Annotated in this window: 51 protein-coding genes, 1 tRNA gene and 4 pseudogenes (2 of these 56 only partly in view); 29 read left to right on the forward strand and 27 right to left on the reverse strand. The window is 37.3% G+C overall.

What is annotated here, in order from left to right:
* From gyrA to C4E06_RS16555, 3 genes are all read left to right on the forward strand, one after another.
* Positions 1-606, forward strand: the end of a protein-coding gene (gene gyrA, locus C4E06_RS16545) for a DNA topoisomerase (ATP-hydrolyzing) subunit A (protein ID WP_107669049.1). The gene continues 1,905 nt to the left of window position 1, outside the view; only the last 606 of its 2,511 coding nucleotides appear in the window; the start codon falls outside the window, past its left edge; its stop codon occupies positions 604-606.
* Positions 607-627: 21 nt separating this feature from the next.
* Positions 628-1,536, forward strand: a complete 909-nt coding sequence (locus tag C4E06_RS16550; RefSeq protein WP_107669050.1) for a hypothetical protein — start codon at positions 628-630, stop codon at positions 1,534-1,536.
* A gap of 78 nt (positions 1,537-1,614) precedes the next feature.
* Positions 1,615-1,797, forward strand: a complete 183-nt coding sequence (locus tag C4E06_RS16555; protein ID WP_107669051.1) for a hypothetical protein — start codon at positions 1,615-1,617, stop codon at positions 1,795-1,797.
* On the opposite strand, the gene C4E06_RS16560 is transcribed toward C4E06_RS16555, so the two are convergent.
* A complete protein-coding gene (locus C4E06_RS16560) occupies positions 1,798-2,961 on the reverse strand; it encodes an FtsW/RodA/SpoVE family cell cycle protein (RefSeq protein ID WP_107669052.1) in 1,164 nt (387 codons plus the stop codon).
* Between the two features lie 392 nt (positions 2,962-3,353).
* The gene (gene cofH / locus C4E06_RS16565; protein ID WP_107669053.1) at positions 3,354-4,514 is read right to left on the reverse strand and encodes a 7,8-didemethyl-8-hydroxy-5-deazariboflavin synthase subunit CofH; all 1,161 of its coding nucleotides are present in this window, start codon (positions 4,512-4,514) and stop codon (positions 3,354-3,356) included.
* An 84-nt stretch (positions 4,515-4,598) separates the two neighbouring features.
* On the opposite strand from cofH, the pseudogene C4E06_RS16570 reads away from it, so the two are divergent.
* A pseudogene (locus tag C4E06_RS16570) lies at positions 4,599-6,249 on the forward strand (glycosyltransferase family 39 protein).
* A gap of 58 nt (positions 6,250-6,307) precedes the next feature.
* Here C4E06_RS16570 and C4E06_RS28095 read toward each other — a convergent pair.
* The 7 genes from C4E06_RS28095 to C4E06_RS16605 all read right to left on the reverse strand — a co-directional run bounded on the left by C4E06_RS28095 (position 6,308) and on the right by C4E06_RS16605 (position 12,096).
* The gene (locus tag C4E06_RS28095; RefSeq protein ID WP_198648759.1) at positions 6,308-6,760 is read right to left on the reverse strand and encodes a hypothetical protein; all 453 of its coding nucleotides are present in this window, start codon (positions 6,758-6,760) and stop codon (positions 6,308-6,310) included.
* A gap of 10 nt (positions 6,761-6,770) precedes the next feature.
* Positions 6,771-7,064 (reverse strand): hypothetical protein, encoded by a 294-nt coding sequence (locus C4E06_RS16580; protein WP_107669054.1) that lies wholly within the window; start codon positions 7,062-7,064, stop codon positions 6,771-6,773.
* Positions 7,065-7,199: 135 nt separating this feature from the next.
* Positions 7,200-8,600, reverse strand: a complete 1,401-nt coding sequence (locus tag C4E06_RS16585) for a ferredoxin:protochlorophyllide reductase (ATP-dependent) subunit N (RefSeq protein ID WP_107669055.1) — start codon at positions 8,598-8,600, stop codon at positions 7,200-7,202.
* Positions 8,601-8,934: 334 nt separating this feature from the next.
* The gene (locus C4E06_RS16590) at positions 8,935-9,315 is read right to left on the reverse strand and encodes a DUF5331 domain-containing protein (RefSeq protein WP_107669056.1); all 381 of its coding nucleotides are present in this window, start codon (positions 9,313-9,315) and stop codon (positions 8,935-8,937) included.
* A gap of 351 nt (positions 9,316-9,666) precedes the next feature.
* Positions 9,667-10,536 (reverse strand): ferredoxin:protochlorophyllide reductase (ATP-dependent) iron-sulfur ATP-binding protein, encoded by an 870-nt coding sequence (gene bchL / locus C4E06_RS16595; RefSeq protein WP_107669057.1) that lies wholly within the window; start codon positions 10,534-10,536, stop codon positions 9,667-9,669.
* 487 nt (positions 10,537-11,023) lie between these two features.
* Complete coding sequence (locus tag C4E06_RS16600) at positions 11,024-11,326, reverse strand: hypothetical protein (RefSeq protein ID WP_107669058.1); 303 nt, start codon at positions 11,324-11,326, stop codon at positions 11,024-11,026.
* A gap of 254 nt (positions 11,327-11,580) precedes the next feature.
* Entirely contained in the window at positions 11,581-12,096 is a 516-nt protein-coding gene (locus C4E06_RS16605) for a pentapeptide repeat-containing protein (RefSeq protein WP_107669059.1), read from the reverse strand.
* A 217-nt stretch (positions 12,097-12,313) separates the two neighbouring features.
* Here C4E06_RS16605 and infC point away from each other — a divergent pair, with 217 nt between their 5' ends.
* On the forward strand, positions 12,314-12,865 hold the full coding sequence (infC, locus tag C4E06_RS16610; protein ID WP_107669060.1) for a translation initiation factor IF-3: 552 nt from the start codon (positions 12,314-12,316) through the stop codon (positions 12,863-12,865).
* Positions 12,866-12,919: 54 nt separating this feature from the next.
* Here infC and C4E06_RS16615 read toward each other — a convergent pair whose 3' ends face one another.
* Positions 12,920-13,303 (reverse strand): hypothetical protein, encoded by a 384-nt coding sequence (locus tag C4E06_RS16615; RefSeq protein ID WP_107669061.1) that lies wholly within the window; start codon positions 13,301-13,303, stop codon positions 12,920-12,922.
* A 99-nt stretch (positions 13,304-13,402) separates the two neighbouring features.
* Here C4E06_RS16615 and C4E06_RS16620 point away from each other — a divergent pair, with 99 nt between their 5' ends.
* Positions 13,403-14,380, forward strand: coding sequence for an SDR family NAD(P)-dependent oxidoreductase (locus C4E06_RS16620; protein ID WP_107669062.1), 978 nt, complete (start codon positions 13,403-13,405; stop codon positions 14,378-14,380).
* A gap of 162 nt (positions 14,381-14,542) precedes the next feature.
* Here the strand turns inward: C4E06_RS16620 and C4E06_RS16625 are convergent, their stop codons facing one another.
* Together C4E06_RS16625 and C4E06_RS16630 are read right to left on the reverse strand one after the other, a co-directional pair.
* Positions 14,543-15,709, reverse strand: a complete 1,167-nt coding sequence (locus C4E06_RS16625; RefSeq protein ID WP_107669063.1) for an HhoA/HhoB/HtrA family serine endopeptidase — start codon at positions 15,707-15,709, stop codon at positions 14,543-14,545.
* A gap of 124 nt (positions 15,710-15,833) precedes the next feature.
* Entirely contained in the window at positions 15,834-16,379 is a 546-nt protein-coding gene (locus C4E06_RS16630) for a pyridoxamine 5'-phosphate oxidase family protein (RefSeq protein WP_107669064.1), read from the reverse strand.
* A 95-nt stretch (positions 16,380-16,474) separates the two neighbouring features.
* On the opposite strand from C4E06_RS16630, the gene C4E06_RS16635 reads away from it, so the two are divergent.
* The 3 genes from C4E06_RS16635 to C4E06_RS16645 all read left to right on the forward strand — a co-directional run bounded on the left by C4E06_RS16635 (position 16,475) and on the right by C4E06_RS16645 (position 19,670).
* Positions 16,475-17,248, forward strand: coding sequence for an ABC transporter ATP-binding protein (locus tag C4E06_RS16635; protein WP_107669065.1), 774 nt, complete (start codon positions 16,475-16,477; stop codon positions 17,246-17,248).
* A 312-nt stretch (positions 17,249-17,560) separates the two neighbouring features.
* Positions 17,561-19,279, forward strand: coding sequence for an AarF/ABC1/UbiB kinase family protein (locus tag C4E06_RS16640; protein WP_107669066.1), 1,719 nt, complete (start codon positions 17,561-17,563; stop codon positions 19,277-19,279).
* 28 nt (positions 19,280-19,307) lie between these two features.
* The gene (locus C4E06_RS16645) at positions 19,308-19,670 is read left to right on the forward strand and encodes a hypothetical protein (protein WP_107669067.1); all 363 of its coding nucleotides are present in this window, start codon (positions 19,308-19,310) and stop codon (positions 19,668-19,670) included.
* Between the two features lie 175 nt (positions 19,671-19,845).
* On the opposite strand, the gene C4E06_RS16650 is transcribed toward C4E06_RS16645, so the two are convergent.
* A complete protein-coding gene (locus C4E06_RS16650; protein ID WP_107669068.1) occupies positions 19,846-20,187 on the reverse strand; it encodes a histidine triad nucleotide-binding protein in 342 nt (113 codons plus the stop codon).
* A 90-nt stretch (positions 20,188-20,277) separates the two neighbouring features.
* Between C4E06_RS16650 and C4E06_RS28100 the strand changes: the two genes are divergently transcribed.
* The 18 genes and pseudogenes from C4E06_RS28100 (at position 20,278) to C4E06_RS16735 (ending at position 41,587) form a co-directional block, all read left to right on the forward strand.
* A complete protein-coding gene (locus tag C4E06_RS28100) occupies positions 20,278-20,424 on the forward strand; it encodes a hypothetical protein (RefSeq protein WP_198648760.1) in 147 nt (48 codons plus the stop codon).
* Positions 20,425-20,537: 113 nt separating this feature from the next.
* Positions 20,538-23,563 (forward strand): annotated as a pseudogene (gene sbcC / locus C4E06_RS29600) (exonuclease subunit SbcC).
* A gap of 157 nt (positions 23,564-23,720) precedes the next feature.
* Entirely contained in the window at positions 23,721-24,092 is a 372-nt protein-coding gene (locus C4E06_RS16660; protein WP_107669069.1) for a hypothetical protein, read from the forward strand.
* 29 nt (positions 24,093-24,121) lie between these two features.
* Positions 24,122-25,465 carry a CmpA/NrtA family ABC transporter substrate-binding protein gene (locus C4E06_RS16665; RefSeq protein ID WP_107669070.1) on the forward strand — a complete coding sequence of 448 codons (1,344 nt, stop codon included), beginning with the start codon at positions 24,122-24,124 and terminating at the stop codon, positions 25,463-25,465.
* A 289-nt stretch (positions 25,466-25,754) separates the two neighbouring features.
* A pseudogene (locus C4E06_RS16670) lies at positions 25,755-27,141 on the forward strand (cytochrome P450).
* Positions 27,142-27,165: 24 nt separating this feature from the next.
* Positions 27,166-30,156: a UPF0182 family protein gene (locus tag C4E06_RS16675; RefSeq protein WP_107669071.1), complete on the forward strand. Its 2,991-nt coding sequence runs from the start codon at positions 27,166-27,168 to the stop codon at positions 30,154-30,156.
* A gap of 48 nt (positions 30,157-30,204) precedes the next feature.
* Positions 30,205-30,789 carry a DUF924 family protein gene (locus tag C4E06_RS16680; RefSeq protein WP_107669072.1) on the forward strand — a complete coding sequence of 195 codons (585 nt, stop codon included), beginning with the start codon at positions 30,205-30,207 and terminating at the stop codon, positions 30,787-30,789.
* Between the two features lie 52 nt (positions 30,790-30,841).
* Positions 30,842-31,426, forward strand: a pseudogene (locus C4E06_RS16685) (class I SAM-dependent DNA methyltransferase); the annotation flags it as partial.
* 163 nt (positions 31,427-31,589) lie between these two features.
* Entirely contained in the window at positions 31,590-32,918 is a 1,329-nt protein-coding gene (locus C4E06_RS16690; protein ID WP_107669073.1) for an RNA-guided endonuclease TnpB family protein, read from the forward strand.
* 14 nt (positions 32,919-32,932) lie between these two features.
* Complete coding sequence (locus tag C4E06_RS16695; RefSeq protein ID WP_107669074.1) at positions 32,933-34,678, forward strand: N-6 DNA methylase; 1,746 nt, start codon at positions 32,933-32,935, stop codon at positions 34,676-34,678.
* Positions 34,679-34,774: 96 nt separating this feature from the next.
* Positions 34,775-35,026 carry a type II toxin-antitoxin system Phd/YefM family antitoxin gene (locus C4E06_RS16700; RefSeq protein WP_107669075.1) on the forward strand — a complete coding sequence of 84 codons (252 nt, stop codon included), beginning with the start codon at positions 34,775-34,777 and terminating at the stop codon, positions 35,024-35,026.
* Positions 35,016-35,432, forward strand: a complete 417-nt coding sequence (locus tag C4E06_RS16705) for a putative toxin-antitoxin system toxin component, PIN family (RefSeq protein ID WP_107669076.1) — start codon at positions 35,016-35,018, stop codon at positions 35,430-35,432. The genes C4E06_RS16700 and C4E06_RS16705 overlap by 11 nt, the downstream gene beginning before the upstream one ends.
* A gap of 17 nt (positions 35,433-35,449) precedes the next feature.
* Positions 35,450-35,647 carry a hypothetical protein gene (locus C4E06_RS16710; protein ID WP_107669077.1) on the forward strand — a complete coding sequence of 66 codons (198 nt, stop codon included), beginning with the start codon at positions 35,450-35,452 and terminating at the stop codon, positions 35,645-35,647.
* A gap of 27 nt (positions 35,648-35,674) precedes the next feature.
* Positions 35,675-35,875 (forward strand): hypothetical protein, encoded by a 201-nt coding sequence (locus tag C4E06_RS16715; protein WP_107669078.1) that lies wholly within the window; start codon positions 35,675-35,677, stop codon positions 35,873-35,875.
* A 170-nt stretch (positions 35,876-36,045) separates the two neighbouring features.
* The gene (locus C4E06_RS16720) at positions 36,046-37,254 is read left to right on the forward strand and encodes a restriction endonuclease subunit S (RefSeq protein ID WP_232826276.1); all 1,209 of its coding nucleotides are present in this window, start codon (positions 36,046-36,048) and stop codon (positions 37,252-37,254) included.
* Positions 37,255-37,309: 55 nt separating this feature from the next.
* The gene (locus C4E06_RS16725) at positions 37,310-37,570 is read left to right on the forward strand and encodes a hypothetical protein (RefSeq protein WP_107669080.1); all 261 of its coding nucleotides are present in this window, start codon (positions 37,310-37,312) and stop codon (positions 37,568-37,570) included.
* Between the two features lie 154 nt (positions 37,571-37,724).
* Complete coding sequence (locus C4E06_RS16730) at positions 37,725-40,778, forward strand: type I restriction endonuclease subunit R (protein ID WP_232826277.1); 3,054 nt, start codon at positions 37,725-37,727, stop codon at positions 40,776-40,778.
* 101 nt (positions 40,779-40,879) lie between these two features.
* Positions 40,880-41,587 carry a M48 family metallopeptidase gene (locus tag C4E06_RS16735; protein WP_107669082.1) on the forward strand — a complete coding sequence of 236 codons (708 nt, stop codon included), beginning with the start codon at positions 40,880-40,882 and terminating at the stop codon, positions 41,585-41,587.
* Between the two features lie 92 nt (positions 41,588-41,679).
* On the opposite strand, the gene C4E06_RS16740 is transcribed toward C4E06_RS16735, so the two are convergent.
* The 10 genes from C4E06_RS16740 to C4E06_RS16790 all read right to left on the reverse strand — a co-directional run bounded on the left by C4E06_RS16740 (position 41,680) and on the right by C4E06_RS16790 (position 53,027).
* Positions 41,680-43,464: a lipoxygenase family protein gene (locus C4E06_RS16740; RefSeq protein ID WP_107669083.1), complete on the reverse strand. Its 1,785-nt coding sequence runs from the start codon at positions 43,462-43,464 to the stop codon at positions 41,680-41,682.
* A 191-nt stretch (positions 43,465-43,655) separates the two neighbouring features.
* Complete coding sequence (locus C4E06_RS16745) at positions 43,656-43,970, reverse strand: hypothetical protein (RefSeq protein ID WP_107669084.1); 315 nt, start codon at positions 43,968-43,970, stop codon at positions 43,656-43,658.
* A gap of 426 nt (positions 43,971-44,396) precedes the next feature.
* On the reverse strand, positions 44,397-46,415 hold the full coding sequence (locus tag C4E06_RS16750; RefSeq protein WP_107669085.1) for a lipoxygenase family protein: 2,019 nt from the start codon (positions 46,413-46,415) through the stop codon (positions 44,397-44,399).
* 79 nt (positions 46,416-46,494) lie between these two features.
* The gene (locus C4E06_RS16755; protein ID WP_157951175.1) at positions 46,495-47,853 is read right to left on the reverse strand and encodes a cytochrome P450; all 1,359 of its coding nucleotides are present in this window, start codon (positions 47,851-47,853) and stop codon (positions 46,495-46,497) included.
* A gap of 110 nt (positions 47,854-47,963) precedes the next feature.
* Positions 47,964-49,283 carry a cytochrome P450 gene (locus C4E06_RS16760; RefSeq protein WP_107669087.1) on the reverse strand — a complete coding sequence of 440 codons (1,320 nt, stop codon included), beginning with the start codon at positions 49,281-49,283 and terminating at the stop codon, positions 47,964-47,966.
* Positions 49,284-49,351: 68 nt separating this feature from the next.
* Positions 49,352-49,747, reverse strand: a complete 396-nt coding sequence (locus C4E06_RS16765; RefSeq protein WP_107669088.1) for a hypothetical protein — start codon at positions 49,745-49,747, stop codon at positions 49,352-49,354.
* Between the two features lie 81 nt (positions 49,748-49,828).
* Positions 49,829-50,842 carry a DUF2235 domain-containing protein gene (locus C4E06_RS16770; RefSeq protein ID WP_107669089.1) on the reverse strand — a complete coding sequence of 338 codons (1,014 nt, stop codon included), beginning with the start codon at positions 50,840-50,842 and terminating at the stop codon, positions 49,829-49,831.
* A 748-nt stretch (positions 50,843-51,590) separates the two neighbouring features.
* Positions 51,591-51,719: a photosystem I reaction center subunit IX gene (gene psaJ, locus C4E06_RS16780; protein WP_008275518.1), complete on the reverse strand. Its 129-nt coding sequence runs from the start codon at positions 51,717-51,719 to the stop codon at positions 51,591-51,593.
* A gap of 54 nt (positions 51,720-51,773) precedes the next feature.
* Positions 51,774-52,268, reverse strand: coding sequence for a Photosystem I reaction center subunit III (locus tag C4E06_RS16785; RefSeq protein ID WP_107669091.1), 495 nt, complete (start codon positions 52,266-52,268; stop codon positions 51,774-51,776).
* Positions 52,269-52,703: 435 nt separating this feature from the next.
* Positions 52,704-53,027: a hypothetical protein gene (locus C4E06_RS16790; protein ID WP_107669092.1), complete on the reverse strand. Its 324-nt coding sequence runs from the start codon at positions 53,025-53,027 to the stop codon at positions 52,704-52,706.
* Positions 53,028-53,060: 33 nt separating this feature from the next.
* On the opposite strand from C4E06_RS16790, the gene C4E06_RS16795 reads away from it, so the two are divergent.
* Positions 53,061-53,133 (forward strand) — tRNA-Ala (locus C4E06_RS16795).
* A 7-nt stretch (positions 53,134-53,140) separates the two neighbouring features.
* Here C4E06_RS16795 and C4E06_RS16800 read toward each other — a convergent pair.
* The 3 genes from C4E06_RS16800 to C4E06_RS16810 all read right to left on the reverse strand — a co-directional run bounded on the left by C4E06_RS16800 (position 53,141) and on the right by C4E06_RS16810 (position 56,136).
* Positions 53,141-54,541, reverse strand: a complete 1,401-nt coding sequence (locus tag C4E06_RS16800) for a hemolysin family protein (protein WP_107669093.1) — start codon at positions 54,539-54,541, stop codon at positions 53,141-53,143.
* Positions 54,542-54,566: 25 nt separating this feature from the next.
* On the reverse strand, positions 54,567-55,274 hold the full coding sequence (locus tag C4E06_RS16805; protein WP_198648764.1) for a hypothetical protein: 708 nt from the start codon (positions 55,272-55,274) through the stop codon (positions 54,567-54,569).
* A 661-nt stretch (positions 55,275-55,935) separates the two neighbouring features.
* Positions 55,936-56,136: a hypothetical protein gene (locus C4E06_RS16810; protein ID WP_107669094.1), complete on the reverse strand. Its 201-nt coding sequence runs from the start codon at positions 56,134-56,136 to the stop codon at positions 55,936-55,938.
* Between the two features lie 405 nt (positions 56,137-56,541).
* On the opposite strand from C4E06_RS16810, the gene C4E06_RS16815 reads away from it, so the two are divergent.
* The gene (locus C4E06_RS16815) at positions 56,542-57,078 is read left to right on the forward strand and encodes a peroxiredoxin (RefSeq protein ID WP_107669095.1); all 537 of its coding nucleotides are present in this window, start codon (positions 56,542-56,544) and stop codon (positions 57,076-57,078) included.
* Positions 57,079-57,087: 9 nt separating this feature from the next.
* Here the strand turns inward: C4E06_RS16815 and rsgA are convergent, their stop codons facing one another.
* Positions 57,088-57,671: the 3' portion of a small ribosomal subunit biogenesis GTPase RsgA gene (gene rsgA / locus C4E06_RS16820; protein ID WP_107669096.1), read on the reverse strand. It continues 550 nt past the right edge of the window; 584 of the gene's 1,134 nt are visible here — the last part of the coding sequence; its start codon lies off the right edge, out of view; it ends in the stop codon at positions 57,088-57,090.

A 57,671-nucleotide genomic window follows, 5' to 3' on the forward strand; every position in this document is an offset into this window, starting at 1 on the left:
AGAGATTTATTGTTATTAACAAATCAAGGAAAAATTAAACGAATTCAATTATCAGAATTAGAAAGTTTAACCAATCGAGGGTTAGTGTTAATTAAACTCAAAGAGCAAGATAGTTTAGAGTCGGTTTCTATCACAAAAGAAGGGGAAGAAGTAGCGATCGCCATGTCCAGTGGCCGAGTGTTAAGGTTCCCCGTTGTTGATGAAGTGATTCCTATTATGGGTCGTAATGCTCAAGGAAATCAAGGCTTAAAATTACGCTATGGAGAAACCATTGTTGGTTGTGTGACCCTTGATGATAATAAGATAGTTTTATTAGTGTCAAAATTGGGCTATGGTAAACGCTTAAATGTAACAGGGTTACGGATGACAAAATTAGGAGATATTGGCACACAAGCCTTACAATTTAGCCATAAACAGGATAGTTTATTAGGAATGATTCGGGCTGCTGATTCTAAGGAGATTACCTTATTAACCAACCAAAAGAAAACCTTGAAGATAGTCGCCAAGGATGTGAAAATTTGGGGGAAAGATGGTCAAGGCGATCGCTTAGTTAAATTATCTAATCAAGAGATAATTGATCATGTAATATCTATTTATCCACATTAATAATTTTGATTGTTAATTAAAATGTTATCTTCTTCTCAACAAGAACTTTATGACCGAATACAAGCATTTTCTTTAGACGAAGGGAATGAAAAATACTCTTATACTCAACGATTGATGAGAGAAAATAATTGGAATTTAGATTACACTAAACGAGTCATACAAGAGTATAAAAAGTTTATTTTTTTAGCAGTTATTTCTTCTGCTTCCCTTACCCCTTCTAAAATTATTGATAAAGCTTGGCATCTTCATTTAATTTATACTGATTCTTACTGGAATCAATTTTGTCCTCATATTCTTGGTTGTTCCTTACATCATTATCCTAGTCATGGTGGGGAAGAAGAATTAGAAAAATACCATCATGATTATCAAAAAACTATCGCTATTTATCAAGAGTATTTTGGCTATTTGCCCCCTGATGATATCTGGTGTTATCAAACAAGAAGATCGAAACAAAACACTTTACTATTTGCAACAAAAAATACTTTAAAAAAGTCCTGGAAACAAAAACTAACAGTATTTATTTTATTATGTATTGCGATGGTTTTTCTATCACCTACTAGCCAAGCAACCACTACTAATGTTCAGACATCAGGGATTTCGCTTGAGATGTTAGGAGTAATTCATCTTTGTATTTCGATAGTTGGTTGTTTTATCTCTTTGACTGTCGGATTGCAATTATACATTGATGCCGATTCGGTTGAAAGAAGAAAAAAAAGGTATCGTTATATTCCTGCTGCTATTATGTTCACTATATGGGCTTTAGGTATGTGTTTACTAATGTTTACAATAGTAGCAATACCTTCGACTTTTATCTCATTCATCAGTGGTTGTTGCTTTTTAATTTTTGAACCAGAAGATATTGATGGTAGTGGGGGATCTGGGGGAACTTCATACTGTGGATGTGGTGGTGCTTGTGGTGGCAGTTGTTAATAATAATGTCTATAATAGTATATAGGTTATTTTAGAATAACCTTAATTTTCCTTACTTTTTTGAGGAGAAAATTGACAATGTTAGACCATTCTAATGATTATATAACCATTTTTTGTCATTATTTATTCTATGTAATCTTAGTCGGATTACTTAGTTTTAGTCTCACCTACATCATTAATGATAAACAAAATAGTGGCATAAAAACCGATATGGATCAAACAAATCGTTTAATCCTAAAACAAGCAGAAAACGCACCTTAATCATTCACTGTTAACTGTTTTCTTCCAGGGGAGAATGTCTGCTTCGTTGCTTTCTCTGGCCACGCGAATGAGTAAAGCTGCTAGGGTTAAACTAGCTAGGGTAGAACTTCCCCCATAACTCCATAACGGAAAGGGTAAACCCGTCGTCGGTAAGGCCCCCGTGGCAACGCCAATATTTAATAAAGCTTGGCCCACCATCATCACCATGACACCAATAGCAATTAAACGTTTTACCCGATGAACACAGTTAACCGCTACTCTTAAGGCAAAGGTTGTATAGGTAAATAATAATAACAGGAGGAGAATGCTACCAATAAAGCCAAATTCTTCGGCATACACTGAGAAAATAAAATCGGTGTATTGAATGGGAAGATAAAATAATTTTTGTACAGACTGGCCGTAACCCACCCCAAAGGTTCCCCCAGATCCCACCGCCATTAAACTTTGTACTAACTGATAACCATTCCCCAAGGGATCGGCCCAAGGATCGAGAAAGGCCGTGATCCGTTTCCGTTGATATTCCCGTAAACTAATGCTGACAAAGGCGGTTAATAAACCCCCTAACGCCGTGGTGGTTAAATACATCATGGGAATACCCGATGCTAGGGCAATTAACCATAAACTCATCCCACATAAAGCGGTGGTACTTAAATTCGGTTGTAATAAAATACAAGCTAAAATTACGCCAAAAATGCCCACCCATTGCAGTCTCACTCGCCAAGAATGACGATGCCAAAACCCGAAAATATAGGCACTTTGTATGACTAAAAAGGGTTTCATGAGTTCTGAGGGTTGGATCAAAACAGGACCTAATTTAATCCAACGGGTAGCGCCATAAACTTCGTGGCCTAACCCTGGCACTAGGGTGGATAAAATTAATCCTAAGAGGAGAAAAATGCACCAAGGGGCGAGTTTGAGCAGGTATTGTAGAGGCGATCGCACAATTAAGTTAAACCCTTGTAACCCGATCCAGATCCAAATGGTTTGACGAATCACATAATACCAACCGTTACCCGTTTCTGCTAAAGCAACGGGATAAGAAGCAGAAAACAAAGCAATTAACCCTAAAGATAGCCACAGAAAGGTTAACCAGCGTAAAAAGCGGGCTTCTCTAGACCAGTCTTCTACCGTCGGATCGAGAATGGGGATAAAGTACCTTAGCATTAATCGTTTTTGACTCTCAGATTTTAAGATGACTCCGTAGCCTAGTCGGGTTAATAGTCTAGTCTTATAGGATGCAACAACATGGCTAAGAGTTCCCCCTATTTGTCGCTTTATGTTTGCTAAAAAGGATTGCAGGGGAGTAGGGAGCAGGGAGATAATTATTTATAGCATTCTTAGATCAACTTCTTGCAAGGTAATAGATAGGGTGTGCCATATTTTTTTGATTTTTGGGAATATTAAGAATACAAGTACAGGAAAAAGGGATAAAAGTTTAACTTGTACCCCTCTGTATTTGTATATTTGAGGGAAGTAGGACACGCATTATTGCGGACTCATTTAAGTCCTACTTCTTCTCTAGTCTATGGCTGTGATCCGAAACAGTTAACAATCAATTAATAAGACTTAATTGATAACTGAATACTGTCATATAAGGTACTCCGTTGTTGATAGGGACGGTTTAAAGAGGCGATCGCTTGTTGTAGGGTTTCAACTTCCATACAAGTTCCCCCCATCGCCCCTGCCATGGTGGTAATATGTTCTTCCATTAAGGTTCCGCCAATATCGTTACACCCCCATCGCAAGGCTTCCGTTGCACCCTTTAAGCCCAATTTGACCCAACTGGGTTGATGGTTGGGTATCCATTTTCCTAGGAAAATTCGAGACACTGCTGTTAGTAATAAGGTATCTTTTAGACTGGGTTGATCTCGTTTAACACGGTTTCGTAGGGCTAAAGGGGCATCTTTTCCCACAAAAGGTAAGATGATAAATTCTGTTATTCTGGCTGGATAATTGTTTTCAATGGCTGTTTTTTGTAAGTTCCTTAAATGAGTTAAATGTTGTATTTGTTGTTCGCTAGTTTCTATATGTCCAGATAATAGGGTACTGGTGGTATATAATCCTAGGGAATGAGCTAAACTAATAATCTCTAACCAGGTTTGAGTATTAATTTTTTCAGGGCAAATAATCCGTCTGACTTTATCGTCTAACACTTCTGCTGCTGTCCCCGGCATTGATCCTAAACCAGCTTTTTTTAACCCGATAATGACCTCAGCATAACTTAGGTTATCTTCCCTGGCAATAAATTGGATTTCTTGGGGTGAAAAGGCGTGCAGATGAAGATTAGGAAATGCTTTTTTTAGGTCAATAATTAATTGTTGATAATATTTGAGAGAACTTCCGTTTAATTTAGCCTCAGGGTTTAAACCTCCCTGCATACAGATTTCCGTCGCCCCTCTTTTCACTGCATCTGTTGCTTTTTCGATTATTTGTGCTGTATTTAGCCAAAATGCCCCCTCATCCCCTGCATCTCGTCGAAACGCACAAAAGTTACAATGTTGCTCACAAATGTTGGTAAAGTTTATATTACGATTAATAATATAAGTGACGGTGTTTCTTACTTGTTTTTGACGCAGTTTATCGGCAGTTTGACGAATTTGCTCAATTGTGCTTTCATCAGTTTGATATAGGAGGGTAACTGCATCGCTTTGGGATAGTTCTCTATCGTTTTCTACCTCTTCTAAAATATTTTTTATTGTTTTTATTTGATTAACCATAGGAGGGACAAAACTAAAAAATTAATAACTATTCTTAAATTATTATATCAACTCTTAGGTTATTTTAAAAAGGTTAATTAATTGATGAAAATTTCGACAAAAACCATTAATATTGTTCTTTTCGTTGCGATCGCCTCTGCTGTGATTCTTAGAATTGTCAATTTAGCCAGTCGAGAATTTTGGTATGATGAGGTCTTATCTTTATTACTTTCCACTGGACAAAAAGCACAATATCAAACCCCTAAAGATGTCCCTGTTATTTTAGCTAATTACACCCGTTTATTGAGCCTTCCGGTTGAAAATAGTTTCTCTGATATTCTGGTAACTTTTGAAAAGTTTCTTAAAGGATTAGTGGCCGAACCTCACCCTTTTCTTTTCTTTTTAGAGCAGCATTTTTGGTTAAGATTGTGGGGGAATTCTGAAGCGGCCATGAGAAGTATTATTGTTTTATTTAGTTTGGGATCGATGGGTTGTGCTTATGGGTTAGGAAGGCGTTTATTAGGATTTCAAGGAGGTTTATTATTTGCTGCTTTATTGGGATTAAATCCTTATTATCTTTTTCATTCTTTAAACGTAAGAATGTATGGCTCAGTAGTATTCTGGGTTTTATTAAGTAGTTGGTCTTTGCTAGAATTAATTAGCTTAAATACTTCAGAAACCCAAAATAATACTTCTAAACTATCTAAATTTTTTTGGATAATATTATTAATTGTCTCAGTAGCATCAGGGTTTATGACATTTTACTATTTTGCTATATTTTTCTTAGTCTTTGCTGTGTTAGTTTTATATTTAGATCGACGAAGATGGTGGCAATATGCACTTTATTTAATCAGTAGTATTATTATTACAACTCCTTGGCTTTGGTGGGGTACGAGACAACAATTGAGAAATGCTGACTTAGGCAGATTCTCAAATAAAGGGGGTTTTTTAACTGCAATGGTTCGGCATTTACAAGAGTTTTTTGATGTCTTAGGAATTCATTTAGTTGTTGGTGATTGGTCAAGTATTTTACCCAATTTTATTATAACGATTGTCGGCTTTTTAGTTTGTCTTGGGTTAGTTTATTGTAGTTGGAATTTATATAAAAAGAATCAGATTGAATTATTAACCATTGGATTATTATTAGGTATCTTTCCTTTATTATTAATGTTAATGATAGATATTATTACAGGAAAGTTTACCTTAGCTTTTGGGTTTGGTCGTTCTGTAATCTTTGTTTTACCAGGTTGTTTATTATTATTAGTTATTTGGATAGAAAAAGCAGGGATAAAGTTTAAAAATATTGCTATTCTAAGCATTTTATTATTATATTTAGGAATTAATCTCGCTGATTTTAGTCTACGTTCCCGTCAAATGTTTCATCGGGTAGCAGATATTATCAATGAACAACCTGATACCCCTACTTTAATTATTATGAACTCTCAAGCGTGGGGTCATGTATTAAGATTAGCTTATTATCTTCCTACCACTTCGCCTATTAGTTTATTAGCGCAGAAACCTGATAATTTATCTCCTATTTTAGCTAAAAATTTAAGTAAAAATTCTGAACAATATCAGCGCATTTTATGGCTAGATAGTCAACGTCCGGTTTGGGGAAAACCTAGTACAGAAGAAGAAAAAAAAAGCAGTTACAACGATTTTAGATAATGATTATAATTTACAAAGTTCTCAAAAATTAATCGGAACTTGGGCGTTAGATAATTTTGATTTGAATGTGTATGAAAAAAATATATAATATAATAAGTTATTGAATTATTATCGTTTATTATCTGATTCACTCATAATAATGAGTATCATTGATTTTTCCTACCGACTCCATATCCTAACCCAAACCCACCTAATGCAGATATTCCTGCTGTAATTATTTTTTCAGAAAGTTGAACATCTTTTGTTAAACCTGTATAAATAAGAATCATCAAAACTAAAAGAAGAATTGATAGAATACTATATCTTTTTGTCGATTCACTAATTTGGAACTTTTGATATTCTCTCTCATTTTCTTTATCACTACTATCAATGATTTGACTAATTTGTTCAGAAGTTATGCGTTTAGTAATTTCTGAACCAGGAGAAAAGCTACCTGATATTGGCAACATCATAGCTCTTTTAACTTCTGGAGGTAACTCATTAATTTCTTCTGCCACCTCTTCTGGCAAAATATTTTCTATTTTATTAGAAGTATCATCGAGTTTTTCATCTTCTTGAGAACTTTCTTCGCTCTTTTTCTTACTTTTATCGGTTGCCATATTCTAAAGATTACTTTCCTTCCAATAGTTCTATAATAGCCCATGACAAAGCTTTTTGATTAAGCTTTAAAGTAATTTTTTCAAGTTTTTGTTGAACTTTTTTTTCAATCATTTGCTCTATTTTTTGGGAATAAAGCTGACGAATTAGATAATTACAAGTGGTATCACTAATATTTCCAGACTCGTAAAGAGATTTAACATACTCCACCATAGTAGTGATATAGTTATCCTCTAAAACATCAGAAATTTTCTCACTACTTGGGTTAATTGTATTTAACTTTTTGCCGAGAGTAGATATCGACATCAATTTTAATCGCTCTTTATTCCTATTTTTATCCTTAACTATATTATACCATCCTTATCTTTATCTTTATCGTTATTTTTATCTTATCATCTTTATTGTTTCGGTTTGATAGGTGGGCATTGCCCACCCTACTGTTTAGATTTTAGCTTCTTCTTTGACTAATTTCTCCCATCCTAATTCTTTGAGGTTATTATTACGACGCAGGGGACGAGTTGCCAACTCTAATATATCTCTTGCATTGGTAAATCCATGAATTTGTGCAAAGGTAAATTCCACAGACCACTTCGTATTTATTCCCCTTGCTTCTAAGGGGTTAGCGTGGGCCATTCCTGTGATAACGAGGTCGGGTTTTAACTCATAAATGCGTTGAATTTGATTATAATTGTCAGGTTTTTCGACAATTCTAGGCACAGGGACACCCATTTCATTACAGGTTTTTTCGAGGAAATCTAATTCCGCTTTTTGGTATCTTTTATCCATATAAGGAATACCAATTTCAGGGCAAGTCATCCCACAACGAATGAGAAAACGGGCCAAAGAAATCTCTAATAAATTATCACCCATGAAGAAAACAGACTTACCGCGAATGAGTTTAATATACTCTTCTAAACTCTCCCAAATTTTCGCTTCTCTTTCTTCTAACCCTTGGGGTTCAATATTGAAAACAGAGCAGATTTTTTCTATCCAAGCGCGAGTACCATCGGGACCAATAGGAAAGGGTGCGCCTATTAATTTACACTTACGACGACGCATTAAAGTCGTAGCAGTTCGTGATAAAAATGGGTTAACTCCACTAACATAATAACCTTCATCAATTACGGGTAATTCTGTATAGCGTTTTGAGGGCAACCACCCCGAAATTTTTACTCCTTGTTTCTTCAATTCTAGGGTTAAATTAGTCACAACGGGGTCAGGTAAAGAACCAAATAAAACTAAGGGAGGATGGTCTTTATATTCGGATTCTTCTTGACTAATATCTTCTTTCTTTCTGCCGAAGTTTAATAGTTTGTGAATGGCATTTCTTTCTTCTTTTTCTTCCTCTTCTTTGACACTTTTAGGACATTTATGAGCCATGGAAGCTAAGACGGTATCTTCTCCTTGAGTAAAGGCATAATCTAAGCCATTTGCTCTTGCTGTAACGATAGGAATACCGATTTCAGACTCTAATTTAGGGGCTAACCCTTCTAAGTCCATTTTAATGATTTCGGTGGTACAAGTACCAATCCAAACAATTACACTAGGATTGCGATCGCGTTTTATTTGTAAACACAATCTTTTTAGTTCTTCGTAATCTTTTAATTGAGCAGAAATGTCCCCTTCTTCTAATTCTGCCATTGCATAACGGGGTTCAGCAAAAATCATCACACCCATGGCATTTTGGAGGAAATAACCACAGGTTTTTGTACCGATGACTAAAAAGAAACTATCTTCTATTTTTTGGTATAACCAAGCAACACAACTAATGGGACAAAAGGTGTGATAATTGCCAGTTTCGCATTCAAATTGTAAGGATGTGGATTCTTGTGCTAGTGTCATAATTTAGAGTTCTCCTTGTTTAATTTTGGTTCTAATTTCGTTGAGATATTGAGTATTAGAATCTAGATAAGTTTCGGATTCATAAGTAAGGGTTTCAGTCTTTTCTAATTCTATGAGTTCATAAGCGATGGATTCAAAGATAGCTAATTTTTCAAGCTCGTTTCTGACGATAACATTAGGAATGAAGGTTAATCCTAATATTGTTTAAAAATTTAATATTTCGATAGGTTTATTGATTAGCAGAAAGTAAGATAATCTTCATTTGTCCTAATTAACAAGGGTCACTATATTTAGTATTCCCTTGTTAACTAAATTTTATGTCATTAATTTACCTTTAAACTTCTCCTTTTTGTAATTGTTGTCTAATTCGTTCAATTTCGTCTGTATCTGATGAGTTTAATTGTGGATTTTTGGCTCTTTCTTCTGCCCGTTTTTTGAGTTCAATTTCTGGATCAAAATCTAATCCCAATGCTTTAATAATAGCCTCAAAATTACTATTAAGTTTCATCAAAAGAGGTACTATATTAGTGATTCCTGGTTCAATTCCACTAATAACACCCAAAATTAATAATCCACTAGGTCTTTTTCCCTCATCAGGAGTTTTAACTATAACATGGTTAGTTTGCTTGATTTCTTCTACCCAGTAAGAGTTAGTTTCACAAAAATCTAACCACTTATCTTTGAGACTAGCCATTACATCCTGAGATAAATTCATTACTTACTCCATTCCATTAGTAAAATCAACTATATTTAGTATTCCCTCACTAATTAGAATGTGTATCATCTCAGAACAAAATTAAACTGCCTTAAACAAAACTCTGTCTTTTTGAGTCATGAAAGTAACCTGTAGGTTGGGTTGAGGAACGAAACCCAACACCAACGAACAAAATTGACTTTATACCAGTTCTTAGAAATAGCTAGAGAGTCCGCCACGTCGCTATTGCTCCTCGCGGCTTCGGCTTCGGGATATTTTAAATAAAACTCAAAGCTTACTATTTATACTATCCCTCGCAATGACTAAACCCTCCTAAAAAACTTTGCGTCTTTGCGCCTTTGCGCGACACAATTAAACCATCATCATGTCTAACTCTTCCTCTTCCGACTTAACAGGAGCTTGAGGATTAAGATAGAAATCAGATAATAAAGTGAATAATTCTCTATCTTGAGCATCATTAGGAACTACCCCTTCCGGCATGGCTAATAATTGGTCAGCAATGTTTAAATAGTAATCACAAACATAGTCAAGAGAAGGGTCACTTTCTGTCATTTCAAACAAGGTTTTACCCTTAACCCGTGATACCCGAATATCCTCAATTAACGGTAGAATTTCTAACACCGGCATGGGAACCGCTTCTACATATTTATCAATTAAATCACGCTTAGAAGTCCGATTACCAATTAACCCCGCTAACCGTAAGGGATGGGTTCTTGCTTTCTCTCTCACCGATGCAGCGATACGGTTGGCAGCAAACAACGCATCAAACCCGTTATCCGTGACAATTAAACAGTAGTCAGCATAGTTTAGGGGTGCAGCAAACCCACCACAAACAACGTCCCCTAATACGTCAAATAGGATGACATCGTACTCATCAAACGCATTGAGTTCTTTGAGAAGTTTAACGGTTTCTCCGACGACATAACCACCACAACCGGCACCGGCAGGAGGTCCCCCTGCTTCTACACAGTCAACCCCTGCATATCCTTTGTAGATAACGTCTTCGGGCCAAATATCTTCATAATGAAAGTCTTTTTCTTGTAGGGTGTCGATGATGGTAGGAATGAGAAACCCAGTTAGAGTAAATGTACTATCATGTTTAGGATCACAACCAATTTGTAGTACCTTTTTACCCCGTTTAGCCAATGCGGTGGAAATATTGCAACTGGTGGTTGATTTTCCGATACCACCTTTTCCGTAAACTGCGAGTGTTAAAGTCAAGGGTTTAGTCTCCTTTGTGATCAAATATAAAGCTTGTTATGACTGCGTTGTAACGACAGTCCCTTTCTCAATCTCATTACTCGCATTATGAAACAAGTAGCCAAGAATTCCAAGGGGTGTTAAAGATAAACTAGCTAGTAATTTGAAGTAAAATTTTGAATATAAAAGAAAAATGCTTTAAAACTGATCAGAAAAATTTTGAAGCTCTAAAAAGCAACTTTTTAATTTTTTGTGTTCCGCATTTATATAAATAGGAACAATATAAAAATTTTGCTGTGTAAGCGATCGCTCATTTTAAACTAAAAATCCCTGAAACTTTTATCAGATAAAGGTTACAGGGATTTACTATTGCGATAGTGTTCTAGTACAAAAGGGTCAAAAATTAACTAATGTAACAAAAAAGAGGCATTTTGACCTTACTTAAGGGACTAAAAAAGGTATCAGAAAGAATTTTATAAAGAATAGTTACAATTGATGAGGACAAGATTCAGTCATACTTGATTACACAGTCTCCAGATACTTCTTTTAGTTTTTTATCCTCTGCTGAAATGAAAGTATAACCATCAGAATTAGATTCAGAGAATACTTTTCCATCGGTTTTACCGGAATAGATGAGTTTGCCTCCAGAATAACAGGAAATTTCAGCAGTGCGATTTCGCCAATCAGAAGCCGTTCGTGATAATCTTGTTCGTAAGGAACTACAACCAGTTGTTAACAAAAATAAACTAAAAGTAACACCCCAACTAAGACAATAAGACATCCTAACCCGATTGATATTTAGTAAAAACATTGAAACAAATCTCCTTAGCTTCAATTTGATTAAACCTATTTTGTAAATTAGTGAAAACTTATAACTATTTTTAGTATATTTTAATCTCAATTAATGTTAAAATAATAAAAATATAAATATTATAAAAACAAAAGGTTTCCTTTGTTAAAATTAGCTGATCTTTTTTTTACCTTTTATCCAAAAAAGTTTAAAAGTAAGGAGAAACAGCAACCTTTTAAAAAAATTGTCAGTGGATTCAACCACAAATTAACTAATTAATCCCAAACAGTATTTTTATCGGTTTGAATCCCTTTTAAGTGAGTTTCTTCTAGATTTACACCGATTAGAATAGCCCCTCTCAGGTTAGCATTTTCTAAGTTTGCCCCTTTAAGATTAGCATTTTCTAAATTCGCTCCTTGTAAGTTTGCACCGATTAAAATGGCGTTTTCTAAATCCGTTTCACTAAGATTTGTCTCCACTAAAGTAGCATTTTCTAAAATAATACTTGATAAATCAGATTGGAATAAATTAGCCTTAGATAAATTAGCCCTAGTGAGATCAACGGGTTCTGCTTCATCCATACCAAAAGGCGCAACGGATAACGGGGAACTACTGCGAGGAATACGATATTTAAGACCGAAATTTTCTCTCGGTAAATTAACCCCTTCTAAGTTGCAACCGACACATTCTCTATCTAATTCTAGGCGATATAAATTATTAGTGGTTTCCGTGCAACCCATTAACATCAAAGGGGTGGATAATAAACAAATAACAAAAGAAATATATTTCATAACTGTCAAAAATCAGGCATACATTAACAAATCTCTAAGAAAAAGTCATCAAACACTAAAATGATCGGTTTTATTTTCTCTTCGGGTTCATCACTAAATTTAATTATATCGAACCAAACATTAAGTCAAAACAGACTTGCAATAATTTGTAGTACATGATATGATACAGTTAATCAAACCTAAAAATTGTTGTTAAATTTAGGAGGAATCAAGTAGTTTGGGACGACCCAGAAGAAGAAATAAACCCTTTAAACCTTTCAATCAATCTAATAAACATCGAGTTAATAATCGAATTCGAGCAGAAGAAGTTAGAGTTGTTGCCGAAAATGGGGACCAAGTTGGTATCAAACCCGTAGCAGAAGCCATAGACATAGCCCAAGAAGCCGGCTTAGACTTAGTAGAAGTTGCCCCCAACGCCTCACCCCCAGTATGCAAAATCATTGATTACGGTAAGTTTAAGTACGAACTACAGAAAAAAGAATCCTTAGCTAAGAAAAACCGTACCGAAAACACCCTCAAAGAAGTTAAGCTAAGATACTGCACCGATACAGGTGATTTGAATACCAAACTGAGACAAGCAAGAAAATTTCTTGAGAATGGCTCAAAAGTTAAGTTCTCTATGAGATTTAGAGGTCGAGAACGAGCATTTATGAAGCTTGGCCGCGAAAAATTAGACCACATCGTAGATAGACTATCTGATGTTGCTAATCAAGACGGAAATAGCAACTATAACGGTCATCAACTTTCTATTATACTCGAACCAAGTTAATGAAAAAATAGCATAATTTTCGTAGGGGTTAACGGCCGTTAACCCCTACAATTGTTAATGGAGTTTATAGAATAGCCAAGGGAAAACAGCAATACAAAGAGGGACAAAAATCCACACTCGTCCTGCTAATAAATTATAATCTTGTAAAAGTTTGGTCCAAGATTGTTGCGCGACATAATGACCAAAAGAAAACTCAAACATCACCGTTAACACTAACCATAAACATCCTATCACAATGGCTTGAGAAGAGGATTTTAACGGAAATAAAGCAGTTAATCCCCAAATATAAGCAGCAAATAAAATGACGGCGGTTAATGTAGAAATTTGATGGGCCTGTAATTCTGTGACAAACTTACCATAGACTGTTTCCCTTAAAGTAGCGTTAAGAATAGCAATGATGATCATGGGAAACCACGCGATTAGGTAAAATTTAATCATAGTAAATGTCTCCGATGCTCTACTTTTATTTTATCGTTTTTTTCATAAAACTTTTAAAATAGATAATGTTTATGATTACAAAATATAAGGATTCTCAAAATGACAGATTTAAAAGGAAAAGTTGCCTTAGTGACAGGCGCAACCAGAGGTATTGGTAAAGGCATCGCCATCGGTTTAGGAGAAGCCGGTGCGACAGTTTATATCACCGGACGAACCCTAAGCCGCGATGAGAATGATGACGTTTCAGGAACCTTATTAGACACTCAAAAAGCCGTAAATGAAGCAGGAGGAAACTGTATTCCGGTTCAAGTTGATCATAGTGATGATGAACAGGTTAGGTTATTATTTGAACGCATTAAAACCGAACAAAATGGACAATTAGATATTTTAGTTAATAACGTTTTTTCAGGGGTAAAAGCCATTAGTAACGCTTATGGGGAACCCTTCTGGAAACATGACCCTAGTTTGTGGGATGCTATCAATAATGTTGGGCTTCGTAGTCATTATGTTGCTAGTATTTTCGCCGCCCGTTTGATGAGTCAACGTCAACAAGGATTGATTTGTACCATTTCTTCTTGGGGCAGTTTATCTTATATATTTGGGGCAGCTTATGGAGTCGGTAAAGCCGCCTGCGATCGCTTGGCCGCAGACATGGCCGTGGAGTTAAAACCTGATAATATTACCTCCCTTTCGGTGTGGCCAGGAATTGTGGGAACCGAACTTATGTTTGAGTTTTCTCAACAGATGAATATTGAAGATACCAATAAATCACAAAATGCTAGATTTGATGATCATTATAACTGGGAAACTCCCTTATTTACAGGGAGAGTAATTGCTGCATTAGCTGCCCAAGAAAATACTATGAAACTAACAGGAAAAGTTCACATTATTGCTGAATTGGCAAAACAGTATAATATCGTTGATGAAAAGGATAACCGTCCCGTTTCTTTACGTTCTCTGCGCTTTATTTTACCCTCGGCGGTTCCTGCTTTAAAAGCCTATGCTTCTTTAATTCCAGATATCAAAATTCCTTGGTGGGTTTTACAAACCACTCTGTTGCAATCTCCTAAAATTTAAACAAGGATCAACAACTGTTGATCCTTAAAGTTAGTTTTCTTGAAGACAAGCAGAGGATCAGGGAGATAAAAAGAGAACCGAGTTAACTCAAAATACTCTCCGAAGCTCCCATGCCCCCTGCTCCCCTGCAGCTTAAACAAGTAAGTTTTCGATCTACTGAGGCTAGGATACCCCTTGCATTTGTTCGGTTTTAACGTTCAACTCCAATAAGCGATCGCCTCGATACAACTTAACTTTTAGAGTGGAATTAATGCCTGCTCTTTCGACAATTTTCTGCAAATCGCTTCCATCTTTCACCGGTTGACCATTAACACCGATAATCACATCTCCACGGCGTAATCTGGCTTTTTCGGCTGGACTATTGGGGACGACTTGCACCACTAAAATGCCCTCTACCTCAGCCACCATCATGGGAGAATTGGGATTACGGTTGTTTTCCTTGGCGATTTCGGGGGTAATATTAATCATTTGCACCCCAATATAAGGATGGGGAACCTTTTGACCGGAGGCCAGGATTTTTTCTAGGGTTTTGGCCTTATTGATAGGAATCGCGAAACCAATCCCCATGGCATCGGCGCGAATGGCGGTATTAATACCGATCACCTCTCCTTTACTATTTAATAACGGACCCCCAGAGTTACCAGGGTTAATGGCCGCATCGGTTTGAATAAAGTCCAGACGTTTATCAGGGATACCGGCTTTCGCGGCGGAACGACCAATGGTGCTAATAATACCCAAGGTTACCGTATTATCTAAGCCCACCGGGTTACCCACTGCGATCGCCCAATCTCCTACTTTTAGGTTGGTAGAGTCTCCCAAAGGGGCAACGGGTAAGGTTTGTCCTTGAGGACTAATGGCCACCACTGCTAAATCGGTTATTTCGTCCGTTCCTTTCACTTGTCCGTTAAACGTCCGTCCATCTTTGAGAGTCACCGTCACTTTATCGGCACTATTCACCACATGGGCGTTGGTCAAAATAATACCCGTGCTATCAATAATAAACCCCGAACCCTGGCCAGTGATTCGTTGCTCTCGCGGTGGCCGAAACTGTTGGCCAAAGAAGTCGCGGAAAAACGGATCATCGAAAAAGGGATCAATTTGTCGGGTAACCACCGCTTCTGTGTCAATACGAACCACCGCCGGACCGGTTCGGGCAACGGCCGTGGCCACAAAACTATCAGGGGTTATATTAATTGGGGTTTGGGCCACTTCCCCCACGGTGTCAGCTTGGGAGGAGAGAGCGTGAAACCCACCAAAACAAAGAATCACACCGAGAACAAGTGTGATGGTGTAACGGGCTAAAGAATCTAGGAATTTTGTCAATTTCATCGTTTCCATTAACGCTTAAAAGACTAGAATTAGGAAGGATTGTTACTGCTAAAAGTTTGAAAAAAAAGAGGTTACTATAGATTTAATATAGCATTTATCTCTAAATTTCAAGAATAATCATCTTTTATTCCTCCAATAGTTTCGTCGGTAAACCATCAATACTCTCTTGATTTTTCTGTTCCCAATAATCATAAATTCCTGTTTTTCCTTTTTTGTTTGCCCAATCAATTAAAGTCTCTCTGGTTTCTTGATACTCATAAATAGGAACCCCAAAACCACAAGAGGTTTGAGCCGAGGTTAGGGTTAAAATAATTATTTGTCTGGCTCCTTCATAAGTAGGAAACTGAGGATAAAATTGACTCCATTGCTCATCCCTGGGACGCATAACTTTTCCTTGTCCGTATAACCGTAAAATCAAAGGATTCTCAGAAAAGCTACAAAACATAATTGTCATGCGTCCATTTTCTTCTAAATGAGCGGCGGTTTCATTACCACTTCCCGTTAAATCTAAATAGGCTACCCTCTGCTTATCTAAACAGCGAAATGTGTCGATTCCTTTAGGGGATAAATTAATTCTGCCTTCTGTGGGGGCTGTAGCAGTAAAAAACATTTTTTGTTCTTCAATAAATTCCATCAGTTCAGGGGTTAACCTAGAATAAAATTTAGCCATAGTTCTATTTTATTGAGGTCATGATCATAACTCATTCAATTTTAAAGTCTGATGGAAAATGCTATAATTAAGCAATTAAAAAATTTAGATTGATTATGACGGCTGAAAGTCTTTCTTTAACAGAACAATCACATAAAGCTAGTCCTTCCCATGACTATCATCCGATTATTATTCGCCTAGAAGAGATTACAAAAACCTATGGCAGTGGAAATACAAAGGTAAAAGCTTTAGATAACATTAATTTAAGCATCGAAAAAGGAGAATATTGCACCATTATGGGGGCATCTGGGTCAGGAAAATCCACCCTTATGAATATTTTAGGGTGTCTGGATCGACCCTCTTCGGGACGGTATTATTTAGATAACGTGGATGTGTCGGGATTATCCGATTCTCAATTAGCCACTGTTCGTAATGGGAAAATTGGTTTTGTTTTTCAACAGTTCCATTTATTACCTCAAATGACAGCCTTAGAAAACGTCATTTTACCGATGATCTATGGAGAGGTCTCCCCCACAGAACGACGCGATCGCGCCCTAGAAGCCTTAGAAAAAGTAGGATTAGGCCACAGAGTTAATAATAAGCCTAATCAACTCTCAGGGGGGCAACAACAACGGGTGGCCATTGCCCGCGCTATGGTTAACCAACCAGTTTTACTCCTGGCCGATGAACCCACAGGGGCCCTAGACTCCCAAACCACAGAGGAAGTATTAGACATCTTTGAAAGCCTTCATCAATCAGGGATCACTGTAGTGGTGGTGACTCACGAGGCAGAAGTCGCCCGTCACTCTCAGCGAGTCATCTGGTTTAGAGATGGTCAAGTGATTCATCCCCAACTAGACCCCCAGGATTTACATTCTGTCGTTGATTGAACAGGGTGTAGGGTGTGGGGTGTAGGGTGTAGGGAGCAGAGGAAGATTAAAACTCTTGCCTCTTGCCACCCCCTCTAACTCCCCCTTTTGTGAGGGGGAGAACCCTTGCCACCCCCTCTAACTCCCCCTTTTGTTAGGGGGAGAACCCTTGCCCATTCCCTATTCCCTCTCCCGAAGGGAGGTTAAGAAATGTTGCGAAAAAAAAGAAAATCAAGGATAATAGAGAGTTAAGATATTTATACTTTTGTATATCAATTTTTAAAATACTTGATTTTTCAACCCTTTTGAATTCAGAGGCATTAGTAACAAGTTGTGACTTGGCAAACCATAGAATCATATGACCCTAGTTCTAATATCCAACAGCAAAAACGCTATGATGCTGCTGCGATCGCCCGTTTTTACCGCCGACATCCGTGGGAAGTGATTCAACGGGCTATTACCATTATCTGGTCCTTTGGCTGGTTTTTAATCCATCTTCAATGGGATCACTGGTTTAACCCTGATAAAGACAATAAACAGAAATGTGCGACCGAATTAAGGCAAATTCTCACCCGTTTAGGACCAACCTTTATCAAAGTGGGCCAAGCCTTATCCACTCGCCCCGACTTGATCCGTCCCGACTTCCTTGATGAATTGATCAAGCTACAGGATCAACTCCCCCCCTTCGATAACAAAATCGCTTTTTCGATTATAGAGACATCTCTAGGGACAAGTATCAATCAAGCCTATCGAGAAATTTCGCCCAACCCCGTCGCAGCAGCCAGTTTAGGGCAGGTTTACCGCGCGGTGTTGCATACCGGCGAAGAAGTGGCCGTTAAAGTCCAACGGCCCAACCTCAGACCCATTTTAACCCGTGATTTGTTCTTAATGCGGTGGGCAGCCTGTCAGTTTGGTCGCTTTTTACCCCTTAACTTAGGTCATGATTTAACCCTGATTATCGATGAATTTGGCGTTAAATTATTTGAAGAAATTGACTATGTGAACGAAGGGAGAAACGCCGAGAAATTTGCAGCCAACTTTAGAGAAGACGATGACGTGAAAGTTCCCGTCATTTACTGGTCCTATAGTAGCGATCGCGTTTTAACCTTAGAGTGGATACAGGGCTATAAATTAACTGATACCGACAAAATTAGAGCAGCCGGACTCGATCCTTATGCGATCGTTAAAATTGGGGTCACCTCTGGGTTAAGACAACTCCTAGAACATGGATTTTTCCACGCCGATCCCCATCCTGGGAACCTTTTTGCCACCCTTGATGGCCGCATGGCCTTTATTGACTTTGGCATGATGGATCAGTTAGAAGAAGAAACCAAAGAAACCATTGCCAGTTCAGTGGTACAGTTAATCAATGAAGATTATGATGCCTTAGCCAGGGATTTTGTGCAGTTAGGCTTTTTGACCCCTGACACCGATATTGAACCCATTATTCCCGCCTTAGAACGGGTGTTAGGCAATGCCATCGGGCAGAGTGTGGGGAACTTTAACTTTAAAACCATCACCGATGATTTTTCGGAATTGATGTATGAATATCCGTTCCGGGTTCCGGCGAAATTTGCCTTAATTATTCGTTCATTAATTACTCAAGAGGGGTTAGCGTTGAGTCTTGATCCTGACTTCAAAATTGTGGAAGTAGGTTATCCTTATGTTGCCCGACGCTTACTAACTGGAGAGTCTCCCCAACTGAGAAGAAGACTGATAGAAGTCTTGTTTAAAGATGGAAAATTCCAGTGGCAACGGTTAGAAAATATGATCCGTATTGCCCGATCAGATGAACAATTTGATCTACTACCAACGGCACAATTAGGATTACAATATTTGTTGTCTGATGAAGGAAGATATTTGCGTCATCAATTATTGTTAGCGTTGACCGAAGATGATCGCTTACACACTGAAGAAGTTCAAAGAATTTGGGCTTTAATTAGTGACGATCTCCAACCTCAACAATTATTTGGTGTTGCTATCAAGGCATTTCGACAATTTTCTACTGCAGGAGTTGCTGCCATTCTTCCCAACACAGCCGAGATCAACTAATTTATCATTCATTTAATCCCTGCCTTTTATGTACTATTTTCCTCAGCCTCCTTATTTCCTAATTGCTGCTGGCCTATTTATTGGTCTTACCTGTGGTTTAGCCTTTGAAGCCACCCTAAAATCTCAAGTTAAGGTCATGTTGAAAAAGCCAGCCGATCAGATGCTAAAAGGTTCAGGGTTACAGTTACCCTTTCTTGGTATTTGTGTTGGTATTTGTGTGTTTTTATCGGCCGGTTTAGAGATTTTTCTCTTTGATCGTTGGCTATGCTATGCCATTTCTTTACCCATGACTATCTTTATTGCTGCTTTAGTTTGGATTCAACTCGAAAGCGTATTAAAACAGTTAAAAGAAGGGGGTTCAAAAGCCATTGATTTAGATGCCTTTTATTAATTAATCAGATTCCTAATCTTACTATGGGTCAACAACTGTTGACCCTTATTTTTTGGAATTGCATATTTACAAGATGATTTCGGTTACAGGTAATGTAAAAACCCTCTCCCTGCTCCGGCGCTCCCTGCTCCCCTACTATTTTAAATCATCCTATAATTGATCCAAACCCCATTTTTTAACCCGGCGGCCAAGCTAAATGGCGACCCCCTAAAATATGTAAATGAAGATGATCGACGGTTTGCCCTCCATCTTCTCCATTATTAATAACCACACGATAACCGTTAGTTAACCCGGCTTCTTGGGCAACTTGTTTCACCTTCATTAAAAGATGTCCTAAGATACGATGATCCTCTTCTTGTGCTTCTTCTAGTTTAGGAATGGGTTTTTTAGGAATAACTAAAATATGGGTGGGTGCTTGAGGGTTAATATCAGTAAAAGCTAAGCATAAATCATCTTCATAGACGATATTGGCCGGAATTTCTCGCCGAATAATCTTACTAAAGATTGTATCAGTCATTGTTGAACTCAATCACTAACAATTTTATTATTCTAACATCGAGAGACTATAATAGATAATCAGATTGTGTAATCAGAAAATCAATTAATTATGAATCAAGGTAAAATTGTCGCGATTATCACTGGTGCTATTTCTATTTTTCTCGCTGTTGCTTATTTAATTGTTGTACAATTATTGGACTTTCGGGGGGAAATGATACCCGCACCAACCTTTGACATGATTTTCAATCTTTTTTAAATTATCAATAATTGTAACAGTTAACAGGCATTTCCTAGAAGTTATCAAACCTTTCTCGTTACACTAGATCATTATAGCTTCGCACCTATCGCTTTTTTGGCTAATTTGTTAATATGATTCCTTTGCAACTTACCCTGAAAAACTTTTTAAGTTATCGAGAAACTGTCCTTGATTTTCGGGGGTTACATACCGCTTGTATTTGTGGGGCAAACGGTGCCGGAAAATCATCTTTATTAGAAGCAATAACCTGGACAATTTGGGGGAAAAGTCGAACCGCTTCCGATGAAGATATTATTCATACGACGGCCGACTATGTTAGGGTTGATTTTGAGTTTATTTCTTATGAACAAAGTTATCGAATTATTCGTAGTCGTCAACGAGGGAAAAGTCCAACCTTAGAGTTTCAAGTTAATAGCGGAAATAACTTTATCTCTTTAAGTGGCAAAAGGATTAAAGATACTCAAGATATTATTATTGCTACATTGAAATTAGATTACGATACCTTTATTAATTCAGCTTATTTACGTCAAGGTAGGGCTGACGAATTTATGTTAAGAGGGGCTGCGGATAGAAAAAAAGTCTTAGCTGAATTATTAAAATTAGAGCAATATCAAATATTAGCCGATAAAGCCAAAGATTTATCTAAACAGTATAAAATACAATCTGAACAAATAAAAATAAACTTAGATAAAACTAGCCAGCAAATAGAAGAACAAAAAGATATTAAGGTTCAGGAAAAAACCATTAACCAAGAGATTAATAAATTACAAAAATCACAACAATTAGATAGAGAAAAATTACAAACAATCAAACAAAAAGATAGTCATCGTCAAGCTTGGTTAGAACAATTTACATGGCATCAAAATAAACAGCAAAGCTTAAACAAAGAAAGAAAACAATTAGAACAACAACAGTCTCAATTAATTCATAAAATTCAGGAATCAGAAAAACTAATTAGTCAAGAACAAGAGATTATTGAAAAATACGAAGAGTTACAACTGCTACAAAAACAAGAAGAAACCTTATCTCATCAATTCCAACTTTCTCAAGACATTCAACAGAAAAAACAAAAAATTGAACAAGAAATATTCAAAAAAAATAATCAATTACAATTACAAATTCGTCAACAACAAACTCGTTTAGAACAATTAGCAGAACAAGAAGAAGATTTACAAAAAATTATTAGTCAATCTGAAGACATTAAAGCTGCTGTCCAAAAATTAAACCATCATCGAGAACGGTTACAAGAATTAGATAACTTACAACATACAGTAACACCTTTATTGAAACAAAAGCAAATCTTAGAAACGGAATTAGAAAAAATAAAAGCTAATTTAGAAGCTAAATTAGAACAATTTGAAACCTTAGAAAGTCAGTATCATCAAGAGTTAGAAAAAATACCCGAAAGACGACAACTACTGATAGAATTAGATCATAAAATACAAGAAATTGATAATCAAAAAGTCTATCAAAAAAGAGTTAAAGAAAAATCACAAGAGAGAAAACTAACACAAGAAAAATTAATTGTTAATCAGCGTAATTATACCGAAAAATAGAAGAATTACAACAGAAGATAAACTTATTAAATAATCCAGAATCCACTTGTCCTTTATGTGAGCAAGACTTGGATGAAAACCGCCGTCATCATGTCATTGATAAGACCAATAAACAACAAGAAAAACTTCAACAACAGATTTGGTTTTTACAAGAAGAATTATCGGTTATTAAACGGGATATTAAATCATTAATTAGTGAGGATAAACAATTAGAAAATCAGCTAAAATCTTCAGGAAGTGTACAACAAGAATTTTCTCGGATAGAAGCGCAACTTGATCAAGCAGGGGAAGTTAAAATTAAGTTTAAAAAATTACTAAAAGAAAAAGAAAATATTAACAATTTAATTAATACAGAAACCTATGGAATGAATATACAAAATGACATTAAAATAATCAATAAAAGATTAGAAAAACTGAATTATGATGAACAAACCCACGCCTTAGCAAGGGGAGAAGTTGAACGGTTACGGTGGGCAGAAATAAAACAAGCAAGAATAGAAGATGCTATTCGTAATCAGAAAAAAATTGAACAACAAAAACCTGAAATAATCGCTAAACTTGAACAACTGGAAACAGAAAAAAATAACTTAGAAACGAATTCAGAATTAAAACAAGAAATTAATAAAATAGAAGAAGAATTAAACAATTTAAACTATGATCGATCCTATCATCAACGGATTTCTGATTATATTCGTAAATCTCAATCCTGTGTGGTTGATTATCAGAAATTACAAGGGGTAAAACAAGACTATCCTCAACTAAAAGAACAGTTAAAAACCATTGAAACTAAAATTAATAATAATCAAGAAGAACAAACAGATACAGAAAAATTTATACAACAGTTATCCAGTCAATTAGAAACCATTGAAGATCATAGTCAAGAAATTGAAACCTTAGAAACCCAACTAAAAACACAAAGAGAAAAATTAGATAATTTACTCGCCCAAAAAGGAAGAATAGAACAATCTTTATCTCAACTGGAAACCCTAAAACAAGACCAAGAAAACCAAGAAAAAGAATATAATCAAGTTCGTAAACAATATCGGGTTCATACAGAATTGAGCAAAGCTTTTAGTAAAAATGGAATTCAATTATTAATGATTGAAAATGTTTTACCGCAGTTAGAAACAGAAACGAATCACATTTTATCAAGATTAACAGGGAATCAATTTCATATTAGATTTGTAACACAAAAAGCAGGAAAAAGTGGCAGTTCTCGGAAAAAAAATGTTAAAATGATTGATACTTTAGATATTATTATTTCTGATGCCAAAGGAACCCGTGCTTATGAAACTTATTCAGGGGGTGAAGCATTTAGGATTAATTTTTCTGTTCGCTTAGCCTTAGCTAAATTATTAGCACAACGGGCAGGAACTACCTTACAAATGTTAATTATTGACGAAGGGTTTGGGACTCAAGATGCACAAGGATGTGAACGGTTAGTGGCAGCTATTAATGCCATTTCTTCTGAATTTTCTTGTATTTTAGCGGTTACCCATATGCCCCAATTTAAAGAAGCCTTTCAAAATCGGATTGAAGTCTATAAAACTAATCAAGGATCACAAATAAATTTAGTGAATTAGTGATAGTAATATATTAAAAAACTTATTGTGTTTTTGAGTTTGCCATAAATAAATTTACGAATTCCACCCTACACCCTATCTTTACCTTATTATAGCAGAGGGTTATGATTATCATACACAGTAAAAAATAATCAAAAATAAAATTAGTGAGTTAATTATGTTAAAATTTTTCAAAATCCTACTTTTAGGCATTACAATCATTTCATTTTCAACCCAGATGGCTTATGCTGATCAATGTTCCTATATAGACCAAGAACAAGGGTTAAAAGCAGCAAGTTTTCTGAAATTAAATCAATTAATTTATCTTTTTTGTGAACCCTGTGGCGAAACCACGCCCCAACCTGTTACAATTCAATCTATTTCTGTCGGAACTGTTGGTTATCAAGATTACTGGCAAGTGTCCATTAATAACCAAGGGGTTGATTTAGCCTATACTTATGTACCGTCTAGTGTCGGAGAAAAACCGATTAATTTAGCAGCTTTAGCAGGATGTCCGGCAGAGGATGTGAGTCCTTTTATTAATCCTTAAAAATACAAAATTATTAACTAATATTATTTATGAAACGTCGCAATTTTATTAAATACAGTGGGTTAGGGTTAGCCAGCTTAGGGGTGGCAGCTTGTAGTCAAGTTGATATCTTCAATCAACAAAAAACCGACGTGGACTTTGGCACCTTAGAAAAGCCTAACCTAATTCTCGGATACGTGGCGAATGGGGATGCAGCCCCCTTAATTATTGCTCAGGAAAAGGGTTTTTTTGAGCGTTATGGCTTGTCTGTCACCCTAAAACGTCTCGGAACCCCAGAAGAGGTCAAAACAGAGTTATTAGGGTGGACAATGGATGCAGGACAGCTTCCCTATGCTTTCCCCATGTTGGCACAATTAGGGGAAGAAGAAGCCCCATTAATCTCCTTAATGACATTAAATCTGAATGGTAGTGCGATTACTATCACCCAAAAAGCTTGGGACGCAGGAATACGGCCGTCGGTGGATTATTTCAATTTTACTGACTTTGAAGAGAATATGAGACGCTACTGGCGAAACCGTGAAACCCCTGTGAATTTGGCGGTAGATTCTCCCTTTTCTACCGATGCTTATTTAACTCGTTATTGGTTATCTGCTATCGGTTTAATGCCGACAACAGAAGTCGAATTAGTGGAGTTTCCGGCTTCTCAAATGATCTATAAATTACAAGCCGGGATGATAGATGGTTATAGCGCGTCTTCCCCTTGGAATCAACAAACAGTATTAGAAAAAGCGGGTTTTATTAGTTATATTAGTCGAGATATTTGGCAGGGCCATCCTAATAAAATTCTGGCAACAATGGACGGCTGGGCCAGAAAACATCCGAAGACAACCAGGGCCTTAATGGCAGCTTTAATTGAAGCTTGTCAATATTGCGATCGCTTGGATAATCAGACAGAAGTGGCTGCTATTTTAGGACAACCTAATTATTTAAATCTCGATACCAGTTTGATTGAATCGACCTTAATGGGTAACTATTCTTATAGTAGTGAAGGGTCTAAAAACTATCAGCGATTTACACCAGATTATACGGTGTTTCATCATCGAGATGTAGATTATTTAGGAGAAAATGATCACGCTAATTATCCTTGGCGTTCCCATGCCGTATGGATGTTAACCCAGATGATTCGTTGGCATGATTTAGAGATTTATGACTATCCGAAAGAAGCAGATGAATTATTAGATAAAATTTATCCCATTACTATTTATGAAGAAGTGGCCGAGGCGTTAAATATTCCCCTACCCAGTGATAGCATGAAAAAAGAAAGTAGTACCGCCTTTATTGACGGGCGATCGTTCGATCCTAGTAACCCGGTGGCTTATCTGAATCAATTTCCCATTCGCGCTAAAAGTCCTCAGATTTTTGGGTTTGTTTAGAGGTTAAACCCACTTCTCCCAGTTAGCTGAGTGTCAATCAGAATGTAGAATTTAGAATGTAGAATTTAGAATTACCTCCACCTCAAGTTGGAGGCTTGAAACAAGGAAAACTCTTCTTCTCTTGGTCGATTGGATATGGCGAGGAAACCTCGCCATCCCTCGACCGCTTTCATCCCCTTGAAATACGAGGCTTGGAACCCTTTTTTTCGGTTACCCCAAAATTTCATTAACAATTTTGATCAATTACTATAAAGAGAGAAGGTCATATACAACGATAAAAATCTGTGTAATGAAAACAATCCCCGCTTCTAAAACTCCTAAATTGATACAACAATTACAATGGATTTTTAACCCAACCCGGTATCTAAAAACGAATCATCGTCGCTATCGAGATATATTTAAAGTCAAAATGGTCGGTTTTGGGAATGATATTATTCTCACCAGTCATCCTGAGATCATGCAATATGTGTTGACTCATGATCGCAAGCAATTTATCTCTCCGAGTAAGTTAAATGGCATATTGCGGCCATTGATTGGTGATTCTTCGGTGTTGATGCTTGACGGCGATCGCCATCGTCAACGTCGTCAGTTAGTGATGCCATCGTTTCACGGGGAACGTCTCAAAGTTTATGGTGACTTGACGATTCGTATTACTGAAGAAGTGATGGAAAAAGTCCCCCACAATCAACCCTTTTTAGCTAGGGAGATCATGCAGGATATCTCCTTAAAAGTGATCACAGAAGCGGTATTTGGGGTCACGGAAGGGCAACGTTATGAAGAATTACAAGATCGATTAAAAAAAAATGCTTGATCTATTTAATTCTCCTGTCACCTCTGCCTTTTTATTCTTTCCCTTTTTGCAAAAAGATTGGGGTCGTTGGAGTCCTTGGGGCCATTTTCTTAGTCAACGTCAAGCGATCGATGAGTTGATCTATGCAGAAATTAGCGATCGCCGGGCTAACCCTGATCCGAACCGTACCGATATTTTATCCCTTCTTATGTCTGCAACGGATGAACAAGGGGAGGGAATGAGGGATCAAGAATTAAGAGATGAATTAATGACTCTCTTAACGGCCGGTCACGAAACCACGGCCTCAGCCATGGCCTGGGCTTTATACTGGATTCATCATACCCCTGAAGTCAAAGATAAGCTAATCGAGGAGTTAAACACCCTTTCCCCCCATGCAGGAGGGATGGATATTTTCCGTCTGCCCTACTTAACCGCCGTTTGTAACGAAACCCTGAGACTATCTCCTTCTGCCATGTTAACCTTTACGAGAGTGGCTCAAGAAAAGGTTGAGGTAGCCGGTTACACCTTTGAACCTGAGGATATGATTATGGGATGTATGTATTTAACCCATCTACGGGAAGATTTATATAGCAACCCTGAACAATTTAATCCTCAAAGATTTATTGATCGTCAATATACCCCTTACGAGTTTATACCCTTTGGTGGGGGGTCCCGGCGTTGCGTTGGGGAAGCTTTGGCACAATTTGAGATGAAATTAGTTATCGCCACAATTGTGTCACAGTATCACTTAAAATTAGCCGATACTCAACCCGAAACACAACAAAGACGGGGTGTAACCTTATCACCGGCTAGAGGGGTGAAAATGATGTTAGAAGGAAAACGCCAACCTCAACCCGTTCGAGAATTGCAATTATCAAAACAATAAAAATCTACTCCCATAATCCCTATCATGCCTAAGTTATTAAACCATTCCCTAACCAAATTGTTTATCTGTTTAGTAAGCCTTGGTTTAGTGTTTGAATTAGTTTCTCATGTTGTTGTTGAGGGACTTTGGTTTCAAGAAGTAGGTTATTTAGAGATTTTTCTCAAACAATTATTATGGCAGTTGGGGTTATGGGGGACAATTAGCGGCTTTTCCTTATGGTTTTTATGGGGGAATTTACGCCGCGCTCAACGTCATCAATGGCATTTTATTCCTCAAGTTCCTACCCAGGATAAAACAAGACGGAGACAAGGAAAAAAAAGAAATCCTCAATTAACACCGGAGTCTCGTTCGTTTGGCCTGTTATGGTTACTTTTTATCGTTATTAGTTTAGGAGGATTAATGGGCTTAATGCTCCTTTATTACATTGACGTAGGTTATAATGTTTGGACCCCAGACTTTACCTTACCTAATATTACCCCTAATCTCCCCAATCCTTTCTTTTTTACATCCGTTCCTCAACTCTTATCTCAACTCAGAGATCAGTTATGGAAAGGGGCAATTGTAGTCACGATTGTTACCCTTATTTTTCTTCAAGGTCAGTTTTTCTTAAGAATAACCTCCTTAGTCTTTAGTTTGATCTTTGGTCTGGTTTTGTCAGGAAACTGGACAAGAATTTTAGAATATTTGAATCCCACAACCTTTGGAGAAGTCGACCCTCAATTTGGGCGAGATATTAGTTTTTATATTTTCAGTTTTTCGTTTTGGAAATTAGTCAATTTTTGGTTAGGGGGATTATTTTTATTAGGATTAATTATTGTCACTTTGACTTATGTCTTATCAGCTAATACCTTATCTCAAGGTAAGTTTCCTGGCTTTTCTCGCTATCAACTCCGTCATATCTATATTTTAGGCGGTTTTCTGATGTCCATTGTCGGACTCTATCATTTGTTAGCCAGATATCAGTTATTATACTCCACTGAGGGGGTTGTCTTTGGAGCCAGTTATACAGATATCCATTTTTTGCTGCCTATCTACACCCTTGCAGCTATTATATCCATGATCATTGCATTATGGTTATTAATTAAGGGAATGACAGGATGGGGACGCTATGCACAAATGCGCTCATTAAAACGGTCTATTCTTTATAATCTTCCTTTTTCTCCTATTCCGTTTATCATCTATTTGAGTATTTTATTGATCTCGTTTTTTGGTCAAAAAGCAGTCCAAAGTTTAATTGTAGAACCCAATGAATTAGACAGAGAAAGACCTTATATTGAACGTAATATTGCCTTAACTCGTCGTGCTTTTGATTTAGACAAAATTGAAGTTGAAACCCTAAATGCAACGGGAAATTTAACAGCAGAATCCTTAGATGAAAATCGTCTAACTATTAATAATATTCGGCTTTGGGATTCTCGTCCCCTTTTACAAACGAATCGTCAATTACAACAATTACGACTCTATTATCAGTTTAATGATGCTGATATGGATCGCTACACAATCCCCCTTGAAGATAAAGAAAATTTACCAGAAATTGCTAAGCAACAGGTATTAATTGCTGCCAGGGAATTAGACTATAATGAAGTACCTGAACAAGCCAAAACTTGGGTGAATCAACATCTGGTTTATACTCATGGTTATGGCTTTACTTTATCCCCCGTGAATCAGGTTGCTCAAGGGGGTTTACCTTTCTATTTTGTTGAAAATATTGGCACAGCAAATAACACAGGGGACCTACAAACCTCTAGTCCTTTAATTCGAGATAGTATCCCTATTGATAACCCTAGAATTTACTTCGGAGAGTCAACTAATACTTATATTATGACCAATACGGAAGTGAAAGAATTAGACTATCCTAGTGGTCAAGATAATGTTTATAATACTTACGATGGAAGAGGAGGGATTGAAATCAAAAATTGGGGACAACGGTTATTATTTTCTGCCTATTTAAAAGATTGGCAAATGATATTTACTCGAAATTTTACCCCCAATACTCGATTAATCTTTCGTCGTAATATTAATCGTCGGATTAGAATGATTGCGCCTTTTTTAAGGTTTGATCGTGATCCCTATCTCGTAACAGCTAGGGTTAAAAATGATGAAAATAAGCCAGAAGAAACTACCTTATATTGGATAATTGATGCTTATACTACCAGCGATCGCTATCCCTATTCAGAACCTGGCGATCGCCCCTTTAATTATATTCGTAATTCGGTCAAAATTGTTATCGATGCTTACAACGGTGATGTTAATTTCTACGTGATTGATGACAGTGATCCCTTAATTCAAACTTGGGACAAAATCTTTCCCACTCTATTTAAACCTTTCTCCGAAATGCCTATTTTTCTTAAGGCCCATATTCGTTATCCTAGGGATTTATATAATACTCAATCTGAACGTTTATTGAATTATCATATGACTGATCCTCAAGTGTTTTATAATCGAGAGGATCAATGGCGTATTCCTCAAGAAATTTATGGGGAAAATCGACAACCTATTGAACCCTATTACTTATTAATGAAGCTAACCAGTGATGCCCAAGAATTTATGTTATTTAGTGTTTATACACCTACCAGTCGTAATAACTTAATTGCTGGTTTATTTGCCCGTTCTGATGGTGATAATTATGGTAGGATGCTATTATTTGAATTGCCAAAACAAAGGATTATTTATGGGCCTGAGCAAATTGAAGCATTAATTAATCAAGATCCTGTCATTTCTCAACAAATTTCCCTGTGGAATCGTCAAGGATCACGAGTGATTCAAGGTAACTTATTAGTCATTCCCTTTTTCCAAGAACAATCTTTACTTTATGTTGAACCCTTATATTTAGAAGCTGAAGAAAATAGCTTACCCACCTTAGCAAGAGTGATTGTAGTGTATGAAAATCAAATTGTTATGTCAGAAACCCTAGATCAAGCTTTAACTTCTATTTTTGAACCGGAAAATGTTAATCCTTCTACCATTATTCGAGAAGTGGATCAACAAGAAGAAATTATTGTCCCTGAAAATTAGATTATCTAGAATAAATAGTTAATATTAGTGTCATGAAGAGGAAAACCATTGGTTAACAATAATGATGTCAGAAAGATTCTAGCCTTCTGGTTCGGGAAACCGGAAGATAAAGACTATGGAAAACCTCGAAAATTTTGGTTTAAGAAAGATGATTTAATTGATCAACAGATACGATCGCAGTTTTTGCCGATTTATGAACAAGCAGTTAGAGGAGATTTAGATTACTGGAAAAATACCCCATTGAGTTGTTTAGCCTTAATTCTTGTTTTTGATCAATTTCCTCGGAATATGTTCCGTAACTCTCCCCAATCATTCGCTACCGATAATAACGCCTTGAAACTTGCTCAATATGCAGTATCTCAGCAATTTGATCGTCAATTATTACTTGTACAACGATGGTTTATTTATTTACCTTTTGAACATAGTGAAAACTTAACCCATCAACAGCAAGCGATCGCTTTATTTTCAACCCTCAAAGATGATCCTGATAGTCAAAGTGCCATAAACTTTGCGACTCGTCATTATCAAGTGATTAAACAATTTGGGCGTTTTCCTCACCGCAATAAAATTTTAGGACGTATTAGTACACCAGAAGAAATTGAATTTTTAAATAAGCCTGGATCATCTTTTTAGTTTTCACGCGGAAAGTCCTGTAGGGTGGGCAATGCCCACCTTACAGTAACGTCTGTTTATCAAATATATTAGCGATAAGTACAAAGGACTACCTTTTGCAGAAATTACTGTGCCAGAAGGGGCTTCTTTTCAGGATATGATTGCCTTCAAGGGAAAAGATCATATTGGCGATCTCATTAACAAACGGATTCTTGCACCCTTAGCTGAAGCTAACCATTTATCCAATATGCCAGACTTTAACGATGCAACAAAGTTGGGCAGTGGCAAAGAAATGGTCGATCGTCTAACGGATTTAATCGCTATTTTTGAGAATCCTGCTCTCGATTTCTCGAAAAATCGAGCCGATGGCGATGATATTCTCGGCGATGCTTATGAATACTTAATGCGAAATTTTTCCACGGAAAGTGGTAAAAGTAAAGGACAATTTTATACCCCCGCAGAAGTCAGTCGGGTTATTGCTCAAATTTTGGGCATTCGTGAAGCAGAAACGTCTCCCACCACTACCGTATACGATCCTACCTGTGGATCGGGTTCTCTGTTGCTAAAAGTAGCCGATGAGGCCAACACTAAAGTGTCTCTTTATGGTCAAGAAAAAGACGGGACAACTTCAGGATTAGCTCGTATGAATATGATTTTACCTAAAATGTCGCCAGAATGCCCCCGTCATATTTTTCGACAAGACACTCATCAAAATTGACGGTGGGATGAATGGCGACCAATAAAATAAACTGCGAAAGCAACGATTTAATTCTAGCATTTCTGGGTAAATTATGTTAAACTAAGAGGTCGAGGATTGATGAATGTTAGTAGTAGAAGCTAAGTTAAAAAACGGAACGCCTGAACAATATAAGCGTCTTGATGAATCTATTAGGACAGCGCAATTTGTTAGAAATTTGTGTGTTCGTTATTGGATGGACAATAAGGGGACGACCCGTAATGATCTCCAAAAGCTTTGTTCTCAACTAGCCAAAAATCAAGAAACACCTTGGGTAACAAAATTAAACTCTCAAGCCCGTCAATCTTCTGCTGATAGAGCCTGGCAATCAATTAATAGGTTTTATCAAAATTGTCGTGCTAAGATACCTGGAAAGAAAGGCTTTCCTAAATTTAAAAAGCATAGTCGTTCTGTTGAGTATAAGGTAACAGGCTACAAATTATCTGATGATAGACGTAAAATTAAATTCACCGATGGTTTTAAAGCAGGGGAATTTGATTTGTGGTGTAGTCAAAGAACCTTGGTTTATTATTCAGAACAACAGATTAGACGGGTGAGGATTGTTAGACGTTGTGATGGTTATTATTGCCAGTTTCTCATTGATGTAGAACGCCAAGAACATCATGAACCGACGGGACAAGTAACAGGAATTGACTTGGGGTTAAAAGAGTTTTACACCGATGCACAAGGCAATACTGTTAATAATCCCCGTTATTTAAGAAAGTCAGAAAAGCGTCTAAAAAAAGCACAACGTCGCTTATCAAAACGCTTTCGTAAAGGTAAAAAACAATCTAACAACTATCATAAGCAACGGGTAAAAGTAGCCAAGCTTCACCTTAAAGTATCAAGACAACGTAAAGACAAAGCAATTAAAGATGCTTTGGCGTTAGTCCAATCTAATGATTTGGTAGTCTATGAGGCTTTAAAAGTAAGAAACTTGGTAAAAAACCGTAAGCTTGCTAAGTCGATTAGTGACGCTTCTTGGTATCAATTCACGCAATGGTTGAATAAACTAGCCAAGATTTATCGCATTGTTTGTGTTGCTGTTCCTCCCCATTTCACAACTCAAGACTGTTCAGTTTGTGGTACAAGAGTTCAGAAATCATTAAGTACCAGAACTCATCAATGTCTTAACTGTAAAACAGTCTTAGATAGGGATCACAATGCAGCAATAAATATTCTTAAAAAAGGGTTGAAATATTTGGGAGAACATCTCAACGGTACGGTAGGGCATACCGAAACCGGAGCCAGTGCGGTCTTGGGGTCTCCCCAAGTAGAGCAACTGGCGTACCCAAACGCCTTGGGAGAGTCCGGCCGCTGGGTTCTTAATGGCAACATTGAGAATCTAAGCCGTCTCGTTGAGCAAGGAATTTCTGGTAGTGATACGGAGAGAATCCCCCACTATAATCTGTGATTTAGTGGGGGAGTATGTCAAACCAACATCCTGATGCAGAGATTCAACAAGGCAATACTTTGACGAATCCTTTGTTTATGATGGGAGATACCCTGAAAATTTTTGATTATGTGGTGGCTAATCCTCCTTTTAGTGATAAGCGTTGGAGTACAGGGTTAGATCCCACAAAAGACGATTATCAACGGTTTGAGGGGTTTGGTATTCCCCCAGGAAAACAGGGAGATTATGCCTATTTATTGCACATTCTGCGATCGCTTAAAAGTACAGGTAAGGGAGCTTGTATTTTGCCTCACGGGGTACTGTTTCGGGGGAATGCAGAGGCGGAAATTCGGCGTAATTTAATCAAGAGGGGTTATATTAAAGCAATTATTGGCTTACCGCCTAATTTGTTCTATGGAACGGGTATTCCTGCCTGTATTGTGGTGTTAGATAAGGCAGAAGCTGCCAAGCGTCAAGGGATTTTTATGATTGATGGCAGTGGGGAATTTATCAAAGATGGTAATAAAAACCGTTTACGGGATAGGGATATCCATAAAATTGTTGATGTTTTTAAGAAACAGTTAGAAGTTCCTAAATATTCCCGTTTTGTTAGTTTAGAAGAGATTGAAAAAAATGATTTTAATCTCAATATTCCTCGTTATATTGATTCTCAGCCATCGGAGGATAGTCAAGATATCGAAGGACATTTACAGGGGGGAATTCCTGATAAAAATATTGCAGATTTAGCTAAGTATTGGGAAATTTGTCCGAGTTTAAAGTCTGAACTTTTTGGGCCTTGTCGTCCTAATTATTCTGCTTTGAGGGTTGTTTATTCGGACCTAAAACAAACCATCAATGATCATCCAGAATTTAAGGCATTTATGACAGAAATGAAAGCTTTATTTATTCAGTGGCAAGAAGAATGGGAAGATAAACTGAAAGGGTTAGAAAAAGAAGGATTTAAACCTAAAAGTTTAATCTGGCAGTTAGGAGAAAGTTTATTGAGTTTTTATACAGATAAACCTTTGATTGATAAGTATGGAGTTTATCAATATTTACGAGATTATTGGCTAGATACTATGCAAGATGATTGTTATTGGATTGCGGAACAAGGTTGGCAGGCGCAAACAACTAGAATTATTGAAAAGAATAAGAGGGGTAAAGAAATTGATAAGGGTTGGACTTGTGATCTTATTCCTAAGTTTTTAATCATGAATCGTTATTTTTTTGATGAACAGGAGAAAGTGACTCAATTGGAGACAGATTTAGAAACTTTAACAACACAAAAAACAGAATTAGAAGAAGAAAATGGAGGGGATGAAGGGGCTTTTTCTGAGTTAGAAAAGGTCAATAAAGCCACTGTTTCGGCCAGGATAAAGGAGTTGAAACAGTGGACAATTGAGCAGGGTAATTTAACCATTAATGATGATAATAATGAGGAATTATTGATATTAGAACAGTGGTTAAAACTCTATAATCAAGAGACACGACTCAAGAAGAAAATTAAAGAAGCAGAGAACAAACTCGATTTATTAGCTTATGAAAAATATCCCCAATTAACAGAAGATGAGATTAAAACCTTAGTTGTTAATGATAAATGGATGAATACCCTAGCAGCCGCTATTGAAGGGGAAATGGAACGTATTAGTCAAGGGTTAACTCAACGGGTTAAAGAGTTAGGAGAAAGATATGAGAAACCATTACCCTTATTAATGAATCGAGTGGATGAGTTAACGGCAAAAGTTGAGGGACATTTGCAAACAATGGGGTTTAATTTATGAATTGATAATAAGTAGGGTGGGCATTGCCCACCTTACAATTTAATTATTAGGTATAATCTAACTATCAAGGTCATTTGTTTAAAAGAATTAAGTCTTATGCGTCAAATTTCGTTGTCAGAAGCACAAGAAAACTTGCCTAGTATCATGAATACAGCACAACAAGAACCCGTTATTGTTAAAAAACAGGATCAAGATTATGTAGTAATTATCTCAATAAAAGATTATGAAATGTTAGTCAAAATGAAAAATATACGCTTAAAGCAACTTGCACAAGAAATGGGTGCAGAAGCTGAAAAAAATGGCCTAACTCCAGAGATTTTAGAAGATATTCTTAACAGTGAGTCTTAATCGCTATGTTTTGGATACTAATGTTTTAGTTAGCGCGATACTATTGCCTAACTCTACCGCTTATCAAGCTTATCAAAAAGCTCTTGATACAGGGATTTTATTAGTTTCATCTCAGACTTTTTCGGAATACGAGAATGTTATTTTACGTCCTAAGTTTGAGCGTTATATTTCTTTAGTACGTCGTCAAACTTTTGTAGATGAACTGAGGGAAACAGTACAATATATTGAGATTACTGAGTTTATTACAGATTGTCGAGATATGAAAGACAATATCTATCTTGATGTAGCAATAAACGGTATAGCAGATGTCTTAATTACAGGGGATCAAGATTTGTTAATTCTCCATCCTTATCGGGGAAAACTTCCTATTCTTAAACCATCTGACTTTATAAAATTTATTGGATAAAAATTAAGGACTAACCTATGCAAATTGTTATTAATGTACCTGATAATTTACCAACTGAAAGAGTTAACCAAGTTGTTAGGGAATTAGAAGAAAAGTTACAAGCAGAAGCTGATTTAATTCCGACTCAAGCTAAACCACACAGACGAGTTTATGCTCATCTTATTGCTGTCGATAATCTTGATTTACCTTCGAGAGATGAGTTATATAATAGATAATAAGTATAAGTTAGAGGATATTAAACCATGCGATTAATTATTGAAGTAAATAATGATGAGGAACTAAAAAAAGCACAGTCTTTAATTGCTGCTGTGTCTCTATCTACTGTTGATATTGAAGTGTCAAAACGAGATAAAATTCAAAAGTTATTAAATTGGTGTGAGCAAAATCAATTTAGTTTAGATGGAAATGTTATTCTTTCTAGAGAAGAAAGAAATACCAGATAATATTTTAGTTAATTACTGAAGATTTACAACATAATCAAATTATTACCTATCAATCTCGTCAACTCAAAATCATTAATCCGTTTACCAATAGTTAACCCCAAAAACAAATTATGACCCCTCAATCTTTAACGCCTCATTCTCCTATTCCTCCTGGTTTTAAACAGTCTGAAGTGGGGTTAATTCCTGATGATTGGGAGGTTAAAAGAATTAAAAATATAGCCCCATTACAACGTGGTTTTGACTTACCGACATCTAAATTAAAAAGAGGTGATTACCCTGTTGTATATTCCAATGGGATAACAAATTATCATAATACTTTTATGGTTTCTGCTCCTGGTGTTGTAACTGGACGTTCTGGTACAATTGGTAATGTTCATTATGTAACCCAAAATTATTGGCCTCATAATACTGCTCTATGGGTAACTAATTTTTATAATAATCATCCTAAATATATTTATTATTTATACAAGCACATTAACTTAGAACGTTTTTGTAGTGGTTCTGGTGTTCCCACATTAAATAGAAATGATGTACATGATTTATTAATTGCTGTACCACCCACCAAAACCGAACAAGAAAAAATTGCCGCCGCATTATCTGATATTGACGAACTCATCGAATCTTTAGAGGAATTAATCACTAAGAAACGTCAGATTAAACAGGGTACAATGCAGGAGTTATTAACAGGGAAAAGACGACTTAAGGGGTTTGAAATTAAACAAGGTTACAAGCAAACTGAAATCGGTTTGATTCCTGAAGATTGGGAGGTTAAAAGATTGGGGGATATTGCTGACAAAAATAAAAATTATAGTTTTACAGGTGGTCCCTTTGGTTCTAATTTAAAATCTTCTGATTATACTTCAAATGGGATAAGAATTATTCAGCTTCAAAATATAGGAGATGGAGAATTTAAAAATGAGTATGAATTATTTACTTCATATAGTAAAGCTGATGAACTTTTAACTTGTAATATATATCCTGGTGATATCATTCTTTCAAAAATGGGTGATCCCGTTGCTAGAGCTTGTATTGTTCCTAATTTCAATAAACGATATTTAATGTGTTCTGATGGTATTCGTTTAGCTGTAGATAATAAATATTTTAATACTTATTTTATTTATACGGTTATCAACTCATCTATTTTTAGAAATAAAGCAGAGAATGCAAGTACAGGTTCAACAAGAAAACGTATTGGTTTAACAGAATTACGTCATTTAGAATTGCCATGTCCACTCCTAGAAGAACAAAAAGCGATCGCCGAAATATTAACAGATATGGATGAAGAGATTCAAGGGTTAGAAGAAAGATTAAAGAAGACGAGACAAATAAAACAGGGAATGATGCAGGAATTATTAACGGGGAGGATTCGATTAATTTAAACATTATCAATACGATGAAATTATCGACTAAATTAGTTTACTAAGGAACAAAAAAATGAACAACTCATCTAAAACTATATTTAACTTATCATTAAACCCAGAAATCAAACAACAATTACAAACAGTCGCTAAACTCACTCATAAAACTGAACAAGAACTAATTTTAGAAGCTTTAGAAAAACATCTTAAAGAACTTAGTAAACCCCAAAATTGTTACGATCTTGCTATTCAATTAGGTGTGATTGGAGTCGCCGAAGAATTACCCCCAGATTTAAGCACAAATTCCGATTATTTACAAGGATTTGGTCAATTATGAGTCAAAATATTCTTGTCGATACAAGTCCACTGGTAGCCATACTATAGATAGAAAAGATTTTACAATTTATAGAATTAAAGGAAATCAAGCATTACAGATTATTCCTTAACTAAAATATAATGAATCTAAATAATGAATAATTACTGAACAAATTATGAAAGTATCCAAACCCGAAAGAGTCAGCCAAAAGCGAATTATTAAACTGTTCTGCGAAGAACTCAATTATACTTATTTAGGTAACTGGCAAGATCGTCAAAACAATAGCAATATAGAAGAAGAATATCTAACTACTTACCTCAAAGAAGTGGGTTATACCGACTCTCAAATTACCAAAGCACTTTACACCCTTAGCCGCGAAGCGAATAACCTTAACCGTAGTCTTTATGATAATAATAAAGCAGTTTATAGTCTTCTCCGTTATGGTATTCAAGTTAAAACTGACCTTAGCAAAAATACAGAAACCATTAAACTAATTAACTGGAAACAATGGGATAAAAATAACTTTTATATTGCCGAAGAAGTAACCCTAAAAGGCAACCGTGAACGTCGGCCGGATCTCGTTTTATATATTAATGGTATCGCCATCGGAGTCATTGAACTTAAAAATAGTCGTGTTTCTTTAGGAAATGGCATACGTCAAAATATTTCTAATCAAAATAAAGAATTTAATCAATGGTTTTTTAGTACAATACAAATTATTTTTGCAGGAAATGACTCCGAAGGGCTAAAATATGGCACAATAGGCACACCAGAAAAATATTACCTTAATTGGAAAGAAGATATTGAAGATAATAGTCGCCTCAAAATTGATAAATATTTGCTTAAAATTTGTAACAAAAAACGTTTAATTGAACTGATTTATGATTTTGTTCTCTTTGATGGGGGACAAAAAAAATTACCCCGTGTTCATCAATATTTTGGCGTTAAATTAGCCCAAGAAAAGATAAAAGAAAAAAAAGGCGGCATTATTTGGCATACTCAAGGAAGTGGGAAAAGTATTGTTATGGTACTTTTAGCTAAATGGATTCTAGAAAATAATCCTCATGCTAGAGTTGCCGTAATTACCGACAGAGATGAATTAGATAAACAAATAGAAAGGATTTTTAAAGATGCAGGAGAAAAGATTCACCGTAGCAGTAGCGGTAGGGATTTAATCGCTCAATTGAGTCAAGCAACCCCTCGCTTACTTTGTTCCCTTGTGCATAAATTTGGCAAGAAAAATGTTAATAATTTTGAGCAATTTATTAAAGATTTAAAAGCAACCCCTAGCCCTGCTTTTGGGGAAATATTCGTTTTTGTTGATGAATGTCACCGGACCCAAAGCGGAAAACTTCACCGCACCATGAAAGCTATTTTACCGGATGCTGTCTTTATTGGATTTACTGGCACACCTTTACTGAAAAAAGATAAACAAACCAGTCAAGAAGTTTTTGGTAACTATATTCACACCTACAAATTTGATGAAGCTGTAAGGGATAAAGTGGTGTTAGATTTAGTATATGAAGCCAGAGATGTGGATCAAAATTTAGGTTCTCAAACAAAAATTGATCAATGGTTTGATGTCAAAACTAAAGGACTTAATGACTGGCAAAAAGCCCGACTTCGCCAAAAATGGGGAACCCTGCAGCAAGTTCTCAGTTCAAAATCTCGCATGAATCGCATTGTACAAGATATTGTTTTCGACTTTAATGTAAAACCTCGCCTCAGTGATGAAAAAGGAACCGCTATGTTAGTCGCTTCTAGTATCTACGAAGCTTGTGCATATTATCAACTCTTCCAACAAACTGAATTAAAAAGCAAATGTGCCATTATTACCTCTTATAATCCTCAATCTAAAGATATTACTACCGAAGATACAGGGGCAAATACTCAAACCGATAAAGAATTTATTTTTAACACCTATAGCGAACTGCTGCAAAATATCACCCCACAGTCAAAGATGACAAAAACCGAAACCTACGAAGAAAAAGCTAAAAAACGGTTTATAGAACAACCAGCTAATATGAAACTGCTCATCGTAGTTGAGAAATTACTCACCGGATTTGATGCCCCTAGTTGCACCTATCTCTACATCGACAAAAAAATGCAAGATCATGGATTATTTCAGGCCATTTGTCGCACCAACCGCCTCGATGGAGAAGATAAAACCTTCGGTTATATTGTCGGTTATAAAGACTTATTTGAAAAAGTCGGAGCAGCCATAGGGGTTTATACCTCTGACTTAGATGACAACGATGACGATGATAGTGACCCTCAAATTTTACTGCAAGATCGCCTTACCAGAGGACGAGAACGGTTAGATAATGCTCTAGAAGCCATTATATTGCTCTGTGAACCCGTCGAACCCCCAAAAAGTGAACAGGACTATATTCACTATTTTTGTGGCAATACTGAAATTAAGAGCGACTTAACGGAACGAGAACCCCAACGAACCGCCTTATATCGGACGACTGTCGCTTTAATTCGTGCCTATAGCAATATTGCAGACTCCTTAGAAGAAGCCGGTTATACCCCTCAAGACATCCAACGAATTAAACGAGAAATCAAAAACTATAGTGACATCCGAGAGATTATTCGCCTCGCCAGTGGTGAAACCTTGGATCTCAAAGCCTATGAAGCCGATATGCGCCATCTCATCGACACCTACATCGAAGCCTCCGAACCCCGCAAAATCTCAGAATTTGATCATCTTCCCCTAGTGGAACTGATCACTAAAATCGGCATTCATCAAGCGATAAATAGCCTTCCGAATGGAATTAAGAAAAATCAAACCACTGTCGCAGAAACCATTGAAAATAATGTCCGTCGCCAAATTATTCAAGCCAATCTTTATGATCCTGCTTATTATGGCAAAATGTCCACTCTTTTAGATGAACTTATTGAACAGCGCAAACATCAAGCGATCGCCTACGAAGAACTCTTAAAACATTATGCACAATTAGCCCAAAAAATTAAACAAGGAAAAGAAGACGACACCCCCGCGGCGTTGGATACCCCTGGAAAATTAGCGATATATAATAATCTTGAGCAAAATCTCAACCTCGCCCTTAAAATTGATGCAACGGTTAAAACAGTTAGAGCAGACGACTGGCGAGGCAATACAGCCAAAGAAAACACCATTAAAGGAGCTTTATTTGCCCTTTTAAATCAAGATATTGCTGAGGTTGAGCGTATTTTTCTCATCATTCAAGAGCAGCCCGAATACTAATACTAGATCCATTTTAGATAGTATAGTATCAAGCTTTGGAGCAGGGAGCGCCGGAGCAGGGAGAAAGAAAGAAAAAAGGTTACTCTACTAAAATAAAACCAATGTACGAAATTATTAGCCTTGGTGACACTAACATCAATGTTGTCAGAAAACCCATCAAAAATATTTACTTAACTGTTCAACCTCCTAACGGAGAAATTCGTATTTCTGCACCCCCTGAAATAACATCAGAAAAAATCCGACTGTTTGCCCTTTCTAAACTGAGTTGGATCAAAAAACAACAGCAAAAAATTCAAACACAAGAAAGAGAGATTACTAAAGAATATATTAACCGTGAAAGTCATTATCTTTGGGGAGAAAGATATCTATTGAAAGTGATTGAAGAAAATCATCCCCCTCAAATTTTCCTCGAACATAAAACCCTCTTACTTCAAGTACGACCTGGCACAACCCTAGATAAAAAAGAAGCTATTATTTATCAATGGTATCGAAAACAAATTAAACAAGCCATACCCCCATTAATTGCCAAATGGGAGACATTAATGAATGTAAAAGTTAATCAATTTTTTGTACAAAGGATGAAAACAAAATGGGGCAGTTGTAACCCAAAAGCTAGGAATATTCGCCTAAACTCAGAATTAGCTAAAAAACCACGAGAATGTTTAGAGTACGTCGTTGTTCATGAAATGACTCATTTACTTGAACCGAGTCATAATCAAAGATTTATGTCACTGATGAATTCTTTTATCCCTCAATGGCGACATCATCAGCAACTTCTTAATAGTCTTCCAATTAACTATAACAATTAGACTTATTTGCATTCATAAACATTTGACTAAAAAAATAGGCGAATCTAATTAACTCGCCTACTTTAAAACTTAATTATTGATGACTCAAACAACTAAATAGCGATACTCTGGGGAATATGAGAAGGCTGTAAATAAACGTAAGGCGTTTTACCTTGTTGTTTCAGGTTATTGTTACGTTCTTTCAACTTAGATTCAATCCCTCTCAACTCTTTTTTAAAGTCCTTAAAAGCCTGTTTATCCCCCTCTTGTTTGAAGGGGTTAGGTAAGGTTAAAAGACTCTTGCTAGTAATGGGAGGAAGAATGGTTAAGACTTTAACTAAAACAATTTGTTTAATGGTTTGTGTTCGTCCGGGTAACCATTTTAAAAGTATTTTTTCTCGTTCTTCTTCACTCTCAACAGTATAAAGAGAAGAGAAGGGTTCATACAACGCAAATGGCATATTTGCTACCCATGCACCATAATCATACTGTCCGAAATTAACCGCAGCGTGTTGCGTGGTTGCTAAGAAAATCATTGTTGTGACAATCTCAATTAAATCGTCAACATTATTGAGTTTTCCAGTGAGTTGAGACGCTTTTTCTGGGGGAAGTAATCCTTTAATCGTTCCTGCGTCGGGGGAAATTAATTCATTTTTCCAAGCTTGTAATTGGTCGTCATTTTCAACCCCTTGATTATCTTTGTAGTGATTTTTAATGACATCACTAACATACTTTTTCGTCGCATTCCACATCAACAGCGCATCATCTTTATAGTAGTAGTTAGGTAAGTCTTGAACCTCACGGGATTCTAAACTATAGGGTAAGGCTTTTTTGTAGAATTCCCAAGGTTTACCTTGATAGTTAGTCACTAACCCTTTACCCCAATAAGCTCGACTTAATAATTCATTGGAGCTAGTGTAACCTAAAGCCCCCGTAGCATCAAAAAAGCCACCTCTTCCTAAGAAAACAGAACGCGCCATATAATTAATAGCTAAGGTGTCAAAAAAGTGGGGTTTCAGCAGTTGATAAAGAATGTGATCGGGGGTTAAAGTTCGATAGGTACTAACGGTACAAACTTCAATAACTAAATGAGTATCCAGTAAATGAGCAATAATCCCTTGATAGGCAATATCAGTGGCAGAAACAGCTAACTTAGCAGCTTTCCATTCCGCTTTAGAAGATTTAGGAGTGAAAATTTCTGGAATTTCAGGGTGAGCATTGGGATCATGTTTCTGCTTAATTTTGATAGCAACGGGTAGTAACTCTTCTTTCTCATTGAGATAAAATAAACACAAAGGAGAGCAGGTATAACGCCCTAATTGATCTTCTCGCGCAGAATCAATAATGTCGTCAAAAATTTCGTAATCAACTAGATAGAGTTTATCCTGATCGAACGCTGTTTTAACAGAAAAATTATCACCTAAATAGGGTTTAAGATGGTCTTCTGTTACAGGAAATTTACTACCAACTCCGATATCTTCTTGTTTACATTTTCTCATCAAAACAGGGTTAAGACCTTGTAAAAATTGCCGACCAAATTGTATATCTTCTTCCCACTTATCGGCGATTAAAGGTTTAGGTAAAAGGGTAAAAGGTCTGAAAAAACCAGTTAAATCTTTTAACTTTTCCCAGTAATCGGTAGGTGCTAACGATGCAATTAATCCAAAATCAGCAACCCCTTTAAATTCAATTCCATGTTTAGCAAAATAACCAAAAATATGAGAAATTTGCGCTAATAATAAACTTAAGACAGAAATTAGAGCCGTAAAATCAAAAAAGAAGATTTTAAAAGGACTAAATCCTTCTCCTTTCGGAAGTCCAATGACGTAAGGTGGTGCGCCAGGATAACGCACTTTTGGATCAACCCATTGAAAGGTATCTTTAGGGTTACTGGTCATAGTTTTAATTACTCCTTTTAATTGCAATTACAATTCATCTACAGTCTGAATACCTGATTTTCCGTAATGACTCGTTATTAACTGCCCCGACTTTAGAAATTGACTGAAAATATCTGCCTTAGATTCAATAAATCTCTGCAAAGATAGAAAAGTTTTATAATTATTAATCAAAGGACAAATATTAAGTAAGATTAGGGAACGATAAAAGATGTCTTCTCCTTATCAGCTTGGACATCATTAACCCAAGAATGCCATAAAGTGATGTGATAACTAGCATAACGACATAACTTTTTAAGATTGTTGCTCTGATAAGTACCTGGACAAAAATAAACGTTACAAGTTGAGATGAGGGAGAAGACAGGAGGCAGGGCAATACTACGCAGGTTTTGCTCAAAACCCTGGTTGAAACTGCAAGGGAGACGAGCGACCCCGGTCGGGTTCCCCGACAAGCGTGAACGCGCGAGGAGAAGGGAGCTTTCTTGCGGGGGAGAAAACCGAAAATCCATCTCCGAAGCTCCTTACTCCCTGCTCCTCTGCTTACTTTAAAGAAAAGTCAAAATCCAAAACCTAGGCAGTATTGGGAGGCAGGGGGCAGGAGTAGGGTTAAAGCTTGGTTTACAAATGTTTATACTCATATCTTGCACCTTCGATTAAACCCCCCACACCCCCCACACCCCCCTTTATAAGGGGGGCAGGGGGGGTAGGGGCAGGGGGGTAGGGAATAGGGAATGGGCAATGGTATTTATTTTTGACTGTAACTGATTGAGAATTGATTCTCTCTAGTTTATTATTTGGTTTTTATGTACTGGTGCAAGATGTCAGTATACAGTTTACTTTGCATCATATAAATGCTCTAGGGGTCAAAAACTTTTGACCCCTAGGAAAATGTCTTGAAAAACTTTGAAGTTTTAGATCACAATTCAATGTGGAAGTTAAATGTTGATTAGGGCGCGAATATTACCAATATCGTAGTTCAAATCAGCAAACTGATCCTTGTAACCTGATAATGTGATTCTGAACTCTTCAGGAATATCGTCATCCTCATTTTTGAGAATATAGCCATATTTAATGGCAGTTAGAACATTAACCATGTAGATCACATTGGTTGCTTCTAAGATAGGTGGGGCAATGTTAGGATCATCTTCACTACCAAAACTTCCATTGCGTAATGCTAAGGAACTGTAGAAAATATCCCCTCCTTCATCAGCCTGAGAATCATTAACCCAAGAATGCCATAAGGTGACGTGATAGACGACATAACGACAGAATTCTTTTAAGTTTTGGATATCTGTCTCATTGGGTTTATCTGAGGTGGTAATGGGTCGAGTGGCTTTTACTGTACCATTAACTGTCGCTCTAGGAATATCTGCTTTATCAAGCTCATTGTAATCATACCAATCGTAATCAGGATCGGGAGCAGAGTCACAGGGTTCATGAGGTTCATAAGCAACACTGTGTTCAACAATATCATCAGAAAAGCGACGAATTTCTATCCATTCTTTGAGGATTTCTTCTTGATAATCTTCAAAAAATTCATCAATATATTCTGTTAATACCTGCCAATAAAGATTAGCAATTTTGGCAAAAGTATGGGTCGCACAAACAGGTTGACGAGGTTTCCAACCTTTCCAATCATAGGTAGCCATACTTTCTTTACAAATTTGTACCACTGAAGCTGGTGTTAAGGGTCCATTAGTCGTAACTAAACCCACTGTGGGGGATACTAATACTTCATCCGCTCGTTGATTTATATTAACTAAACTTTTGAGGTGAGGAGCTAAGATCAAACGAACGGGATTATTGCGTAAGTTACGAAAAGCAGCGATGGTGTATTGTTCCATCTGTAAATGAGCTTTAATATAATGCTCAATCATTTCTGCGGCAAAGAAGCTATTAGTCCGATAAATGCGTTTCGCTTGGTTCCATTTTTCCCCATCATTGGGCGTATAAGTAACCGCTTCTTTTAAGGGAGAATGGGGGGCAATAGAATCAGGATAACGACTTTGAACTTTAATGGCTGTCGGAACTAAATTATCTCCTTTTAATTCAAAAAATGCCTCGACATTATTGAGGTCGTGGTCATCATCTTTTTCGTAGTCATTCCAATTAAATTCGGTCTTGAAGAGATTAGGATTGGTTTTATTTCGCTTCAATAAACGGGGGTTCATCCCATTCAAAACCCGTGACACAAAATATTCATCGCTACGGCTATAACCTGGCTTGTTTTGGTCTAATTTGATGGTTAAATTAGGGGGATAAGCTGCTTGAATTTCTGATAAAGTCAGTTCGTTGGGGTTGAGGGTATGAGTAATAACGTGCTTAGCTTTAATGGGAACTAAACTACTGGCTGCATCATATCCAGCAAGGGTACGACCCACAGAATAATCATCGGGTGTCCCTTCTAGTTCACTGAAAAATAAACGAGCAAAATGACTATCGGGTTTGTATAACCAGTAAGGCACTGAACAAGTCCCAAAATCATATTCTTTTTGCTTGACATTATCTGGCCCTTTGATAATATAGGCAATCCGATAGGTAGGAACAGGCTGATCATCACTATCAAAAGCAATGCGATTATCTAACAATCTTAACTCTAAATCAGGGGTATCAAGAAACCCTGCACTTTTGGGATCATAGTAAATGATAAATTTCCCATCATAATCAGTGATTCCTGTCCCTAAATAATCCCCAGGTCTGCCAATATCCCTGTCCCATAATTCTAACTGAATATTGTGTAAGGGTTTATTAGTATCACTGAAAACTAACTTTCCAGTGACTTTGTTGAGTTGATCTAGGGGTTTATTAAACTTCTGTTCTTTAAGTTGAACAATACTTTTTTTAGCGGCTTTTTCGGCTTTCTTTTTCCCTAAAGCACTATCAGCCACTTTAATCCCTAAAACTTGCTTGAATTCACCGACAATTTTGCCGATTTTGCTTTCATTTTCTGCCATGATTGTGACTCCTTGTAAATCGATTTAATGGTTTTAACGTTGACAAAAGCCCTGATGGAATTGCTCAAATGCTGCTAATTCACCCCTTAGCTTGAACAGCCAAGGGAAAACAAGCTCCATTCAAGATTTCAGGGGATCTCGTTCCTAATTGGAAAGAGGCTTTATAGGGGGTGGTTTCATCGAACTTTGTCTGGACTTGAGAGACAAAGGTTGCTAGGGCTAATTTGATGATAAATAATCCAAAATATCTGCCGACACAAATTCTTTCACCCCGTCCAAAGGGGAAAAAATAGTCGCTATCGAGTGGGTTGGCAGCACGAGTGGCTTCGTCCCAACGCTCAGGATTATACACCAACGGATCGGGCCAATAACTAGCATTTCGTTGCAAACACCAACTACTAATAAATAGGGGTGTATCCGGGGGAATTTGATAACCCGCAAAAGCAATGGTTTTTTCCTTATGGGTATTGCGGGTAAAAAATGCCACTGGGGGTAAGAGTCTCAAAGATTCTAAAAGACATTGTTCTAAGAGTAAACATTGCTCTAAATCTTCGAGGGTGAGAGAATCCCCCGGTAGACTCTTAACTACATTTTCCAAACGCGATCGCCATTGAGGATTTTGATCGAGTAAGTAGAGGGTATTGGTTAACCCTCCTGGGGTTGAAAAATTGGCACTGAAGTAAATTTCAGCAAACACATGAGCGATCGCTTGTTCGGATAATTGGGAGTCCCCTTGGCGAATCATCAAGCGGAGTAAATCAGGCCCGGTGGGGTCATTTTTCGCTTCTTGAACGATCTGGTTAAACAGGGCAAACCAGCGCTGACTAGCTGCTTGATACTCAGGTTCTGTGGGTTCTTCGGGATAGGAACCGCGAGACTGAAGACGCTGATCGGCGATTTTCGCCATCATTAAGTAATCTTCAAAAGCTTGATCCCCTAAAACTTGCCCCACCGTAGCACGGGCAAATCCGTCAAAGATTAGCCTTTTCATGGCAGGGAAAAAGGGAAATGAGCCTTGAGTTGAGCGAGTCACCAGGTTTTGGATGGTTTCGCTAAACTGATGCTTAAGAATGGGAACTTGCGCCCCTAACCATTCCTGAACATCGCCTCTGCTTAAGGGATGATTTTGGCGAATAAAGCTCCAATCTTTGTCTTGATGGGGAAAAAGAAAGAGACTATCTTCGGTCATCATCGGGCTTGCAGCCTGTTTGAGTTTATCCTTATAGAATAATTCTTGCCGAGAGATCAGCACTTCCTCAATCAATTGGGGATCGTTAACCACTAAAGCGGGTTGACTCAATAGCCAAACTTGCGTGACTCCCCCATACGTTTCCCCATACTTGGCACAGACTTCCCAAGGCAAGGCTTTTTTGAAGTCTAGAGCATTACCAAAGGGAAAACGGGGAGGAGGCCCAGGAATCCCCTCAAAGGGCTTCATTTTCTGCCCATGTATCAGCTTAAAAAGACTATGCAGTAGATCAACCATCTCTCTTTTTGTTTGATTTTTCGTGATTACAGTTTTCTGTAGGGGTCAACGGCCGTCAACCCCTAGCGATCGTACCCAACGACAAAACGGGTGGGGATATAGCCTTGATACTTAACTTTGCCTTCCTCCCCAGGAAGCAATTTTAACCCTGGCCGCAACAGGATTTGTTTAACCACTTCAGGAACCACAACCCCGGCAATGTGTTCACCGCCACAGGTATGACTACCGTAACCAAAGTGCATATAGTTATACTGAGGACGGTCAATGGAAAATTCATCAGGATCTTTAACAATAGCCGGATCAAACATGGCTGAACCTACCCCCGCTAAAACAACGCTGCCACGAGAAATGATCGTTTCTCTGGGGGTTCCGGCCGCTAGGGTATAATCAGCTTCACAAAAACGTACCAGAAAGGGACTAAAAGGATTAAAACGAACGGCTTCCCAAACATACTTATCAAACGTCTCGTCATCATTAGCTTTCGCTGCTTCTAAGGCTTTTTGAAAGATTTCAGGACGGTTGAGTAATTGGTCTATGGCCTGAGTAATAACTTGTGCAGTTCCTTCAATACTACCTACTAAGAAAATCATCATGTGGGCAATAATTCTCTCTTTCGAGAAGGGAATATCGGGAGGAAATTTAAGATTAGCTAACCGTGTAAAAACATCTCCAGGTGCAGTGTAATTCTCTTCCGTTGTTTGAGGTTGGAAAAACTGGGATAGATAAGTGAAAAAGTTGGTGGATTTTTCCGTTTCTTTAAATTTCTTTTCCTCAAATAAATCAGTAAGATAAGCCCGCATCTCGTTACTTGATTGAACCGAAGCCTCATGAATTTTAGGATCGTTTGTTAAGTTTCTAAACATATCGTCTTGGGTTGTTTTTGCCCAACGATACATCGTATCTAAATCCGGCCCAGGAAAGCCAAAGTAATCACCACAAAGTCTGATGGGAACGAATTTCGCTAGGTCATGAACCACCTCAATTTTTTGGTTTGTTGCTGATTTATCTAAGGCAGATTTGGCGATTTCTCCTGCCATTTTCCTAACCCTTGGCAAATCCTCCAGGGGTAATACGGATCTCATTATTGACTTTTCACGCCAGTTATGATCTGAATTATCTCTGGCTAACATACAAGGGCCAAAAACGGGGTCCATTTTCGGAGCAAATGCTCTCACAGAGAAGAATTCTGAGCGAGATAAAACCTCTTGAACATCGGGAAATAAACTAACTAAAACAAATTTAGGTGTAATAAAAATAGGACGGTTTTCTCTTAATTCTTTAAATAAACCTGACCAATCAGTCCAAACTCCCTGATTAATAACTTTAACTTTATCTTCAAGGTTTTCCGTGGGAATACTATCATACCTTTCTAGGTAAGACATAATATAGACCTCATTTTTTGGGTTAAATTGCAGAAAGGTTCAAGACAAAATCTATCGTTGATATAGTGCTAAGAAACCGCATCTACATCATGAATACATAGAACAACAATTCTATAGTCATCCTCTACTTTACGCAGTGTATAACTAGCTCCAAAAGTAGCTAATATCTGTCCATCTTTGCTGTAGCGAGTAGCTACGGTACTAACAATTCCTACACTGTCACTCAGTAATTTCACGTTTAAAGGACCGGTTTCAGTTCTGTCGTAGTTCTGTTTCTTTAAATCAGCCATAACCTTCCTAAAAACCAGCCATAACCCTAACCGATTTTTGATGGGGGTAACTCTTTGTGTAATGAGAATTGATGGATAGTGATAAAAAGGAAATAAGAGTCTTGGTTGAAGTTTGGGAATTATATCTCTATATTGCTCAATTTTGCTTCTTAATTGCTCTGCTTGATCTGTCATCAGAAGATACTCTCCTAAAATGGTAAAACGGTTAAAATTGGGATGCTTTCTATTAAAGGCTATACAAAACAGCCCTATTGCTCAATTTTGGAAAATTTTATTGAGTATTTTTTCCAGATTTTTCGGTCGATAGTCTGCAAATTGTTTCAGTCTTTCAAGGGTACTATCATGGAGTTCTTCTAGATCATCCCCGACCTCACGGAGCTTAATTCCTGCTAATTTATAGAACCCTGGATCATTGTTAAATTGGCATTGGTGATCCGGTTCTACCCCTGTGATAATCGCACTGATGTCAAATTCTAATCCTAATCCTAGTTCTCCAATGGAATCAATCATCCATTTTAAAGCCCCGTCGGAAAGCCCTCGATAAGCCTCTGTTCCACCACCAACGCAACCATGATCTCCAGGAAACCATTTTTGCAAAAGTTGTTGATTTGGGGCGTGGGGATTTTTGCTCATCAGCGTCACATCAAACACTTCGCGAATTTCGTCGATCGCTACGGCGTGTATGGCATTCTGGACTTCTCGGTTTAATTTTGTGTCATAAAAGGCATAACGCCGATGTAACCAAGGTTGAAAGATTTTGAATAAGGGTAGAATGGGAATTCCTAAAGCGCCTACCGTATCAAAACAACCGATTAAGGTGATGGGAACGCGATCGCCGTAAGTTCTGCGGTATTCAACGGCCTCATTATCTGTAGGTTTAATATCTCGGTTGCGATACAGTTCATAAGCTTCTGCTGCGTTGGTCACATAATGACGTTTTACTAGCCCTGAACAATAAATCATTCCTGCTAGACTTCTCACGGTATATGCACCCCGACTAAAGCCAAACAGATAAATTTCATCCCCTGGAACATAGTTCAGACAAAGAAACCGATAACCATCTTGAATATTGCGATCAATGCCAACTCCGGCTGCACCTCCTGATAGTTTTTGACTTTCGGTGCCAATTCCGGCATCGTAAAACACAATTTGTTGTGTCCCATCATCGGCGACGGGTTTAATGCCTTCAGTGAGTTTAACCACATTACTAGGATAAGAACTTTCTAAATCTTGCCAAGTTCCGTCACAACAAACTATCAGTCTTTTCATGATCAGCTTGTCCTAATATTTTTTAAAATTTCTAAGTTTGATTTCGTAATTCTATCATTAATCATTCCTGAATCTTAAGTCTTAAAAGTATAGAATTATTTCTTCAATGTTCTCTAAAAGTATAAAAGGTCTAAAAAGTTTAAAATTTTAATTTAAGTAGTCGGACATAAATATAATTAACTGTCTTGAGAAATGTAAACAAGCTGTAACCCCTCTCCCTGCTCCGGCGCTCCGGCACTCCCCCGCTCACTTGACAGTAACGTTTATTTTTGTCCAGGTACTTAGCCCCTTGTTTACCGTGAGTTGGTTTTGCTAGAAAATACCTAATCGTCATTGATTCGATTTCCTTACTCACATCTTGCACCAAAACTAATAAACTTAATAATTATGACAAGGTAGTCAATTGTGAATAATTTAGCATCAAAATTGAACACTTTTGCCTGTCTTGGTGAGCGTTCCCTTGCGCAGATGCGAAGGCGCGGGGTCTCACCGCTCTTGCCTCTTGCCTACCCCCCTGCCCCTAACCCCCCCTGCCCCTAACCCCCCCTGCCCCTAACCCCCCTGCCCCCCTTATAAAGGGGGGTGTGGGGGGTGTGGGGGGTGTTAGCGAAGGTGCAAGATATGAGCTTAAATATTGATGTTTTTTCGTAAAATGATTCAAGAAATGTAAAAAAAAGAGGTTGATAAAATTCACTTTTATCAACCTCTAATCTTTAAAAATTAATGACGTGAGTTATGAATGAATCTTTTATCCTAAAGGATGGAAAAGAAGATCAGGATAGAAACGATTGAACTCAATTAAAATCCCTGCAGTAACCGTTAACAAGGCCATAATTAAAACAGGGGCAGTGGATAAAAACTTTGTCAAACCTTCCATGAATTAGTTCTCCAAACAATTAATGATCAATGAAAAAGTGCAAATCGTGTTTAATTAACGAGGGGATACGGGGATCTCGTTATCCTTGGCGGTTAATTTGCCAGAGGTTAATTCTCCAAAGGCTGCTAAGGGCCAAGCAAAGCCGGTTAACATCTTACTGATAGCGAGAGGAACATTGATGACAACCTCTTGCATTTCAGCATTTTTATCATCGCGAATGGCGATTAAATAAGCGCGGCCAACCCAACCGATCCAACCGGCAATATAAAGAAAGAGGATACCAGGAATAGTAAAGTCTCCCACATGAGCTAAGTTACCATCTGTAATGAGATGGGGATAGCCTTCAGGACCACATAACGCTTCTGCGTAACGTTCAGCCCGTTTTTGACCAGACTGAGGATCATTGGTGGTATTGCGGAAATTCTTAGATTTTTGCTGGTAAGCAGGGTTTTCGCTACAAGGGGTTAAATTAGCGTAGGCTGCCGAGGCAGTAGGGGCAAAGCTAAACCACAGGGTTGCAATGAGAATTAAAGCGAACAATCGTTTCATAAGAGTTGTTTCCTTTTGTTACAAAAGACTAACGTTTGTTGTACACAAGATAGGAAAAATCAATGGTACATCGATGATATCTTACTCTGACGGCAAAGCCTGAGTAAAGATTGTCTCCCACCCGTCATTTTATCTTGACTTAATGGTTGACTTCATCATAATAAGCCCCGTGACTCCCTAGGCTAAGGGTTATGTTACAAATTGTTATCGTCGCTTTGCTCCTGGGTGTGGGGTGTAGGGTGTGGGGTGTGGGGTATTTTCACAAGTCAATGTTATACCTCTTTTGACATCCTTTTGGGTTTAAAACCCCACCGTCACGGACATATCAAGCTAACGAGGAAACCTAGTCAGTCTTGTCCTCCTGTACGGTGTATTCAATTGACCCCCGACACCCTATCCCCTAACCCCTACACCCTGTTCAACGGAGTAAGGGGGTTAGGAGATTTTTTTGTTCAATTGCCTCAAATTTGGCAGTCGATACCATACTCTCCATAACAATTTTAAGGTTCGTAACACTTTTTGAGCGATCGCTATTTGAATAACAAAGCTTCGATAATATTGTCGTAGTTGGGCGGTTCCTTGTTGTCCCCTGACTATCAAATCTCGGTTGAGAGCAAACAATTCACCGAGTTGTTGTTCAATATTGTTTAATTGATAGGTAATCTGTTGTAGGGAACCATATAATTGCCATAGTTTCACCACTAAATAACAATTAATACAGGTAATAATTAGGTTAAATATAATAACAAACAATAGCATTCAATGTTATAATTATGGATTGTAGGAAAACCTGGGGAATTAGCTCAGTTGGTAGAGTGCTGCGATCGCACCGCAGAGGTCAGGGGTTCGAGTCTCCTATTCTCCATCATAGGTCAATCAGCCAAGCCTTCATCACTGTTATCTGATGATTGTACTTCTATTTCTTCTTCTAAAGGTTCACTGACTTGAGGCGGTTGTCGTCTGAGGTGAATTTGTCGTAACCTAGGTCCTTCAGAATCAACAATCGTAAACGATAAATCCTCATAATTAAGGGTTTCCCCTTCGCTGGGTATTTTTTGCCACTGATACAACAAAAAGCCCCCCAGGGTTTGATATTCATCGGTTAAGGGTAAATCTAACCCTAAAACATTATTTAACTCTTCAAGATTGAGTTGCGCTTCTATCAAAAAATTATGTTCATCAATCATTTTCAGGGTATCTTCTTCTTCGATGATCCCTTCAAGATCATTGCCTAAAATCTCTCCAATCACATCTTGTATGGTAATTAAGCCAGACGTTCCCCCAAATTCATCCACCACCATCACCATTTTTAGTTGCGATCGCTGCATTAGGGCTAATAATTCATCTAAGGCCATTGATTCTGAGACAAATTTAACCGGTTTGATCCAAGACTGAACCGAAGAGGTTTCGATCAACTCGCCTTGGGCCAGGGGTTGGGCTAAATCTTTAAAATCAATAATCCCCAAAATATCATCTAAGGAGTCTCCTTTGACGGGGTAACGGGAATGTCCGGTTTGGGTCACTTCCTGCAAAAATTCTTCAAAGGTGGCGGTTTCAGCGATGGCCACTAACTGGGTACGGGGAACCATCACTTCTACGGCCGTCACCGCACTAAATTCAAAAACATTTTTTAATAATGCCCGTTCTTGGGCTTCTAACCCAGTGGATTCGCCTTCGGTGGCAATAATCAATTGTAATTCTTCTGGGGTGACTTGACTATAACCGCCGTTGGTGTTGTATTTGATCCCAACACTCCGTAATAAATAACGGGTAGACTGATTTAAAATCCAGATAAAGGGGTTAAACACTTGAGCAATAACCCCAATGGAAGGCCCCAAAAAACGGGCTAATTCTTCTGAGTAAATCAAAGCCACTGACTTAGGACATAATTCCCCTAAGACAATTTGTAAATAGGCTAAGGCTAAAAAGGCGATAGGAATGGCAATACTGTGAGAGATACTGTTGGCCACCAGAGGAGGTAAGGGTAATTTTGACAATCCCTCCATCACCAATTTAGCCATGGTACTTTCTCCTATCCAACCCAAGGCTAAACTTGATAAGGTAATGCCTAATTGGGTAGTGGATAAGAGGCGATCAAGACTCCGTTGTAACGATTGTACGGTTTGGGCTTGAATATCCCCTGCTTTGACCAATTGACTGACCCGCGATCGCCTCACTGAAACCAGAGCAAATTCTGCGGTGACAAAAAAGGCGTTAATGGCTATCAATAACAGAATTGATAGGGCCCGTATTAAAATATCTTGGGTGGTCATATTTAGCGTCTGACAATCACAAGGATTATCGAATAACAGGAATTTGGGCGATATTAAGTTTCAATTTTTGATCGGGATAATCGGTCAGATTCAAGGATAAACTCTGACTATCATCCACTAAAGCCGTGGGAATTTTGACCTTACCCACAAAATTCTCACTATTGGCCGGCAATTCTTCGGGAAGTCCTTCTGTAATAGCACTTAAGGAACGACCTTGATTATCCTTTACCTCTAAAAAACTATAAAGGAATTTCACTGGGGTGGCACCTTCATTTTGTAAATTTACTTTTAATGATAAAGTCGTCCCCTCGTTGATGGCTTCATCCACTTCTAACTTTACCCCTTGATCGGTTACTTGTAAGGGCAAATTGGCAACGGTTTGGGAGGGTTCTATATCATTAGGCGTTTCTTCGGTTGATTGACTGGTTTTGTCTTCAGTTTTGTTATTTTCTTTGTTTTGCTCTTTTCCAGAGGCGGCTGCTTTATTTTTCTGATGGGTATGGTTATAAACTTTAATTAAGATCGTTTTTTCGTCAATGGGCTTAAATTCGGTGGGTTCGGTGGATTTTTTCTTTCCTTCTGTGAGTTTCTTGGTTGGATTGTTTTCTGGTTGACTGACTCCTTTTAAAGCCTGACTCCCTGCTTGATACGCTAAAAAAGCACTGGCGGTTCCGGCTCCTGACATGAGTAATAATAGTAGGATGGTTAGTTTCAGGGTTGAATTAATTTTCATAATCAATAAGGGCAAACTTAAAAATTCTCTTTAATTATATTTAATTATGATAATTAGTAAACTGTACTTCGTAAGGCTTTTAGATCGGCGAGAGTTTATCGAAGAGATTGTTGAAAAAGTACATCTTAAGACTATTTTAGCTTGTATTAACCTAGGGTAATACACTGAAAAACCTGATTTTGGTTCATTATGGCATGATCAAAGTCGAGTCATTAGCTAAAAAACCCTACTTAATTATTTGGGAACCCTTTCTAAGCTAATTAAGATAACATAGTGAAACTTTTGAGAAAAATTTATAAATCCTCGATCCTTTTTCACATAAAAAATAACTATTAAAATGCTTGTTATCGCCCTCTTTGCTTAGATTTGACTAACAATAAACTGACAACTCTTTTTAATTTTTTTATCTTTATAATTTTTTCTGCTCTCAGTTTTTATTATAGCTGATTTGACGAACTAAAATCCTAGAGCTTAACCCCCTGTAATTTTCAGGGATAAAACCATTGAAATAGGGCTTAAATTCTTATCAAAAAACAATCAGCACATAATTGTAATTTAGGTTTTTTAAGCCCATTTATCTTCAATCCATTTAATTTTTTCCTATTTTCTCTGACTAATGCTCTCTGTTTAGACCGAGAATGATTAGGGTGAAGATAATATTTTAGAAGGATATTCCTTGACGGGAAGCTAACTTTTCAACCGTTGCTTGAGTTTCCTGGAGTAGCTGCTGCCGAGAATCACCATTGTGGGTCAAATTTGGAACTAAATTTCTGGCTTGTAGTGTCATGTGTAATTGTAACTGGGCAACGTAGTCCCCCATGTTTTCTTGATTAACAGACTGAGCAACATTAGCTGTTTCCATCTTTAACACAATCCTCCTGACTTGCGAACGGTTTGTTTAACTTGTCTCCATAGAAGTTATCATGACTTTCTGTCTCTTGTGACCGAAGATGTAGATTTTTATACATTTCTCAACATACTGTAACGTTTAAGGGTCTTTCGGGGAGACAGGAGACAGAATATTTAAAGATACAGAAATAGTAAAAAACCTCAGTCATACTGAGGTAGATGAGGAGATTCCATGAGACGCAGGCCGAACAAAGATCAATTGTCATTATTATCGATATTTTGCAAAGGCAAGTCTTTATCTGGCTGACTTGTTCTTATCTATGCTTAGCTTACCCAAAGTTCACTGAGTTCCTATCAATCGGAATGACAATTATTGTAAACTTATGTAAAGTAGACAGAATTGAAGTAGAGAAGTGTTATGTTACGCCGTCAACTTTTAGCTATATTATTAGCGATCGCTTTGATTGTTTGTGGGACTCAAACCCCTGCATTAGCGTTAGGAGGACCACAACCCCCTTTAAATGTACCGGCCCCTAATTTTACCTTACCCACCAATACAGGGGACGGGGACATCTCGTTATCAGATTATCGAGGACAGTGGGTGGTATTATATTTCTATCCTCAAGATTTTACCCCAGGTTGTACCTTAGAAGCCCGTCGTTTTCAACAAGATTTACCGAAATATAAGGCTAAAAATACTCAAATATTAGGGGTTAGTGTAGATAATGTTGACTCTCATCGAGAGTTTTGTGACGCAGAAGGTTTGAAGTTTCCATTATTAGCAGATACCACTGGAGAAGTGAGTAAAACTTATGGATCTTTTTTAACAGGAATGTCGTTGCGTCATACCTATTTAATTGATCCTGATGGTATTTTAAAAGAGAGATTTTTAGGGGTTAGACCAGCAATACATAGTCAAGAAATTTTAGCTTATCTTGATGAAGTGAACAGTTAACAGTGACCATTAAAAATCTAAATCATCTTCAAATTGTTCTAACTCTTCTAAACTTTGATTTTCATATAAATCTTGTAAGTTTTGATGTTTTTGTCGTCGAGACGTTCGGCGATATTTTTTACTTTCTAATTTAGGTTCATAATATTCTTGCCCTGATGCTTTCATTTTTACTTTAACAGTTGATTCTTGATCGGCCATTTGTTGAGTAGCTTCTTTTTGAGCGATCGCTTCTTCTAAAAAGGTTAAATAATGTTCATACCGTTCCCAATTTTCGTCAATAATACAGTTAGGTTCCCCCCGGTGAAAACAATCACTAAACTGACAATTTCCTTGTGCTAATTGTTGTCTTGCTTCAGGAAAATAGTGAATTAATTGACTAGGTGAACAATCTAAATGAGGTTGATTAAATCCAGGAGTATCGGCTAATAATCCCCCATCGGGTAACTCAAATAATTCGACATGACGAGTGGTATGACGACCTTTTTGTAACTTCCCTGAAACTTGATTGACTCGTTGCTTAACGTCAGGAATTAAGGTATTAATTAAACTAGATTTTCCTACCCCAGATGGTCCAGCTAGAATCGTAATTTTTT

The organism is Cyanothece sp. BG0011 (assembly GCF_003013815.1).
GTDB lineage: Bacteria > Cyanobacteriota > Cyanobacteriia > Cyanobacteriales > Microcystaceae > Crocosphaera.

Excerpts from the sequence above, each read along its gene's own strand:
- C4E06_RS16550 (WP_107669050.1), top strand. The coding sequence starts at position 628 with ATGTTATCTTCTTCTCAACAAGAACTTTATGACCGAATACAAGCATTT.
- C4E06_RS16555 (WP_107669051.1), top strand. The coding sequence starts at position 1,615 with ATGTTAGACCATTCTAATGATTATATAACCATTTTTTGTCATTATTTA.
- C4E06_RS16560 (WP_107669052.1), bottom strand. The coding sequence starts at position 2,961 with ATGCTAAGGTACTTTATCCCCATTCTCGATCCGACGGTAGAAGACTGG.
- cofH (WP_107669053.1), bottom strand. The coding sequence starts at position 4,514 with ATGGTTAATCAAATAAAAACAATAAAAAATATTTTAGAAGAGGTAGAA.
- C4E06_RS28095 (WP_198648759.1), bottom strand. The coding sequence starts at position 6,760 with ATGGCAACCGATAAAAGTAAGAAAAAGAGCGAAGAAAGTTCTCAAGAA.
- C4E06_RS16580 (WP_107669054.1), bottom strand. The coding sequence starts at position 7,064 with ATGTCGATATCTACTCTCGGCAAAAAGTTAAATACAATTAACCCAAGT.
- C4E06_RS16585 (WP_107669055.1), bottom strand. The coding sequence starts at position 8,600 with ATGACACTAGCACAAGAATCCACATCCTTACAATTTGAATGCGAAACT.
- C4E06_RS16590 (WP_107669056.1), bottom strand. The coding sequence starts at position 9,315 with ATGAATTTATCTCAGGATGTAATGGCTAGTCTCAAAGATAAGTGGTTA.
- C4E06_RS16600 (WP_107669058.1), bottom strand. The coding sequence starts at position 11,326 with ATGTTTTTACTAAATATCAATCGGGTTAGGATGTCTTATTGTCTTAGT.
- C4E06_RS16605 (WP_107669059.1), bottom strand. The coding sequence starts at position 12,096 with ATGAAATATATTTCTTTTGTTATTTGTTTATTATCCACCCCTTTGATG.
- C4E06_RS16615 (WP_107669061.1), bottom strand. The coding sequence starts at position 13,303 with ATGATTAAATTTTACCTAATCGCGTGGTTTCCCATGATCATCATTGCT.
- C4E06_RS16620 (WP_107669062.1), top strand. The coding sequence starts at position 13,403 with ATGACAGATTTAAAAGGAAAAGTTGCCTTAGTGACAGGCGCAACCAGA.
- C4E06_RS16625 (WP_107669063.1), bottom strand. The coding sequence starts at position 15,709 with ATGAAATTGACAAAATTCCTAGATTCTTTAGCCCGTTACACCATCACA.
- C4E06_RS16630 (WP_107669064.1), bottom strand. The coding sequence starts at position 16,379 with ATGGCTAAATTTTATTCTAGGTTAACCCCTGAACTGATGGAATTTATT.
- C4E06_RS16635 (WP_107669065.1), top strand. The coding sequence starts at position 16,475 with ATGACGGCTGAAAGTCTTTCTTTAACAGAACAATCACATAAAGCTAGT.
- C4E06_RS16645 (WP_107669067.1), top strand. The coding sequence starts at position 19,308 with ATGTACTATTTTCCTCAGCCTCCTTATTTCCTAATTGCTGCTGGCCTA.
- C4E06_RS16650 (WP_107669068.1), bottom strand. The coding sequence starts at position 20,187 with ATGACTGATACAATCTTTAGTAAGATTATTCGGCGAGAAATTCCGGCC.
- C4E06_RS28100 (WP_198648760.1), top strand. The coding sequence starts at position 20,278 with ATGAATCAAGGTAAAATTGTCGCGATTATCACTGGTGCTATTTCTATT.
- C4E06_RS16660 (WP_107669069.1), top strand. The coding sequence starts at position 23,721 with ATGTTAAAATTTTTCAAAATCCTACTTTTAGGCATTACAATCATTTCA.
- C4E06_RS16665 (WP_107669070.1), top strand. The coding sequence starts at position 24,122 with ATGAAACGTCGCAATTTTATTAAATACAGTGGGTTAGGGTTAGCCAGC.
- C4E06_RS16675 (WP_107669071.1), top strand. The coding sequence starts at position 27,166 with ATGCCTAAGTTATTAAACCATTCCCTAACCAAATTGTTTATCTGTTTA.
- C4E06_RS16690 (WP_107669073.1), top strand. The coding sequence starts at position 31,590 with ATGTTAGTAGTAGAAGCTAAGTTAAAAAACGGAACGCCTGAACAATAT.
- C4E06_RS16695 (WP_107669074.1), top strand. The coding sequence starts at position 32,933 with ATGTCAAACCAACATCCTGATGCAGAGATTCAACAAGGCAATACTTTG.
- C4E06_RS16700 (WP_107669075.1), top strand. The coding sequence starts at position 34,775 with ATGCGTCAAATTTCGTTGTCAGAAGCACAAGAAAACTTGCCTAGTATC.
- C4E06_RS16710 (WP_107669077.1), top strand. The coding sequence starts at position 35,450 with ATGCAAATTGTTATTAATGTACCTGATAATTTACCAACTGAAAGAGTT.
- C4E06_RS16715 (WP_107669078.1), top strand. The coding sequence starts at position 35,675 with ATGCGATTAATTATTGAAGTAAATAATGATGAGGAACTAAAAAAAGCA.
- C4E06_RS16725 (WP_107669080.1), top strand. The coding sequence starts at position 37,310 with ATGAACAACTCATCTAAAACTATATTTAACTTATCATTAAACCCAGAA.
- C4E06_RS16730 (WP_232826277.1), top strand. The coding sequence starts at position 37,725 with ATGAAAGTATCCAAACCCGAAAGAGTCAGCCAAAAGCGAATTATTAAA.
- C4E06_RS16735 (WP_107669082.1), top strand. The coding sequence starts at position 40,880 with ATGTACGAAATTATTAGCCTTGGTGACACTAACATCAATGTTGTCAGA.
- C4E06_RS16740 (WP_107669083.1), bottom strand. The coding sequence starts at position 43,464 with ATGACCAGTAACCCTAAAGATACCTTTCAATGGGTTGATCCAAAAGTG.
- C4E06_RS16745 (WP_107669084.1), bottom strand. The coding sequence starts at position 43,970 with ATGGATTTTCGGTTTTCTCCCCCGCAAGAAAGCTCCCTTCTCCTCGCG.
- C4E06_RS16750 (WP_107669085.1), bottom strand. The coding sequence starts at position 46,415 with ATGGCAGAAAATGAAAGCAAAATCGGCAAAATTGTCGGTGAATTCAAG.
- C4E06_RS16755 (WP_157951175.1), bottom strand. The coding sequence starts at position 47,853 with ATGAAGCCCTTTGAGGGGATTCCTGGGCCTCCTCCCCGTTTTCCCTTT.
- C4E06_RS16760 (WP_107669087.1), bottom strand. The coding sequence starts at position 49,283 with ATGTCTTACCTAGAAAGGTATGATAGTATTCCCACGGAAAACCTTGAA.
- C4E06_RS16765 (WP_107669088.1), bottom strand. The coding sequence starts at position 49,747 with ATGACAGATCAAGCAGAGCAATTAAGAAGCAAAATTGAGCAATATAGA.
- C4E06_RS16770 (WP_107669089.1), bottom strand. The coding sequence starts at position 50,842 with ATGAAAAGACTGATAGTTTGTTGTGACGGAACTTGGCAAGATTTAGAA.
- psaJ (WP_008275518.1), bottom strand. The coding sequence starts at position 51,719 with ATGGAAGGTTTGACAAAGTTTTTATCCACTGCCCCTGTTTTAATTATG.
- C4E06_RS16785 (WP_107669091.1), bottom strand. The coding sequence starts at position 52,268 with ATGAAACGATTGTTCGCTTTAATTCTCATTGCAACCCTGTGGTTTAGC.
- C4E06_RS16790 (WP_107669092.1), bottom strand. The coding sequence starts at position 53,027 with ATGCTATTGTTTGTTATTATATTTAACCTAATTATTACCTGTATTAAT.
- C4E06_RS16800 (WP_107669093.1), bottom strand. The coding sequence starts at position 54,541 with ATGACCACCCAAGATATTTTAATACGGGCCCTATCAATTCTGTTATTG.
- C4E06_RS16805 (WP_198648764.1), bottom strand. The coding sequence starts at position 55,274 with ATGAAAATTAATTCAACCCTGAAACTAACCATCCTACTATTATTACTC.
- C4E06_RS16810 (WP_107669094.1), bottom strand. The coding sequence starts at position 56,136 with ATGGAAACAGCTAATGTTGCTCAGTCTGTTAATCAAGAAAACATGGGG.
- C4E06_RS16815 (WP_107669095.1), top strand. The coding sequence starts at position 56,542 with ATGTTACGCCGTCAACTTTTAGCTATATTATTAGCGATCGCTTTGATT.